Raw genomic sequence first — 57,671 nt, 5'->3', positions numbered from 1 at the left:
AGGCCTGGCGACCCGGTAAACGCCACTGCCTGGTATCGATATCAGCAGCAGCGCGGCTACCCCGAATACTGCGCCCGCCGCCAGGGCTGCCCGCGTGCCCAACGCTGCGGCGATGCCGAGAAATACGGCTGGGGTAACGGCCGAACCGAGGAAACCGGCAAAGGTATGAATAGAGAACGACCGCCCCAGGCGTGCTGGCTCGATGCCGTTGGCCAGCAGCGCATAGTCGGCCGGGTGATACACACCATTGGCCAGGCCAGCCATGGCCATCGCCACCAGCAATACCGCGTAACTGGGGCTGGCCGCCAGCAGCACAAAGCTGAGGCTGCCCAACAGCAGCCCGGCCTTGAGCATTTTACGTGCACCGTAGTGGTCGACGGCGTAACCCAGCGGGGCCTGCACCAGCGCGGAGACGATGTTGAACACTGCCAGGGCTACGCCGAGCTCTACGAAGCCCACGCCCAGCAGGCCGGGCAGCACCGGCAGTAGCGCCGGGATCAGCATGATGTGCACATGGCTGACGAAATGCACGGCAGCAATTTGGGTCAGCAGTTTGGGGCCAGGGTGGGGCATGTCGATACCTGTTGAGCGGTGTGCGCCATTGGCGCACTACAAGGTGGTGGAGAGCTCGCTTAGCGGGAGGTGCCCCTCAAACCGGGCAGGCGACCGTTCAGTACAACATGGGCCAGCAGACCAATGACCAGGCCCCAGAAAGCCCCGCCAATGCCGAACAGGCTGATGTTGGCCGCCGCCGCCAGGAAGGTGATCAGTGCTGACTCGCGTGAACGGGCATCGGCCATGGCGCTGGCCAGGCTGGCGCCGATGGTGCCCAGCAGGGCAAGGCCCGCCAGGGTGGTGATAAAGGTGCCCGGCAGGGCCATGAAGACACTCGCCAGCGTGACCCCGAACACCCCGACGAGGATGTAGCAGACACCGGCAGCGATGCCCGCCACCCAGCGCTTGTCCGGGTTTTCATGGGCTTCCTTGCCGGTGCAGATGGCCGCGGTGATGGCGGCGATGTTGAACGCGTGTGAACCGAAGGGCGCCATCAGCAACGAGCCGATGCCGGTGACGGCGACAATCGGGTTGGCGCTGGTCTTGAAACCATCGTTGCGCAGCACCAGCATGCCGGGCATGTACTGGCCGGTGAGGGTGATCAGGAACAAGGGCAGGGCCACGCTGAGGGCTGCGTTGAGGGAGAAGGTGGGCGCGGTGAAAACCGGTGAGGCGAATTCCAGCCGCAACGTCGTCAGGCCCACTTGCCCCTGCAGCAACAGGTAGCCCAGGCCCAGCAGCAGTATGGCGACCACGGCGTAACGGGCGGTGAAGCGTTTGAAGGCCACATAGGCTGCAATCAGCAGCCCGGCGAGGGCGGGGTCGACCGACAGGCTGGCAAAGGCACCGATGCCGAACTGCAGCAGGATGCCGGCCAGCAGGCCGGCGGCAATGCCGCCGGGCACGACGCGCACCAGGCGCTCGAAGCACCCGCTCAGCCCCAGCACCACGAAGCCGGCGGCCGACAGCATGTATGCACCTATGGCCTCGCTGTAGGGCACGCTGGCCAGGGCGGTGACCAGGAACGCGGCAGCTGGCGTGGACCAGGCTGTGATGACCGGCTCGCGGGTGTACCAGGACAGTGCCAGGCCGCTGAGGCCGACGCCGATCGACACCGCCCAGACCCACGATGACGTCAGCTCCGGGCTCAGCCCGGCCACTTTGGCCGCCTGGAACACCAGGATGAACGTGCCGCCGTAGTTGACGATCACCGAAACGAGTCCGGCAATCACGGGGTGAAGGATGTCTGTCAGCCTCAGTGGGGTAGCAGAGCTTTGTGCAGGCGCGTCCATGGTTGCCTCTGGTAATGGTCAGATCAGGAGCAGCCTTGTGCTGCGAAGGGGTAATCCGACTGCAACAATATCTGTTGAAGTCATTGGCCCCTTCGCCGCAAAAGGCTGTTCCTGAAGAAAAAGGCTGCCCGACAGCGACAAGCTGCCGGGCAGGTTTGTGCGTCAGTTGGTCAGCGCCACCAGCAGACTTTTCAGGTGGTTGCTGCCTTGCGCATCCAGCGGCTGCAGGGGCAGGCGTGGGGCGCCGACATCCTGGCCGAGCATTTTCAGGCCGGCCTTGATGGTGGTCGGCAGGCCACGGCGGGTGATGTATTCCAGCAGTTCGTACTGGCGGTAGAACAACGCACGGGCTTCGGCCAGATCGCCTTGTTGTACGGCGTCCCACAGCGCCAGGTTGAGAGCCGGGATCAGGTTGGGCGCGGCAGTACACCAGCCAGTGGCGCCGGCCACCAAGGCTTCCAGGGTCAGCGGGTTGCAACCGTTGTAGAACGCCACCTGCCCATCTGTAGCCTTGAACAGGCGGTGCATGCGCTGGATGTCACCGGTGCTTTCCTTGACCATGGTCACATTGGGCACCTCGCCGAGGATACGCAGGATCAGCTCCACCGACAGGTCGGTGCCGCTGGTGCCCGGGTTGTTGTAGAGCATGATCGGAATGTCGATTGCGGCGCCGACCGCCTTGTAGTGGGCGACCACTTCGGCTTCGGTGAGCTTCCAGTAAGAAATGGGCAGCACCATCACCGCCGTAGCGCCGCAGGCCTGTGCCAGGCGGGCACGCTGCACGGTGCGAGCAGTGGTCAGGTCGGAGACGCTGACCACGCTGGGTACGCGCCCGGCAATGCGTGCCTGGCTGAAGCGCACCACGGTTTCCCATTCGCTATCGGACAGATAAGCCCCTTCGCCGGTGCTGCCCAATGGCGCGATGGCGTGCACGCCGTCTGCGATCAGGCTATCGATGGACGTGCCCAGGGCATCCAGGTCGAGTGTGCCGTCTGCCGTGAAGGGGGTGATGGTGTAGCCGATAACGCCGCGAATTACAGATGTAGACATGACCAGGCACCTTTGCCGTTGTTGAGGAAAGAGTACAGCTTCGATCAGCCCAGGCAGTCGCCATGGGCACGCAAGGCACGGCGCGCGTAGTAGCTGAAGGCGGCGCCGTGACGTTTGGGGGTGGAAATCCAGTCGTGGGCTTCTTTGCCCAAGGCTTCGGGGATGGGGCGGATGTCACCGGCGCCCATGGCCAGCAGTTGCATCTTTGCTGCGCGCTCGAACAGCAGGGCGAGCACGCAGGCTTCCTCGATCGAACGGCCAGCGATCAGCAGGCCATGATGGGAAAGCAGGATTGCGCGCTTGTCGCCAATCGCCTTCGCGATGATTTCGCCTTCTTCGTTGCCCACCGGCACACCGGGCCATTCCTTGAGGAATGCACAGTCGTCGAACAGTGGGCACAGGTCCATGTGCGAGATGGCCAGCGGAACTTCCAGCATCGACAAGGCGGCGCTGTGCAGCGGGTGGGTGTGGATGATGCAGTTGACGTCGGGGCGTGCGCGGTACAGCCAGCTGTGGAAGCGGTTGGCCGGGTTGGCCATGCCACGGCCTTGCAGCACAGTCAGGTCTTCGTCCACCACCAGCAGGTTGGAGGCGGCGATTTCGTCGAAGCCAAGCCCCAGTTGCTGGGTGTAGTAGGTGCCAGGTTCCTGCGCGCGCGCAGTGATCTGCCCGGCCAGGCCAGAGTCGTGGCCGCCGTCGAACAGGATACGGCAGGTGAGGGCGAGCTTTTGTCGCGCGGTGTAGGTGTTGTCGGCCAGCGCCGTCAGCATCTGTTGCTGGGCGAGTTTGACAAGCTGGTCCTTGGGGGTGTGCATGGTGGTCGTCATGGGCGGTACCTGCAGGGGGAGGAGTGTATGGATAACTGATCGGCGCGGAGGCGACGCCAGGACACGGTGTTGATCATAATGACACAGAGTGTCATGTGCAAGCGATGTGTCATTCTTGGCTCAGGTCGTCAAAGCACCTGTGCCAGCGCAATCTGTTATGGCGTGCATACGTAACTGGTATTACTTGCCCCGGCTTAACGCTGTTTAGCATCGACCTGGTCTTAACCGTCGACGAGAACAACAACGTGAACCTTGGAACCCTATCCAGTCGAAGTGCAAGATACTGGCCTGAACGTCTGGCGGTGATCGACCGCCATACCCGGCTGACCTTCGCTCAGCTCGAACAGCGGGCCAACCAGCTGGCCTCGGCCTTGCTGGCACAGGGCATCGCCATGGGCGAGCATGTCGCCATCCTGGCGCCCAACCGCGCCGAACTGGTGGAAGCAGAAGTGGCTTTCTACAAGGCCGGCCTGGTCAAGGTACCGGTCAATGCGCGTCTGGCACCGGATGAAGTGATTCAGGTGCTCAACGACGCCTGCAGTGTCGCGCTGATCGCCGATGCGCAACTCGCCCAGGCGTTGCTGGCCCGCAGGCACGAGATACCTTCGGTACGCTTGATCGTGACCTTGGGTGAGCGGGGCGGTGACATCACCTATGCCGCACTGCTGGCCCTAGGCAGTAGCCAGCCAATCAGCTGCGACCTGCCTGACGATGCCCTTGCCGTTTTGCATTACACCTCTGGCAGCTCTGGTGTGCTCAAGGCTGCGATGCTCAGCGTGGGCAACCGCAAGGCGCTAATCCGCAAGAGCCTCGCCAGCCCGACCCGTCGCGCCGCCCCGGGCGACGTCATGGCTCACGTCGGCCCTATCACCCATGCCAGCGGCATGCAGCTGATGCCACTGCTGGCGGTCGGTGCCTGCAACCTGCTGCTGGAGCGCTATGACGACCAGCTGTTGCTCGAGACCATTCAGCGCGAAGGCGTGACCCGGTTGTTCCTGGTGCCTGCCATGATCAATCGCCTGGTCAACTTCCCTGATGTCGAGCGCTACGACCTGAGCAGCTTGCGCCTGGTGATGTACGGTGCCGCGCCGATGGCGCCAGCGCTGGTGAAACGGGCTATCGAGGTATTCGGGCCGATCCTGGCCCAAGGTTACGGTGCTGGCGAGACCTGCTCGCTGGTTACCGTCCTGACCGAACAGGACCATCTGTGCGAGGGCGGCGACTACCGGCGCCTGGCCTCGTGCGGGCGTTGCTACTTCGAAACCGACCTGCGCGTGGTTAATGACCACTTCCAGGACGTCCAGCCGGGAGAGGTGGGCGAAATCGTAGTCAAGGGCCCGGACATCATGCAGGGCTACTGGCGTGCACCCCACCTCACCGCCGAAGTGATGCACGACGGCTACTACCTGACTGGCGACCTGGCCACGGTGGATGAGCAAGGGTATGTGTTCATCGTCGACCGCAAGAAAGAAATGATCATTTCCGGTGGCTTCAACATTTACCCCAGCGAGGTCGAGCAGGTGCTCTACAGCATGCCGCAGGTGTTCGAGGCGGCGGTGGTGGGGGTGCCTGACGAACAATGGGGCGAAGCGGTGCGGGCGGTGATCGTGCTCAAGCCGGGCATGGCGCTGCAGGAGCAGGACGTCATCGAACATTGCGCCCAGGCCCTGGCCGGTTTCAAGAAACCACGTGCCGTGGACTTCGTCAGCGAGCTGCCGAAGAACCCCAACGGCAAGGTAGTGCGCCGGCTGATCCGTGACGCCTACTGGCAAAACAGCGAACGCCGTATCTGACACGAGGAACGACCATGTATCAGCCAAGCGAAAAGGCCCAGCAGATCATCGAGGCCATCAATGGCTTCGTTCGCAACGAAATCCTGCCCCTGGAACAGCAAGCCGGTCTCAGCTGGGCAGAGCCGCACCCGCGGGCGGTGCTGCAGCAGGTATGGCAGCGCTCGTGCGAGCAGGGCTTCTACAACATCATGCTGCCCGAGGCGATAGGTGGCGCCGGGTTGAGCGTTTCAGACCTGTGTGCGGTCAAGGAAGCCACGGTGCTCACTGGCTCGATGCTGGCGCCGCATATTCTCGGTGAGCTTTCCGGGCCGCCCCGCATTGGCCATCTGTTCAAGGTGGCGAGCCCGACCCAGATCGAGGCGTTCCTGCAGCCGGTGTGCCGTGCCGAAAAAGCCGTGTGCTTCGCCCTGACTGAAAGCGAAGCCGGCTCTGATGCAACGGCGATCAAGACCTCCGCACGGCGGGAAGGTGAACACTATGTGCTGAACGGCGCCAAGCGCTACATTTCAGGTGCGCCCTATGCCGACATCGCCGTGCTGCTTGCAGTGACGGATCCCGGGCGCGGTGCCCAGGGGATTTCGGCATTCTTCGTCGACCTGAGTGCCCCGGGGGTAAGGGTTGAAAGCGATTATTCGGTCATGTCCGGCGGTGGTGCGCATGGCGACATCATCCTTGATGACGTACGGGTGCCGGCGGCCAACCGCATTGGTGAGCAAGGGCAGGGTTTCAAGCTGGCGATGGGGCGCATCACCCTCAACCGCCTGCTGCATTGCCCCACCTTGCTGGGGCTGGCCGGCCTGGCCCTGAACCTCTCGATCGACTATGCCCGCACGCGCAAGCAGTTCGGCCAGCCTATCGCCATGTTCCAGTCGATCAACCACATGATCGCTGATATGGCCACCGAGCTGCATGCTGCACGCAGCATGGTCTACGCCACGGCAGCGGTGAATGATGCCGGCGGCAATATCCGCACCCAGGCCCCGATGTGCAAGCTGTTCGTTTCGGAGACGGCCTTCCGCATCGCCGATCGTGCCGTGCAGATACACGGCGGTGCCGGGCTGCTGCGTGGCAACCCGGTGGAGTGGATATTCCGTGCGACACGTATGATGCGCATCCTCACCGGAACCAGCGAGATCCAGCGCAACACCATCGCCAAGGGCGTGCTCATGCCTGAGCAATGACGCGGTATGCCCGGCCCGTGGTGGCCGGGTTCTCCAGACAAGAACAAGAACGAGAGATCATCATGACTCATACTGACACCCCCGCGCGTGCAGGCACGGCCTGGATGATTGCGGTACTGCTGGCGCTGTTGATGCTGGTGAACTTCCTGGACAAGGTGGTCATCGGCCTGGTGGCGGTGCCGATGTCCAGGGAACTGGGCTTGTCTCCTGCCGAGTTCGGCTTGGTAGGGGGCGCACTGCACTGGTTCTTCGCCATCTCGGCGGTGATAGGCGGCTTCATGGCCAACCGGCGGCCAACCCGCACCCTGCTGCTGGGCATGGGCGCGTTCTGGGCGCTTATCCAGTTGCCCATGTTGTTCGTCAGCTCGCTGTGGGCGATCGTCGCCTGCCGGGTGCTGCTGGGTATTGGCGAAGGGCCGGCCTCACCGGTGGCTACACATGCCTTGTACAAGTGGTTCCCCAACGACCGTCGCAACCTTCCCGTGGCGCTGTTGCATACCGGCAGTGCGCTTGGGCTGCTGGTCGCGGGTGCCATGATCCCATGGATCAGTGTGCACTACGGCTGGCGCATGAACTTCATCGTGCTGGCGGTGATCGGCGCGGTGTGGTGTGTGCTGTGGTGGCTGCTGGGCAGCGAGGGCAACCTCGACCGCATTCGCCCGGGCCAGCTTGAAGAAGGGCAGGCCTCTGTTCCCTATCGTCGTCTGCTCGGTGACCGCACGGTACTGGGCAACTACCTGTGCCACTTCGCCGCCAACTGGTCCTTGGCGTTGACCCTGACCTGGGTACCGAGCTATCTGGAAACCGGGCTGGGTATCGACCCGATCATGACCGGCCAGGTGTTCGTTCTGTTCGTGGTGGTTACCACGCCGTTGAGCCTGTTCATGGCCTGGCTGTCACAGCGAATGATGCGTGCCGGGGTTGCCACACGCTGGTCGCGCGGTGCGTTCGTTTCCGTGTGCCTGATCGCCAGCGGGCTGCTGTCAGCGGCGTTGTTCCTGCCTGGTCTGAGCAACGTCGAGCGGATCGTCAGCCTCACGTTCAGCGGCGGGCTGGCGCTGGTGATGTACTCGGTAGGGCCTGCCATGCTGGCGGAGTTCACGCCCAGCGGGCAGCGCGGCGGCATTCTGGCGATCGGCAACGGTATCGCCTCGTTGGCCGGGCTGTCGGCACCGGTGGTCACCGGTTTGCTGGTGCAGGGCGCCGGGGCCGGGCACACGGCAGGGTTTGGCCAGGGTTTTCTGGTGTGCGGCGCGGTGCTGGTGATTGCCGGGCTGATCGGGCTGGCCTGGATGGACCCGCAGAAAACCCGGCAACGTCTGGTGCAGGTGGGCACGGCTGCGCCTGCCCAAGCGTGATGTGCACTGCGCTCAGAGGCTCTGCTCCGCCAGGGCCTCGCGCTCGATCAGGGTGCCTTTCCAGCGTTCGCTGCGCACCGCATCCACCAGCAGTGCGCGCACCAGGTCGCGCATGCAGGCGGCGGCGAACGACAGGGGCTTGTGCTGCGAGTGGGCCAAGGCGATGGTGCGGGTGATGCGCGGTTCCACTATCAGCCGCGCGCTGGCAGGCGCGGCCAAATCCAGCAGCGGCGGCCAGTTGCTGATGGTAGCCGCCAGGCCGGCACGGACCAGGCTGGTGATACCGGGGGCCGACTGCTGTTCGTAGCTGGAGTCCAGTGTCACACCGGTTTCCATGGCAGCCTGCTCGATGCGCCTGCGCAAGTGCAGGCTACGGGGTGGCATTACCAGGCGGCTCGCTGCGGCCTCAGCCAAGGTGATGGGCGACTCGTCAGGACCGTGCCCAGGCAAGCCGACCCAGTACAGATCTTCGGAAAACACGGGCTCGGCGACCACATGGGCAAGCTCTTCGGCGTTGGGCACCACGCCGAAATCCACCTTGCCCAGCTCGATCGCCTGGCCACCTTCGCGGCTCAGGCCATCCCATACGGTGAGCTTGATACCCGGGAAGCGTGCCTGGGCCTGGGTGATGATGGCCGGCAGCAACAGTGCCGAGGCAGTGGCGGGAATCGAGATGGCCACGTGCCCCTTGGGGTTGCCGCGGCTGGACTTCAGTTCGTCCTTCACCGAATCGAGCTGCTGCACGACTGACCGGGCCACTTCGTACAACTGCCGCCCGGCATCGGTCAATTCGATACCGTCATGCTGGCGCGCCAGCAGTTGCATTTCCAGTTCGCTCTCCAGCAGGCCTATCTGTCGGCTCAAGGCGGGTTGGGCGATGAACGCCTGGCGTGCGGCATTGGAAAAACTGCCGGCTTCGACAATGGCGATCAAATAACGCAGTTGTTTCAAAGTCATCGTGATTCTCAGGCTATGCCGAAGTGATATGGCAACCATCGGGAGACGCTATTTGTTCAGCCCCGGTGGCCTACTTAGTATCGGTAAGCAGCAAAACGAGGATAACAGAAACGTTCGAATAATTACCCAAGCCCTTGCCTGCAGGCCTTTGCGCGGTATTTCAGCATTAACTCGCAACTCACTCTCGAATAAACACAATAAGAGGTTAAGAGTGATGGCATCTCGTATTTACGGTCGCTCGGGACCGTTGTCGGTACTTGCCTCATCAGTACTTTTTTCTGCGTCTGCCTGTGCCGCTCAGTTTCACTGGGGTGAACTTGAGGGGCAGTTCGACTCGGCGCTTTCCTTTGGTACCAGCATTGCGACTGCCAACCCTGACCCGGCCCTGCACCTCAGCGCCAACAGCGATGACGGCCGCCTGAACTTTGCCTCCGGCGACGTGTTTTCGGCAGTGTTCAAAGGTACCCATGACCTGGAGCTCAAGCACGACAACCTGGGGGTATTCCTGCGCGGTACCTACTGGTACGACACGGCCCTGCGCGATCACGACCAGCGCTTCAAGCAGGTCGAGGACAACAACCGCAAGCGTTCGGCCAAGACCGCAGGTAGCCAGCTGCTCGACGCCTTCGGTTACTACCTGTACGACATCGATGGCCAGCCAGGTTCGGTCAGGCTGGGCAAGCAGGTGGTCAACTGGGGGGAGAGCACCTTCATCCAGGGCGGACTGAACGTCATCAACCCCTTCAACCTGGCGGCCTTGCGCCGCCCCGGCTCGGAAGTGAAGGACGCGCTGGTGCCGGTGAACCTGTTCTACTTCACCCAGAACCTCACCGAAGCGCTGTCGGTCGACGGTTTCTATCAGCTGGATTGGGAACAGACCCAGCTCGACAACTGCGGCACGTTCTTTTCGAACAACGACTTTTTGCCCGATGGGTGTGATGGCCTGGACGTGGGCGCCAAATTGCTCGGCAACCCCACAGCCGTGGCCGGGCTTGCGCCGTTTGGTGTAAACCTCACCAGCGAAGGGGTGCGCATACCCCGCGGCAGCGACCAGGATGCCCGCAACAGCGGGCAGTGGGGCGTTTCGCTGCGCTGGTACGTGGCGGCGCTGGACACCGAGTTTGGCGCCTACGCGGCGAACTACCACAGCCGCACGCCTTACCTGGGTACGGTCAGCAGCCCGTATTTCGACAACCGCCGCTTTGCCCCGCAGCTGTGCGCCAACCTCGGTATCGGGTCTGCAGGCTGTGCTGCTTTCCTGGGCACCAGTGCAGGCCAGTCGCTGGTCGGCGCGCTACGCCTGGGCAGCTCGCAGTACCGGGTGCAATACCCCGAGGACATTCGTCTTTACGGCCTTTCGTTCTCCACCACCTTGCGCACCGGCACGGCGCTGCAGGGGGAACTGAGCTATCGGCCAAACATGCCCATGCAGCTCAACGGCACCGACATCATCCAGTCATTGTTGAACGTCGATGGTCGCTCGCCATTGCTGGGCGACGGCCTGCGGCCAGACAGCGCCAGTACGCTGTTCGACGGCTACCGCCGTAAAGAACTGACCCAGTTGCAGGTAACCGCTGTTCACGCTTTCAGCCAGGTGATGGGCGCCAACCAGTTGCTGCTGATAGGCGAGGCGGGCGCCACCTACGTCGGCGGTCTGGAGGGCGCCTATGGCCCTCGTTATGGGCGTTCGGGCACGTTCAACAGTGGTGAACTGGCGGACAACAGCGTGTGCGTGGCCATTTCCAAAACCCCTGAGCATTGCAACGACGAAGGCTTCATGACCCCGTTCTCCTGGGGCTACCGGCTGCGCGCCACCTGGGCCTACCCCAGTGTGATTGCCGGTTTCGACCTGCGGCCGAACCTGTCCTGGGCGCATGACGTGCACGGCACCGGCCCGGTGGAGGGATCGGCCTTCAGCGAAGGCTCCAGGGCCATCAGCGTCGGGTTGGATGCGACGCTTGCCAGCACCTACAGCCTGAGCGTGTCGTACACCGACTTTATCGACGGCGACTATGGCACTCGCGGCGACCGGGACTTCATCTCGCTGAGCGTGGGCGTCACTTTCTGAGGGCATGACAATGAAAATGCGCATGGTGATGATCGGCCTGTTCTGGGCGAGCGGCGCGCTGGCGGCAGCCGGCCTGCCCGACAACCTGACCCCGGTGGGGGCCGAGCGTGCTGCCAGCCCCGACGGGCGCATCCCCGCCTGGCAAGGTGGGTTGAGTACGGCCCAGCAACGCTTGGGCGACAACGGCACGCCGCTGGACCCGTTTGCCGATGAGCAGCCTCTGTACCGGATCACGGCCGCCAACTACCGGCAGTACCGAAGTCAGCTTACCGACGGCCAGGTGGCCTTGCTCAAACGCTTCCCAGCCAGTCTCAGCTTGCCGGTGTATCCCACCCACCGCAGTGTTGCGGTACCCGACGCGGTCGCGGCATCGGCCGCCCGCAACGCCGAGCAGGCGCAGCTGGATGACCAGGGCAACGGTGTGCGAGGTTTCACTGGCGTCATCGCCTTTCCGCGGCCAACGAACGGCCTGGAGGTGATCTGGAACCACCTGACCCGGCATCGCAACGAGAGCTACAGCCTGAGCTCCGACAGCGTCACGCCGTTGAAGAATGGCCGCTTCGTGCTGATGAGCGCGCGTCAGGAAGTGGCCCGGCCTGAAGGCTTGGCCAGCCTGGGGGCGGGCAATGTACTTTATTACTTCACCTACCGCATGACGGCGCCCTCGCGGCTTGCCGGCGATGCGATGGTGGTGCATGAGACACTGGACCAGGTCGCCGAGCCGCGCTTGTCCTGGGTGTACAGTGCCAGCCAGCGTCGGGTACGGCGGGCGCCGAACATCGCCTATGACACCACTGGCCCTGGCACCGCCGGCCTGCGGACCGCCGACAGTCGCGACATGTTCAATGGCGCGCCTGACCGGTATGACTGGAAGCTGCTGGGCAAGCAGACGCTGCACGTGCCCTACAACTGTTACCGCCTGGCATCGCCCGAGCTGCGCTATGCGGACCTGATCAAGCCAGGCCACATCGACCCGGCACCGACCCGCTACGAGCTGCACCGGGTATGGGTCGTGGAGGCGACGTTGAAGCCCGGGGCGCAGCATATCTATGCCAAGCGCCGGTTCTACCTGGATGAAGACACCTGGGCCATTCTCGAAACAGACAGCTACGACGCGCGTGGCGAGCTGTGGCGCACCTCACAGGCCCATGGTTTCTTTCACCCCGGCGGCCAGGTGGCGGTCAACGCCATGGAGATCACCTACGACCTCAAGAGCGGCCGCTACCATGCATCGGGCTTGATCAACGAGCAGCGTCGGCCCTTTGCCTTCAATGTGCGCACCAGCCTTTCGTACTTTTCGCCCGGCGCCCTGCGCAGCTTTGGTGTGCGCTGATGGGCGTGCCTGAACCACGGCCTGACTGGTCGCGGCGGCTGTTGGGCCAGGGTGAAGCGCCTGATCCGCGCTTCACCCTGGCCAACGAACGTACTTTCCTGGCCTGGGTCCGCACCGCGCTGGCGCTGCTGGGTGGCGCGATCGCCATTGAAACCTTCGCCGGCCACGTCCTCGAGACACCCCTGCGGCTGTGGCTGGTCGCAGGCCTGATGCTGTTGAGCGCATTGCTGAGCGCTGGCGCCTGCCTGCGCTGGCTGCGGGTAGAGCGGGCATTGCGTCATCGACGTCCGCTGCCGTTGCCGGCACTGGTGCCGTTGTTGGCGCTGGGCTGTCTGGTCGCGGTACTGCTGGCAGGTCTCGTCCTGTGGCCACGCTGGCATGGGTGATCCGGGCTTGCAGGCAGAACGCACCGAGCTGGCCTGGCGGCGCACTGTGCTGGCGCTGGTGGCGGTGGCGGCGCTGGCCTGTCGTCAAGGCGATGTGTACGTGCTGGCATTGGCGGGTGTGGCCGTGCTGGCGCTGCTATCCCGCCAGCGGCGGCGTTATGAACGAGGCCTGGCGATGTTGCAGGCTGAACGCGGCCAGCCTGCGCCGTGGGCAGTGTTGGCACTGGGTAGCGTGGTGTGGCTGATGGCATTGGCGGGCTTGTGCCGGTTGGCGAAGGGCGGCTGAGCACAGTGCCGGTGCCGCCCGCTGCCGCTCAGGGCGTGACGATATTGAAGCGTGAATCAGCCTCTTCCAGCCCGCCCATGAATTGCAAGAACTTCACCCGCTCGCCTTTGATGTCGATTGCCCCTGCTGTGGCTTCCTTGAGAAAGCCTGTCTGTTTGAGGGCAATGCGGTCCAGCGTCTGTTTGCGCATGGTGACCTCTACATCGGCCTTGGCGTGGCGCGCCAGGTCGCGGTGGGTAAGGACGCCGTTGCGCAGGGTGAGAGCGTAGTCTTCGCCCAGGTCGGAAAACCGCCAGTTTACGGTCAGGTCGTTATCGGCGGCCTTGTAGGCATTCACCCGAACGCTCAGGTAGTCGAAAAACAGGCTGGGTGTCAGGGCCCGCACCATGTCATCGGTGTTGCCGCCGCTACCCGCACCGGCGGCAACGCCTGAGCGCAATTCCTGCGCGCCACTGAGGTAGGCATTGCGCCAGGTGGCGTTCTCACTCTGGTAACCCAGTTGCTCCAGCGCGTCGGCCTGCAGTTCGCGGGCCTCGGTGTTGTCCGGCTCGGCGAATACCAGGTGGTTGACCAATTGCGTCACCCAGCGATAGTCGCCCTTGGCGAAGGCCTGGCGGGCCTGGGTCAGCACCTGATCGGCACCCCCCATCGCCGCCACGTAACGCTTGCCGGCCGCTTGCGGTGGCAATGGGTCGAGGTTGGCCGGGTTGCCGTCGTAGAACCCCATGTAGCGTTGATAGACGGCCCTCACGTTATGGCTGAGCGAGCCGTAGTAGTCGCGGCTGGGCCATTTGCTTGCCAGGCGCGGCGGCAGGCTGGCCAGGGTCTGGGCAATTTCCATGGGTGTCTGGCCCTGATTGATCAGGCGCAAGGTCTGGCTGTCGATGAAGGCATACATATCGCGCTGGTCGGCCAGGTAGTCGCGGATGGCCGCACCGCCCCAAGTGGGCCAGTGATGCTGGGCGAACACCACCTCGGCCCGGTCGCCATAGTGCACCAGCGATTGGTCCAGGTAATGGGCCCACACTTTCGGATCGCGCACCAGGGCCCCGCGCAGCGTCAGTACGTTGTGCTGCACATGGGTGGCGTTCTCGGCCATGCACAGTGCCTTGAGCGCCGGGAAATAGATGTTCATTTCCGCCGGCGCCTCGGTGCCCGGGGTCAGCTGGAATTCCACCTCCACGCCGCTGAGGGTCATGCGTTGCAGCGGTTGGCTGATTTCGAGCGTCGGCGCGATGAGGCTGACGGTGGCATTGGCCGGCACGCCCTTGCCCAGCCCGGCATCCACCTGGCCTCGCGGCCCACGGGGCAGAGGGGCACCGTACATGTACTGGGCGCGGCGTTTCATGGCCGGTCCGGCCAGCACGTTTTCGCCGATGGCATGTTCGAAGAACCCCTCGGGCGCGATGACCTGGACTTTGCCAGCCTTGACGTCCGCCTCGTTGATCACCCCTCGCACGCCGCCGAAATGGTCGACGTGCGGGTGGGTATAGATCACCGTGGTCACCGGCTTGCGCGGGCGGTGCTTGAAGTACAGTTCGAGGCCCGCCTTGGCAGTCTCCACGGCAAGCAGCGGGTCAAGCACAATCAGCCCGTCCTTCCCTTCGACGATGGTCATGTTGGCCAGGTCCAGACCGCGAAGCTGGTAGATGCCCTCGGTGACCTTGAACAGCCCGGCGATGTTGTTCAACTGAGCGATGCGCCACAAGCTCGGGTTTACCGTGGCAGGGGACTGCGCCGGTTCCAGAAAAGCATACTGGGCCAGGTTCCACACGGTCTTGCCATCGGCTGTCGCGACTGGCCCGTCGAACCGCTCGACCAGCCCACGCCGGGCTGTTTCGTAATCGACGCGATCCTCGAAGGGTAACCGTTGCAGCCACTGCTGGTTGCTGGCCAGGGTGGCCGCGGTGGCATCCTTGGCCGCTGTTGCGGCCAGGCTCGGAAGGGGTGCCAGCAGGGCAAGCGCCAGCATCGACAGTGAAAAGCGCATGGGATGTCCTTGTTGTTCTTAGGGCAGAACACTCTAGGGGAGGGGCTTGCGCACCAGCCAATACCAGAGCGGCATGGCCGCTATCGCGTTTCTTGATGGCTTCAGGCGGGGGGGAGCGTAAGGATCTGTTCGACCAGCCAGGCCAGGGCGGGGTCGTGCTGACGGTGGCTCAGGTGCACCAGTTCCAGTTCGAAAGGCTCCAGGGCAAAAGGCAATTCGTGCACCGCCAAGGGCAGCAGATGTGCGAACTGCTGGGCCAGTTGCCGCGGCAGCACTACGCACATTTCGGTGGCTGCGGCCAAATGCGCGGCCTGCAGGTAGTTGGGCGTGGTATAGGCGATTTGCCGGGTCAGGCCTTGCTCGGCCAGCCACTGGTCGACCATGCCCCGGGTCTGGCCTCCGTGCACCCAGATGTGCCGCAAGCCCAGGAACGCGTCGAGGTCCACTGCCTGGCCCGGCGCCAGGTGCGGGTGCTGCTGGCGCAGCGCGATCTGCAGGGTTTCACGGCGCCAAGGGTGGCGGGTGAAGCGCGCCGGCACCTCGTCGAAACGGCCCAGTACCAGGTCGAGGTCGCCCCGGTCCAGCGCCTCGGCCGGCAGGTTGGGGGCCAGGTGCACCACGTCGATGCGCACGTTGGGGGCCAGTAGCTCCAGCCGCGCCAGGAGTGGCGGCATGCACAGCTGTTCGACGAAATCGGTGAGGGCGATGCGCAACTGGCGATGGCTGCGCTGAGGCTCGAAGCCATCGCCTGTGCCCAACGTCTGCTCGATCTGCTGTAACGCCGCACGTATCGGCCCCTCCAGTGCCAAGGCCCGTGGCGTCGGGCGCATGCGCCGGCCCACGCGGACCAGCAGCGGGTCACCCAGCTGGTCACGCAGGCGCGCCAGGGCATTGCTCACGGTCGGCTGGGTCAGAGCCAGACGCTCGGCTGCGCGGGATACGTTCTGTTCCCGCAGCAACATGTCGAAGACGCGAAGCAGGTTCAGGTCGAAGTTCGAAATATTCATGCCGGAAATATATGGCATACGAAATGGAAATTTCAAAAATACCTTCGGCCTGCTTAGGGTGATCACAGTCCTCATACCTACAAGAAAGCAGGAGCGTTGCGCGTGAATACTCCCTTCCCGATCAATCAGGTGGCTGTGATAGGTGCAGGCACCATGGGCTGCGGCATCGTCATCAGCCTGGCCAACGCCGGACTGTCGGTGCTGTGGCTGGACTGCAACGCGGCAGCGCTCGAAGCCGGGCTGGGCATGGTCAGCCAAGCCTGGGCCCAGCAGGTGGAGAAGCAGCGCATCACCCAGGCCCAGGCCGAAGCCTGCCTGGCGCGTGTGCAGGTCGTGGACGGCTATCCGGCGTTGGCGGAGGCCGACCTGGTGATTGAAGCGGTGTATGAAAACCTGGCGCTCAAGCAGGAAATCTTCCGTGCACTGGATGCACACCTCAAGCCACGTGCGATCCTGGCCAGCAACACCTCGGCGCTGGACATCGACGCGATTGCCGCCGTCACCCAGCGACCATCCCAGGTCCTGGGGCTGCATTTCTTCAGCCCCGCGCATGTCATGAAGCTGCTCGAAATCGTGCGTGGGGCGCACACCGATCAGAAAGTGCTCGACGCCGCCTGTGCGCTGGGCGAGCGCATGGGCAAGGTGGCGATAGTGGCAGGCAACTGCCCTGGGTTCATTGGCAATCGCATGTTGCGCAGCTATGTGGGCGAAGCGCGCAAGTTGCTGCTTGAAGGGGCTTTGCCACACCAGGTGGATGCGGTACTGCAGCAGTTCGGCTTCGCCATGGGGCCGTTCCGCATGTACGACGTGGTGGGCATCGACCTGGAGTGGCGCGCCCGGCAGTTGGCCGGGCAAGGCATGCACGACCCGCTGGTGCAGGTCGATAACGCGCTGTGCGAACTCGGCCGCCTCGGGCAGAAAACCGGGCAAGGCTATTATCGCTATGCACCCGGCAGCCGACAGGCCGAGCATGACCCGCAGGTAGACGCTCTGGTGCTGCAGGTGTCCCAGAAGCTTGGCTACCGACGCCGGGGCATCAGTGCCGAGGAAATCCTCGAGCGCTGCCTGCTGGCACTGGTCAACGAAGGGGCGAAGGTTCTCCAGGAAGGTATCGCAGCCAGCAGCGCCGACATCGACCGGGTCTGGCTCCACGGCTATGGCTTCCCGGCTGCCACTGGCGGGCCCATGTGCTGGGCGGACGAGCAGGGGGCGCCGTTTATCCTGGCACGGCTGGAATACCTGCAGGGCGTGCTTGGCGAGCATTGGCGCCCGGAAGGGTTGTTCTATTCGCTGGTGGCCGGTGGCAAGCGTTTCGAGCCGCGTGGGGAGGTTCAGGCATGAACTACCAGGCGCCCCTTCGCGACATGCGTTTCGTGCTGCATGAACTGTTCGATCTGGCCGGACATTGCCAGCAGCTAGGTATCGAACTGGATCGCGACACCCTCGACGGCATCCTTGAGGAGGCCGCGCGTTTCACAGGCCAAATCATCGCACCGCTCAATCGCAACAGTGACGAACAGGGCTGCCAGTGGGTTGGCGGCGAGGTCACCACCCCGGACGGCATGCGGGACGCCTATCGGCAATACGTCGAACATGGCTGGGCCAGTATGACCGGGCCGCAGGCCTATGGTGGACAGGGGCTGCCGCAAATGGCAGCGGCCAGCTTCCATGAAATGCTGATGGCGGCGTCGTTGTCGTTCCGCATCTACTCCGGCCTGACCGAGGGCGCGGTCCTGGCGTTGCATCGCCATGGCAGCGAGGCACTCAAGCAGGCCTACCTGAGCCGGATGGTCAGTGGCGAGTGGGCCGGCACCATGTGCCTGACCGAGCCGCAGGCCGGCACCGACCTGGCTTTGCTGCGTACCCGCGCCCAGCCGGAAGCGGACGGCAGTTACCGCATTACTGGCAGCAAGATATTCATCAGTGGTGGCGAGCAGGACCTGACCGACAACATCGTTCATCTGGTACTTGCGCGCCTGGCTGACGCGCCAGCAGGTGTCAGGGGCATCAGCCTGTTCCTGGTGCCCAAGCTGCTGCCCGGTGGCGAGCGCAACGCGATGGGCTGCGGGGCACTAGAGCACAAGATGGGCATCAAGGGTGCCTCGACCTGCGTGATGAATTTCGACGGTGCCCAAGGCTGGCTGGTGGGGGAGGCCAACCAGGGCCTGGCCTGCATGTTCACCATGATGAACGATGCCCGCTTCCAGGTCGGCCTGCAGGGGCTTGGAATAGCCGAGGCCGCTTTTCAGGGGGGGCTTGCCTATGCCCGGGAGCGTCTGCAGTCGCGCTCGCTTGCCGGACCTGTGGCAGCGGAAAAGCCTGCCGATCCGATTATCGTCCATCCAGACGTGCGGCGCATGCTGCTGACCCAGAAGACCCTCACCGAGGGCTGTCGCATGCTGGGTATTTACACCGCTCGGCAACTGGACCTGGAGCACGCTGCGAAAAGTGCACCGGCGCGCCAGGCGGCAGCCCGGCGGGCGGCGTTGCTGATCCCTATCGTCAAGGCGTTCTTCACCGACGTCGGTCAGGAGGTCGCCAGCCTTGGGGTGCAGTTGTATGGCGGCCACGGCTACATCCGGGAGTGGGGCATGGAGCAGTTGATGCGCGATAGCCGCATCACCCAGCTTTATGAAGGCACCAACGGTATACAGGCCCTTGACCTGATACGCCGCAAGGTACTGGGGGACGGCGGGGCCGAGCTCAATATGCTGATCGACGAAATGGCGCTGCACGTCGGGGCTGCCAATGCGCTCGGCGGCCTGCAGGCCATGGCGACGTCCGTGGGGCAACGTTTGGAGGAATGGCGCGCCTTGTCCGGCCACGTGGTCGAGGCCTGTCAACGTGACCCTCAGGAGTCAGGGGCAGTGTCGGTTGATTTTCTTGCCTATTCGGCCTACGTGCTGTTGGCGGCGATGTGGTTGCAAGCGGCTGTGCACGCTCAAGCAACGCTTGCCGCCGGCAGCACGGAAACGGCCTTCTACAGGGCCAAGCTTCACGCTGCGACGTTTTACTGGCGGCGGCTGCTGCCCCGTGCCACCGCTCATCGCGAGGCCCTGCTGGGTGGCGCGGATTGCCTGATGGCGCTACCAGAGAGCGATTTCGCGTTCTAGCCCACGGCAAACCACATTGACAAGGAGAGTGTGATGCAGCCTTTCAGCTTTGCCACCACTGCGCAGATCCTCTGCGAAGCCGGCGCGGTGCAGCGCCTTGCAGGTCTGTGCCGTGAGCGCGGTGCCAAGCGTGTTTTGATCGTCAGTGACCCGGGTATCGCCCGCCTTGGCATGCTCGATGATCTGCTGCCGGGGTTCACGGCTGCCAAGGTCGGCGTGGCGATCTTCAGTGAGGTTACGGCCGACCCCAGCGAGGCATGCGTGCTGGCGGCCGCCCAGCGCGCCCGGCATATTGGCGCCGACCTGGTGGTGGGGTTTGGCGGCGGCAGCTCGATGGATGTGGCCAAGCTGGTTGCGCTGCTGGCCCACCGCGACTGTTCACAGCCAATCGCTGAGCTGTACGGCATTGACAAGGCCAAGGGCCGCCGGCTGCCGTTGATCCAGGTGCCCACCACGGCAGGTACCGGTTCGGAGGTGACGCCGATCGCCATCGTCACCACCGGCGCCACCACCAAAATGGGCATTGTTTCGCCGCTGCTGTTGCCGGACCTGGCAGTGCTCGACGCCGTCTGTACCCTCGGCCTGCCATCGGCGGTGACTGCTGCTACCGGTATCGACGCCATGGTGCATGCCATCGAAGCCTATACCAGCCGCTTCAAACGTAACCCGCTGTCCAGCCTGCTGGCCCGCGAGGCGCTGCGGCTGCTGGCGGATAACCTTGACCAGGCTGTGCACAATGGCGGCAATCTGCAGGCCCGCCAGGCCATGCTGCTGGGGGCTTGCCTGGCCGGCCAGGCCTTTGCCAATGCACCGGTGGCGGCGGTGCATGCCCTGGCCTATCCGCTGGGTGGGCATTTTCATATTCCCCATGGCCTGGCCAATGCGCTGGTGTTGCCGCATGTGCTGCGCTTCAACCTGCCGGTCGCGGCAGTGGACTACGCCGAACTGGCCGTGCCGCTGCTGGGGGCCCGTTTGCAGCCCGGCGATCAACGCCAGCAGGCAGAACAATTTGTGGCCGAGCTGGCCGCGCTAGGTAGTCGCTGCGGGTTACCGGATCGCCTGCGCGACGCCGATGTACCGCGTCATCGGCTTGGTCAGCTGGCCGAAGACGCGATGCAACAGCAACGCCTTTTGGTCAATAACCCGCGTGAAGTCACCCAGGCCGATGCGCTGGCCATCTATGAGGCAGCCTACTGATGAGCCACCTCCGGCAACGCGAACACTATCGGCACTTCACGCCCATAACCACCCGGTGGCACGACAACGATGTCTATGGCCACGTGAACAATGTGGTTTATTACAGTTTCTTCGACAGTGCCGTGAACCGCCTGCTGGTGCGGGAGGGCGGGTTGGATATCGACCAGGGGAGGGTGATCGCGCTGGTGGTCAGCTCCGCCTGCGACTACCAGGCGCCGGTGGCTTTTCCGCATGACATCGAAGTGGGCCTTGCGGTGAGCCGGTTGGGTAACACCTCGGTGCACTATCAGTTGGCGGTGTTCCTCGCCGGTCAGCCATTGGCCTGCGCCACCGGCCGCTTCGTCCATGTATTCGTCGACCGCGAAGGGCGGCGCCCGGTGCCGGTGCCTGACTGTCTGCGGCACGTGTTGAGCGAACTGCAGCCCCTATCCCCTGAGGAACAGCCATCATGAAAGACGCCGTGATCGTCGCCACTGCTCGCACCCCTATCGGCAAAGCCATGCGTGGCGCCTTCAACGACCTGAAAACACCCAGCATGACGGCTGTCGCTATCCGCGCCGCAGTAGAACGTGCTGGCATCGAACCGGCGCAGGTCGATGACCTGGTGCTGGGGACTGCCATGCAGAGCGGTACTGCCGCGATCAACCCGGGGCGTCTGTCGGCGCTGGCCGCCGGCCTGCCCCAATCGGTCAGCGGTCAGACCGTCGACCGCCAGTGCGCTTCAGGCCTGATGGCCATTGCCACTGCGGCGAAGCAGATCATGGTTGATGGCATGCAGGTGACCATTGGCGCAGGCCAGGAGCAGATCAGCCTGGTGCAGCAGGTGCACAACCAGCTGGCCAGTGAGGCTTACGACCCCGCAGTGCTGCGCCTGAGCGAGCACGCCTACATGCCGATGTTGCAAACGGCCGAACGGGTGGCCCGGCGTTATGGCATAAGCCGCGAAGCGCAGGATGTCTACGCCCTGCAGTCTCAGCAGCGCACGGCAGCGGCGCAGGCGGCAGGGCTGTTCGCCGCTGAAATCGTGCCGGTGATCGCACGCAAGAAGGTGGTGGACAAGCTGACAGGTGTTGTCAGCCATGAAGAGGTGCGCCTGACCCAGGACGAAGGGAACCGACCGGCGACGACCCTGGCCGACCTTCAGGGGCTCAAGCCCGTGGTCGAAGGTGGTTGTGTCACGGCCGGCAATGCCAGTCAGTTGTCCGATGGCGCCAGTGCCTGTGTGCTGATGGAGGGCGCGCTGGCGGCGCACTCGGGCACTGCAGCCCTGGGGCTTTACCGCGGTATCGCCGTGGCTGGCCTTGCCCCTGAGGAAATGGGCATCGGCCCGGTATTGGCAGTGCCCAAGCTACTGCGCCAGCAGGGCCTGACGGTAGACGATATCGGGCTATGGGAGCTGAACGAGGCGTTCGCCTGCCAGGTGCTGTATTGCGCCCGGCAGTTGCAGATCGACCCGGCGAAACTGAACGTCAATGGCGGCGCCATTGCTATCGGCCACCCCTACGGCATGAGCGGCGCGCGGATGGTCGGCCATGCCTTGCTGGAGGGCAAGCGACGTAAGGTGAAGTACGTGGTCGTGACGATGTGCGTGGGCGGCGGCATGGGCGCAGCAGGCCTGTTCGAAGTGCTTTAGGCCGGTACCCAAGGCCAGCCCATGGCGCTGACCGGGACGCAGGCGCAACCCGCGCCCACTGTGTCCCGGCCAGGGCTGGTTATGAGCCTACAGCAACCGCGTGGCGCGAAGCCGGCTGTGGCAATTGGCGGAAACCTTCACTGATGGCAGCGATCAGTTCCGCGTCCTTGACAGGGCATAACCCGGGGAAAGGTTTGTTGGCATGGGTGAGCACGGCTTCGACGCTTTCCTGGTTGTCGAGATAAACCTGCCTGATTGCCTGGCTCTCCAAGTCTTTGCTGTCGCTGCAGTTCAGGGCGTGGTGAATGGCGAGCCCGGCGCCAAACGCCAGGGCCGGGGTTGCAATACCGTGCTTGCGGGCAAGGTCGATGCTGCTGAGGATGCGTTCGTTGCGTTGCAGCTTGCGCAAGGGGTCGCGGCCTACCCGGGCGCACGGGTCTTTGAACGAGGTTTTGCAGCGTTCGAGGAATGCCTCGGCAAAGCGGCTGACCACCTCGGCCATCTGTGGGTATTCGGCCACCAGTGCGGGCGCGACCTCCTGGCGAATCAGGCGCTCGGCCAGTTCATTCACCCGCGCATCGCCCATACCCTGGCCGACCCAGACATGGCCCAGCAGGCTGGCGTACCAGGCCACGATGGCGTGCGGGCCGTTCCATAGGCGGTTCTTGATGATCTGGATCTGGGCAATGTCTGGCACTGTCTTCACCTGGCGCAGGCGTTCGAGCAGATCGCTGCCGCGCTCGGCGTAAAGCGGCATGTCAGCTTCGCTGTTGAACAGCACCAGATGCAGCTGGCTCATGGCGCTGCTGGGCTGCGCAAAGGGCCTGAAGTGGCCGATCAGCCGTTCGTACTCTGGTAGCGGCGCCGAGGGTTTGCGCGTGCTTGCAGGCTCGTCTTCCAGGCTGTTCTGGAACATCTGCGACTTGATGCGCAGTTGCCGTACCAGCGCGTCATTGCCCAGTTTGGACACGATGCGGCTGACCACCGTTTCGGCGAAATGGGTCTTTTGCATAACCTGCTCGCTGATCGCAGGCGGGCACAGTAACGCCAGCTCGGCTTGCACATGACGACGCACGAACGCCGCACCGCCAACCTTGTTCAGCACGATCAGCAGAGTCAGCTCGCGGCCTCGGCGCTCGAAGCGTTGCAGCAGGCCTTGGGCGATCACCCTGGCCTGGCTTCTGATGGCCTGCTCGGGCAGGCTCAGGCCGATGATTTCGGCAGTGGTGTACATGCTGATGACCGCGTCGTCATCGTCCATGTCGATCATGCGCACGTTGTCGATGGTCTGGTCGAACGACGTGGCGCCGTAGCGCACGCTGTAGCGGCCAAAGGCGCTGACGCTTTCGCGCAGCATGCGCGAGCGGGTTGCGGCAATGATTTCACGCGGTCGGGTGTAGCCGTCCCAATGGGAAAATACCTGTGTCAGGTAACCGCCGCCGATGGCGCCGAAACCATGAATGCCCACGCTGAACTGGTTCATCGAGGCCGGGAACGGCTCACTCAATGCAGGCATGCCCAGGTCGGGTACGCACTCGCTCAGGTCGGCGAGAAATTCATGCATGCTGCGGTAGGCTTTGAGCGCGCCCGCCTTGATTTCCGGCGCAGGCGGCTTGATGTCCTCGATCAGGATCGCCTGCCCTTCGGCGCGCATCGCCGACAGCATGCCGTTTTCCGAGTCCTCGACCATGAAGCACTGGCCTGGCTCGCAATTGAGCGCGCGGGCGGCTTTCAGGAAAATCTCGGGGTGGGGTTTGCCTTGGCTGACTTCATCGCCACAAACGGTGATGTCGAAGTACTTCAGCACGTTGGCGTTGATCAGGTACTCCTCGGCAATGGCACGGCGGCTGGAGGTGGCCACCGCCATGGTCAGGCCCGACTTGCGCAGGCGCTCCAGCACCTCCAGCAGGCCGGCCTTGATCGGTACGCCGTGATTGCGCACGTACTCCAGTTCAAGTTCATCGGCGCGTTGGCGGATTTCGGCGTACGGGAAGTCGTCGCCGTTATGCGCCTTGGCAAGGGCCTCGGCCTTCTTTGCGCTCAGGCCCAGCGAGCCAATCAGGGTGTGCTCGCTCAGCGCTTTGCCGAAGATTTCCAGAGACGCTTGCTTGAGTGTCTTGAAGCGCAGGCGCTCGGTGTCGAAGAGGGTGCCATCCATATCGAAGATGGCGCTGAAAATGTGTTTACCGTGAAAGAAAAGCATTGGCTGTTGCCCCTTGTCGTTGCGTCAGGCACTCCGCCTGCAACAGGCGAGTACGGTGTGTGAGCTGCAGAGGAGGCAGTCAGGTCGGGGGCACACGTTCGACAGCGGGACGCTCAGGGGTGACACAGAGGTAAGGCGGGGCGGAGCGGGGGGTGCAGAGAAGGTTGGCAACCTTCGAGGCGAGGCGGGTGGCGCGTTTGGCCTTGAGTTCACGCCCACTGGCTGCGGTCGGTTTCGCAGGCAGTGGGCGCAAATAGCGATGGATACGTGTGATTCCAAGCATGAGGTGCTTTGCTTCCTTTTCGTCATGGGTGATCCCTTTTTAGCCTTGCACGTCTGCGCAACCCGATGCAAGGACAAGGCTGTCGTTACCGAGCCGAGTAATGACTCGAGCTGTCAGCAAGGCTCCCCCATGACCTCGCCGTTCCTGCGTACAATGCGGGCAAGGCAGGGGCATCGAGAGGTCAATGTGGAGTTACGCCAGTTTCGCTACTTTTTAAGTGTGTTGGAGCACGGCAGCCTTGGCAGGGCCGCGCTCGAGCTTGGCGTGGGCGCCTCCGCCCTGAGCCAGCAACTGTCGAAGCTGGAAAACGAGCTCAGCACCCGGCTGTTGACGCGCTCGAGTACCGGCGTCGTCCCGACAGCGGCAGGTCTGGCCTTCGAGTACCATGCCCGCCTGGCGCTGCGTCAGGCCGAACACGCCATGCTTGCCGCGCAGAGTGGGCGCATGAGCGGGTATGTAAGTGTCGGCCTTGCCCCGACCACTGCATCGGTCCTGGGCCTTGCCCTTATCGACCGCATGCGCCAGCGCTATCCGGACATCCACTTGCACCTGGTGGAAATGCTGTCGGGCTATCTGGTCAGCCAGCTTAACGCCCGGCACCTGGACCTGGCTGTGTTGTTCCAGCCGGACGCGGGGGCGCGCCTGGATGTGCGTCCGCTGTTGCAGGAACGGCTGTTCGCGCTGGTTCCGCTGGCATTGGTGCAAAGTGGCTGGGGCGAATCGCTGACGTTGCAGCAGATCGCGACGTTGCCGCTGGTGATGCCGAGCAGTCAGCATGGCTTGCGCGCCACGTTACAGGCAATCCTGGCCAGGGCGGGGCTGGAAGCCAACATCGTCATGGAGGTCGATGGCCTGTCATTGCTCTTGGATTGCGTAGCGGCGGGCCACGCCGCCACCCTGCAGCCCGGTGCGGCAGTAGCCCGGGCAACGCAAGCAGGCATGCGCGTATTCGCCATCGACGATGCCCAGGCGCAGCGCCGCAATCTGGTGGTGAGCCTGAGTGAGGATGAGCTTTCGCCTGCTGCGCTTGCGACGCGGGTCGTGTTGCATGAGGTCGCGCGCGAGCGGGTTGCCTGCGGTCAATGGCCCGGGGCGCGCCTGCTCTGAGGCCGCCTGGGCACCATCAGCCTTTAGAAAAACTGAACACCTACCTTCGGTAATCGCGTTTCGTCACCCGCCAGGTCTCACTAGAGTCCGTGGTCCGCGAGGAGCACCCCGAACGTTCTGGCTCCTCGAGACCTGGAGGCAAAATGATCGATGTGCTTGTCATTGGCGGCGGGAATGCTGCCCTTTGCTCGGCGCTGATGGCCCGCGAGGCGGGGGCCAGTGTGCTGCTGCTGGAGGCTGCGCCGCGTGAATGGCGTGGTGGCAACTCTCAACACACTCGCAACCTGCGATGCATGCACGATGCGCCGCAGGATGTACTGGTTGACGCGTACCCGGAAGAGGAATTCTGGCAAGACCTGCTCAAGGTCACGGGCGGGCAAACCGACGAGAAACTGGCGCGGCTGGTGATCAGGGCTTCGGCCAATTGCCGGGACTGGATGCGGCACCATGGCGTGCATTTTCAGCCGTCGCTCTCTGGCGCGTTGCACACGGCGCGCACCAACGCCTTTTTCATGGGCGGTGGCAAGGCACTGGTCAATGCCTATTTCCGTAGTGCCGAGCGGTTGGGTGTTGAGGTTCGCTATGACACGCCAGTGTGCGATATCGAGCTGGACGGCGACCGTTTCGTTGCGGCCCATGTACCGGCGCGTGATGTCGCAGGGCGCCGCTTGCCGGCCGAACGCATCCAGGCGCGAGCCTGTGTGTTGGCGGCTGGAGGCTTCGAGTCGAACAGAAGCTGGTTGCGCGAGGCGTGGGGGCAGAACGAACGCGGTGAGTGGCCAGCGGACAATTTTCTGGTCCGTGGCACCCGCTTCAACGATGGTGTACTGCTGCGACGGATGATCGATCTGGGGGCCGATACTATCGGTGACCCGACCCAGGCGCACATGGTAGCCATAGACGCCCGCGCGCCCTTGTACGACGGCGGTATCTGCACGCGTATCGATTGCGTTTCGCTGGGTGTGGTGGTCAACCGTGAAGGCTTGCGCTTCTATGATGAAGGGGAGGACTTCTGGCCCAAGCGCTATGCGATCTGGGGCAGGTTGGTAGCCCATCAGCCGGGGCAGGTGGGGTTCTCCATCATCGACCAGAAAGCGTTGGGGCGGTTCATGCCGCCGGTTTTCGGGGGTATCACGGCCAATACCCTGGAAGAACTGGCGCAGCTTCTGGGCCTTCCCGTAGCGACCTTCCTTGACACGGTTCACGCCTACAACCGGGCGTGTCAGGCGGGCAGCTTCGATCATACCCGCCTGGACAACTGCCACACGCAAGGCGTGACACCGGTCAAGAGCCACTGGGCACGACCGATCGATACGCCACCATTCTATGGCTATCCGTTGCGTCCAGGGGTGACTTTCACCTACCTGGGGCTACGCACGGATGAGACCGCTGCCGTTCATTTCGCTGGCCGGCGCAGCCCGAACCTGTTCGTTGCGGGCGAAATGATGGCGGGCAACGTGCTGGGCAAGGGCTACACCGCTGGCGTCGGCATGTCCATAGGCACCGCCTTCGGCCGTATCGCCGGCACCCATTCCGCGGCTGCTGCTGCACGTATTTCATCCCCAAACGAGGCCTGTCATGACCGCGCAATTGCCTGAACCCCACACGTATGACCCGGCGGGCCGGGCCGAACTGATTCCGGTATTGAACATGGATGAAACGGAAGTCGACCGGCAGATGCGCATCTGCAATGCCTGTCGCTACTGCGAAGGCTTCTGCGCCGTGTTTCCGGCCATGACCCGAAGGCTGACATTTGCCAAGGCGGATATCCATTACCTGGCCAACCTGTGCCATAACTGCGGCGCCTGCTTGCATGCCTGCCAGTACGCCGCGCCTCATGAGTTTGCTGTCAACGTGCCTCAGGTTATGGCCAAGGTCCGTGGCCAGACGTACGCTGACTATGCCTGGCCGGCCGCGTTCGGCCGTCTTTACCGGCACAATGGCACCTATGTGGTCACTGCGCTGGCGATTGCCTTGTCGCTGTTCTTGCTACTGGCCTTGCAGGTCAACGGAACCCTGTTGCCTGGTCGCCTGGGCGGCGACTTCTATGCGGTTTTTCCGCACAACATGCTGGCGCTGTTGTTCGGCAGTGTCTTTTGCCTGAGCGGTGTCGCGCTGGCGGTGGCGATAAGGCGGTTCTGGCGCAGCATTTCGCCGGCCGAGCCTCAGGCTCCGCCTGTTGACGGGGCAATCCTTGAAGCTTCAACAGCTGTGCTGACCTTGAAGTACCTCGACGGAGGGCATGGCCAGGGTTGTAACAACGAGGATGATCGCTACACCCTGTGGCGGCGCCGTTTCCACCACTTGACCTTCTACGGATTCTTGCTGTGCTTCGCGGCTACCTTGGTCGCCACGGCATATCACTACGTACTCGACCTTCAAGCGCCTTACCCCGTGCTGAGCCTGCCTGTGCTGCTGGGTACGGTCGGGGGGATCGGCCTGGTCATTGGCCCCGCCGGGCTGCTTGTGCTGAACCTGCGCCGAGCGCCGGAACAGGGCGACCCCAGGCAGCGGCCAATGGACAGGGCCTTCATCCTGCTCCTGCTTTTGATCAGCCTCTCCGGGCTCGCCCTGTTGGGCCTGAGGGATACCGGGGCCATGGCGGTGCTGTTGGCCGTTCACCTGGGCACGGTCATGGCGCTGTTCATCACGTTGCCTTACGGCAAGTTCGCCCACGGCCTGTTCCGCAGCGCGGCGCTGCTCAAGTTCGCGCTTGAAAAGCGCCGCCCCGACACACTCGGCCTGGGCAGCGACTGATTGATGGGCGCGGCAGCAGCACAGGGTGGATGTCGGCGGACTGACGGGCACGCCCAGTCAACGATTGGGCCATTTCTCCAGCAGGATCGACACGAATTTTTCAGCTGCAGGCGAAAGCGAGGCGCCGCGTCGGTAAACCAGACCGAGTGTTCGGGTGACCTGGGGTTCGATCAACGGAACACTGACCAGGGTCGGATGATCGGCGGTGGGCATAGCCAGGCTGGGCATGGCCGATACCCCCAGCCCGGCCTCCACCATGCCGAGCGAGGTCGAGAGGTGTTGTACCTCGTAAAACCACTTGGGGCGCAAGTTGAGCCCGGATAGCGCGTGGTCGAGCAGCATGCGATTGCCGCTCAGTCGGCCTACGCCGATCAGGCGGTAATCGGCAAGCTCGGTCCAGGTGACGGCGTCACGGCCTGCCAGTTTGTGGTCGCGCCGGCAGGCCAGGACGAAGTGTTCCTGCACCAGCGAGACGAACTCGATGTCCGGGTGTTGCCCGCTCATCATGTTGATGCCGAAGTCAGCCTCACCCCGCAGCACCGCTTCAAGCCCGTCGTTGGCGCTTAGATCGAGCAGGCGAATACGGATTTTCGGGTACTGCTCGTTGTAGTCGCGGATCACCGACGGCAGGAAGTAGAACGCTGCTGTGGGGATGCAGGCAAGGGTGACCTGGCCGGTTTGTCGTTCTGCCAGTTCGCGGATGCTGAGAATGGAGTCTTCGAAGTCGTCCAGTAACCGTCTGGCTTTGGGCAGAAAGTCGCGCCCGACGCTGGTCAGGCTGACGCGACGGGTGGTGCGCTCGAGCAAGGAGGTACCTAGGCCTTCCTCCAGCTTCTTAATGCGCCGGCTTAGCGCTGGCTGGGAGAGATGCAGTGCTTCGGCAGCTTCGTGGAAGCTGCCGAGTTCGGCGATTTTCACGAAAGATCGGATATCTTGCAGCTCATATTCCATATAAAAGCCTTGGCCCGTTCAAAGAGGAATTATTTTGTGAAAGGCAATAATCGCTACGATATTTGCATTGGATTGATTTATCCATCCCTGTCACTCTTTTGCCCACAGCATCAATGATGTCCATTGATCAACAAGAGTGCGAAATCATGCAACGAATTCCTTGCGTACTCATGCGCGGCGGTACCTCCAAAGGGCCGTTCTTCCACGCCTGGGACCTGCCTGCCAATGTGGTCGAGCGCGACGAGTTGCTGATCAACCTCATGGGCTCTGGCCATGAGCTGGAAATCGACGGTATCGGTGGCGGCAGCCCGCAGACCAGCAAGGTGGCGATCATCAGCCCGTCACTGCACGCCGACGCTGACGTCGACTACCTGTTCGTGCAGGTCATGGTCGCACAGCGCCGGGTCGATACGGCCCCCAACTGCGGCAACATGCTGTGTGCTGTTGGGCCATTCGCCATCGAACAGGGGTTGGTAAAAGGCCAGGAAGGCAAGACCTTGGTGCGCATTCGCAACCTGAACACTGGCACCTTCGTCAATTCGCTGGTCGAAACGCCCGGCGGGATCGTGCGCTACGAAGGCCGCACGGCGATCGATGGGGTACCGGGCACCGCCGCCCCGGTGCACCTGACCTTCCTCGACGCGGTCGGCAGCAAGACCGGCAAGCTGTTCCCCACGGGCAAGGCCCAGGACGTGATTGATGGCGTGCCGGTGACCTGCATCGACATGGCCATGCCGATGATGGTGGTAGAGGCTAGCCAACTGGGGATCAGTGGCTCGGAAACCCCTGCTCAGCTGGACGCCGACAGCGCGCTGCTCGAACGCCTGGAAGCGTTGCGGCTGAAGGCCGGAAAGGCCATGGGCCTGGGTGATGTCAGTGGCATGGTCATCCCCAAGCCAGTGCTGGTGTCCAAGCCTCGCTATGATGGCACGCTGCAGGTTCGCTATTTCATGCCGCACAACTGCCATCGTGCCTTGGCGATCACTGGCGCCGTGGGGCTGGCGACTGCCTGCGTCAGCCCTGGTACCGTGATTGCCGACCTGTTGGGCGAAGGTGCACAGCAACTGGCCGAGGTCCGCCTGGAGCATCCAAGTGGCGGCATCGATGTTGCGCTGACGCGCAGCGGTGCCGATGGCCAGACGATCCAGGCTTCGGTGGTGCGAACCGCCCGGCGGCTCTTCTCAGGGTTCGTCTACGCCCCTACATTCCGCAGGTTGGCCGGGTAGCTCCAGGCGCTGATCCAGACCTGCACATTCGTAACAAGCGCATCCGCACAATTTCAACAATGGGTGATGCCTCATGAGACTCGCCAAATCGCTGTATTTCCAGATTCTCTGCGCCGTCCTGCTGGGCGTGGTGGTCGGACACTTCTGGGCGCAACAGGCCGTGGCCCTCAAGCCGCTGGGTGATGCGTTCATCAAACTGATCAAGATGATGATCGCGCCGGTGGTGTTCTGCACTATCGTCACCGGCATCGCCGGCATGACCGACAAACGTTCCCTGGGGCGCTTGATGAGCAAGACCCTGCTGCTGTTCCTGGGCCTGACGGTGGTCAGCCTGGTGATCGGACTGGCGGCGGTCTATCTGTTCAAGCCAGGTGCCGGCATGAACATCGATCCCGCCACCCTGAGTACGGCGGGCCTGAGCCAGTACACCGCCTCGGCCGCCAAGCTGAGCGTGGTGGACTTCTTCATGCACATCATCCCGGACACCTTCGTAGGTGCCTTCAACAAGGGTGAGGTCTTGCCTGTACTGTTCATCGCCGTACTCAGCGGGTTCGCCCTTTCGTCGATGGGCGAGAAAGGCAAGCCGGTCCTGGACGTGCTGGAGTCGGCTTCGACCATGGTGTTCCGCATCTTCGGCTACCTGATGCGCTTTGCCCCGGTCGGCGCTTTCGGCGCACTGGCATTCACCGTGGGCCAGTACGGCATTACATCCCTTGGCGCGCTGGCCAAGCTGGTGGGGACGTTGTACATCGCCTGCGCGTTCTTCGTGCTGGTGGTGCTCGGTGGCATCTGCCGGGCCCATGGCTTCAGCCTGTGGAAGCTGCTGCGCTATTTCCGCGAAGAGTTCCTTGTGGTGCTGGGGACTTCTTCAACCGAGCCGGTGCTGCCGCGAATGCTCGAAAAACTCGAGAAGCTTGGGTGCAAAAAAGGCGTGGTTGGCCTGGTGCTGCCCACTGGCTACTCGTTCAACCTGGACGGTACTGCCATCTATCTGTCGTTGGCAGCAGTGTTCATCGCACAAGCCTGCAACATCGACCTGAGCCTGGGCCAGGTGGTCACCATGCTGGCGATCATGCTGCTGTCCTCCAAGGGCGCGGCAGGTGTTACCGGCAGCGGTTTCGTGGCATTGGCTTCGACCCTCACCGTGATCCACGACATTCCCCTGGCCGGCCTGGCCCTGTTGATCGGGGTCGACCGCTTCATGTCGGAAGCCCGTGCGCTGACGAGTCTTGCCAGCAACGCAGTGGCTACGGTGGTTGTTTCGCTGTCGGAAAACGCCTGTAACCGCCAGACGCTGCACAGCCGCCTGAACGGCGAGCCGGTGGTCAGCCCCGTCGCTGAAACAGCCGACTGGGTCGCCGAACCGCGCCGTCACGGCTGAGCCCCGACACCCTCAAGCTTTTCACAGACCCCCACCAGGCGTTGCCGGGTGGGGTCAGGGGGCCGTCTGCGCTGCAGGTGGCCACATAGACAATAAAAACAAGAGAACAAACCATGCTCGCACTTCTGGGCCTGATCATGGTGGTGACCTTCACCTACCTGATCATGAGTAAACGCCTGTCCCCTATCGTCGCGCTGACGATCGTGCCGATTGTTTTCGCCCTTATTGGCGGTTTCGCGCCAGATCTGGGCAAGATGATGCTCGATGGGCTGAAAATGGTCGCACCGTCTGCCGCGCTGCTGCTGTTCGCCATCCTGTTCTTCGGCCTGATGATCGACGCCGGCCTGTTCGACCCGTTGATCCGCAAGATTCTCAAGCGGGTGAATGGCGACCCGATAAAGATCGCTATCGGCACCGCCCTGCTGTCGCTGCTGGTTGCGCTGGACGGTGATGGCACCACGACTTACATGATTACCTGTGCCGCCATGCTGCCGCTTTACAAGCGCATCGGCATGAACCCGATGATCCTGGCTACCGTATCGATGCTGTCATTGAGCATCATGAGCGGCATGAGCCCGTGGGGCGGCCCCGCCACCCGCGCCATTGCCGCGCTTGGTCTGGATGCGACCGAGTACTTCATTCCGATGTTGCCCACCGTCATCGGTGGGGCGGCGTGGGTCGTGTTTACCGCTTATCTGCTTGGCCGTGCCGAGCGTCGGCGTATCGGCAATATTGCCCTGGAGTCCGGCGGAGGCAACTGCTACATCAAGGAAATCCTCGGCGACAACCCGCACAAGCGCCCGCGTCTGGCCTATGTGAACCTGGTGTTGGTGATTGTCGTCATGACTGCGCTGGTGCTGGGCCTGATGCACGCAGCCATCCTGTTCATGATCGGTTTCGTCGCCGCGCTGATGATCAACTACCCGCAGCTGAATGTGCAGAAAGAACGCATTCTCGCCCATTCGGGCAACGCCATGACTGTGGTGCTGCTGGTGTTCGCCGCAGGCATCTTTGCGGGTATTTTCTCGGGCACCAAGATGGTCGACGCACTGGCGCAGACCCTGGTGGACTGGATTCCGGCAGCCTGGAGTCACTGGTTCCCGCTGGTGGTGGCGCTGACCAGCATGCCGCTGACCTTCGTGCTGTCCAACGACGCCTACTACTTCGGCGTTGTGCCGATCCTGGCGAACGCCGCTGCCGCCTATGGTATCGACCCGGTGGAAATTGCCCGCGCCTCGGTGCTGGGGCAGCCTGTGCACCTGATGAGCCCTCTGGTGGCCTCCACCTTGTTGCTGGTGGGCATGGTCGACCGGGATATCGGTGACTTCCAGAAAGCCACCGTGAAATGGGCCGTGCTCACCTCTTTGGTGATCACTGCGCTGGCACTGCTGACGGGCGCCTTGTCCTTCATGGTTTGAAGCACCCAGGGCGCCGCTCGGCGCCCCTCTGAATCACCCAAGAACAACAACAGAGTAACCATCATGTCCCGATTTCTTTTCCGTGGGGCCACTTGTGGCCTGCTGTGCGGCTGGCTGCCTGTGGCCGGTGCCGCCGGTTTCATCGAAGACAGCAAGCTCAAGCTGCAGTTGCGCAACGTGTATTTCAACGAGAATTTCCGTGACGAGCAGGGTATGAGTGCCCGCGCTGCCGCCACGGCCAAAAGCGAACGGGTGGAATGGGCTCAAGGCTTTCTGCTCGACTACCAGTCAGGTTTCACCCAAGGTACGTTGGGTGTGGGGCTTGATGCACTGGGCCTGCTGGGCGTACGCCTTGATTCCGGGCGCGGGCGCAGCGGTACCGGGCTGTTGCCGGTGCACGACGATGGCCGTGCGGCGGGTGAGTTCGCCAGTGCCGGAGTCACGGCCAAAGCCCGCCTGGGCAGCACCGTGGTCAAGCACGGCACCTTGCTGCCAAAGACACCGGTGCTGGTCTACAACGATGCGCGGGTGCTGCCACAGACCTATCAGGGCACTCAGCTGACCAGCACGGATATCGACGGGCTGACCCTGACGGCCGGGCACCTTGACCGTTTCAAGCAGCGTGACTCGTCCAACAGCACTGGCATTTATCTGGATGGCTATGGGGGCGGCAAGTCGGGTGACTTCAGCTTTGCCGGTGCCGACTATGCCGTCAGCAAACAGCTGCGCCTGAGTGTCTACCATGGCCAGCTAGAGCACTTCTATCGCCAGGATTTTGCCGGGCTGGTACATGACCTGCCGCTGGCCGGCGGGGTTCTGACCACAGACCTGCGCTACTTCAAAAGCCGCGACAGCGGGGCGGCCTACGGCGGCGGCATCGACAACCAGATGTTCAGTGGCCAGATGGCGTATGCGCATTCCGGCCATACCCTGGGGGCCGGTTATCAGGTGCTCGATGGAGATGCCGGTTTGCCGTATATCAGCGGTGCGACCGTTTATTCGTTCAGCAACGTCGGCATCGGCAAGTTCATCGAGGAGGAAGAGAAAACCTGGATGGCCAGCTATGCCTACAACTTCGCTGCCGCCGGGGTGCCGGGGCTGACCTTCATGACGCGCTACCTGAGTGGTGACAATGGCCGTTCAGGTGGCGAGGGCATCAAAGAATGGGAGCGTGACGCCGAGATTGCCTACGTGGTGCAGGGCGGGCCACTGAAAGGTCTGGGCGTGAAACTGCGCAACTATGTCTATCGTTCGGATTTTGCTCGCGGCCGCGACAGCAACCGCCTGTACCTTACCTACGATATCGCCATCTGGTGATGGCGCGGGCCGGGTCACATACCCGGCCCAGGCCTTGCTTGCGGTACCCCGCTCAGCGGCGCAGCAGGCGAGAGACCACCAGTGTGACGGCGGCTGTGATGGCCAGTGCGGCGAAAGGCTTTTGCTTGACGTATGAAGACACCGTGTCCAGCGTGTCACCATAGGACTTGGTCAACTGACCTGCGGCCTGACGCCCATCGCCTTCGGCCTCCAGTGCCGGATCTTCGACCAGTCGGCCTACAGCGCTCTGCGCCTTGCCTGTGAGGTTTTCAGCAACACCTTCGATCTGTTCACGTTTCATGATGGTTGTGTTCCTTCCTTTGAGCGACTGAGTGTTAACAGCACAGGCTTAGGGCGGTGGCGCGTCGCAATGGTTCCAACGCAAACAAGGTCGAAGACAACCAGGCGGGCTTATCGAGCATTTTGATCGTTACGTACTGGGCAAGTTTGTAGCCTGGCGGGCCTTCTTCTCGAGTATCCGCGCCCCGGTTCCTTCTTTGGCCAGCACATCCTCGGGGTTGCGCAGTGGGCAGTCTTCAAGCGACAGGCAACCGCAGCCAATGCAGTTGTCCAGGCTGTCGCGCAATGCCTCCAGTGTGCGAATGCGGGCATTCAGGTCTTCACGCCAGGCCGTGGACATCTCGCTCCATTGTGCTGCCGTGAGCTTGCTGTTGGGGGCATAACGGCTGAAGGCCTGTTTGATTTCCTCAAGCGGAATTCCCGTGCGCTGGGCTACCTTGATGATCGCCAGCGTACGCAGCACCAGCGAAGGATAGCGGCGCTGGTTGCCTGCCGTACGGACGCTGGCGATCAGTCCCTTGGTTTCGTAGAAGTGCAGCGCAGATACCGCCACGCCGCTGCGCTTGGCTACTTCACCCACTGTGAGCATCCGTGTGTTGTCCGCTGCCATGCCTGTTGACCTAAAGTTAAGTTGAGCTCTTATAGTCCTGCCCGATCTTTCCTGCAACCGCTTTCCCTGTGATCGGTGCTGTGCATGAACAAACGGACGTTACTGGCCTGGGCACGTCTCGCCTTGCAACCGCCGGGCGCATCAGGGACAGTCCCTAGGCGCTGGCGAGACCATCGTCAGCCTGGCCGACATCAGCCAGCTGGCGCGCCAGGAGCGACGGCCTTGTTCAAAACTGATCAGGCAGGGGAGCGGTCGCGGCGCATCTGGGTGACCAAGGTAAAGCGGTCATCCGGGTGCACGGTCTCTGAAACCGCCATCAAATCACCATTTTCCTCGCGGTAATGGCGGATGATCTTCAGCGCTGGCGAGCCCGCCTCGGCCTTCAGCGCCCGGGCTATTTCCGCTGTCAGCAACACCGCGCGCACCTGCTGGTCGACCACTGCGATTGCCCGGCCATAGTGTTGTTCGATCAACCCGATAATCAGTTGGTCAGGGTGCTCGCGTGCGAGCTCGATGACCGCGGTGTAATCGCGCGGCGCATACACGTCAGTCCAGCACATTGGCGCGCCATCGTGCTGCCGGTCGACGCGGAGGCTCGACACGCAGAAGTAATGCTCCCCCGGCACCAGCCCCAGCCTCGCCGCCTCGCTCAGGTCGGCGACAAAGTGGCGCACGCCCTGGACTTCCCGCTGCTGGGTGTCTGCCAGGTGCGCCAGGTCGGCCACGCTGGCCAACGATTGCGAATAGCCCCCGCGCGGGCTGCTGGCCTCCACGCGGGTGCCCACCCGCTTGCGCCGCGACACCAGCCCCTGAGTGAGCAGCTGGTTGATAGCGGCACGCACCGTGTGCCGGCTCACATTGTAAAGGTCGCACAGCTCGAACTCGGTCGGCAGCAGGCTGCCCACCGGGTAGCGGCCGCTGGCAATGGCTTGTATCAAGTCCTTTGCCACGGTGGAGTAGCGCGTCGGGTTCATACCTTTGCTCTGTCTCGCAAACTCATCGGTTGACAGTGTAACAGCGGCAGAATGCCGAGCGCTCCAGCCGCCCACAGAGGTCGATACCGCCGTCAGTGCGGCTGCCTGGCCCGCAGCAGCAACGCTGCCAGTGCACACCCGACCAATGCCAGGCACGCCAGGTAGAACGCATCACTGTAGGCCATCAGGTAAGCCTCTCGCCGGATGGTCGCCGCCAACGCTTCCAGCATTTGCTGCTGATGCGGCAGCCAGCTTTGCACCGTCTGGTTGATGCGCGCCTGCACGCTTGGCTCGAACAGCGTCACCTGCTCGTGAATGCGCTCACTGTGAAAGCGTTCACGGGTCGCCACCAGTTGCGTCAACCCGGCCGTACCGATAGCGCCACCCAGGTTGCGCAACATCGAGAACACCGCCGAGGCTGAGCCGGCTTCACGCTTGTCCAGCCCGGCCACCGCCAGCACTGATAACGCGACCATGATGAAAGGCTGGCCAATACCGCGTACCACCGTGGACGGGATGATCACGTTGTCGGCACTGTCGGCGCTCAGGCTAGCCCCCAGCCAGCAGCCCAGCGCCATGATCAAAAAGCCGCTGGCGACCATGAACTTGGCACTGGTCCAGCCCATCAGCCTGGGCATCAACGGCGCCAGCAGCAACTGCACCACGCCATAGGCGATCAGCGCCACGCCCACGTCGTGTGCGCTGAACCCCTGCAACTGCGACAGGTAGTTGGGCACCAGGAATACCAGGCCGAACGTGGCAGCGCCAAAGATGAACATCGCCACGCTGGCAACCCCGAAGTTGTAGTGCCCGAGCAAGCGCAGGTTGATGAACGCGCGCTGGCCGAACAGTTGGGTCACCACGAACACCATCAACGCAATGGCGGCGACCACGCTCATGCCGACAATGAGCGGAGAGCCGAACCAGTCCAGCCGACCGCCTTCTTCCAGCACGATCTGCAAGCCACCCAGGCCGATCACCATGGCCGCGATACCCAGCCAATCACCTTTTCGTAGCAGTTCGAGCTTCATCGGTTTGGCCTCGATCGACCAGGCGATGGCAAACAGCAGGGCAATGCCGGGGAAAAGTTGCAGATAGAAGATCCAGCGCCATGAATGGGCATCGGTCAGCCAGCCGCCAATCGACGGCCCGGCGGCCTGCGCCACGCTGTTGGCCAGGCTGAACAGTGCCATACCCATGGCCATCTTGCTGGCCGGCAGTTCGGTGATGATCAGCTGGAAGGACAGGGGAATCAGCACCGCGCCCGCAGCACCCTGGATCACCCGAAGTACAATCATCGCCTCCAGGTTGGGTGCCCAGGAACAGGCCACCGAGGCGATCAGAAAGATGAGCGAGCCGGTCCACATGACCCGACGCAGCGAGAACACGTCCACCAACCATGCAGTCAGCGGAATCATCACGATTTCTGCCACCAGGTAGGCGGTGGAGATCCATGAGCCTTCCTCGAAGCTTGCACCTAGCGAGCCGCGGATTTCCGGCAGTGCGGCGCTGGTGACATGCACGTTCATACCCGCCATGAAGCAGCCGAACAGGCCGCCAAGCACCGCCACCCAGGCACGCAGCGAGACCGTTTGCTCAGTGCGCATCGGCAACCTCTGCAGGGCGTGTGTCGACTGTACTCACCACCGACATGCCGGGCAGTACCTGCGGGCCATCCAGCGGTTTGTCGAGCAAAATGCGCACAGGGAAACGCTGGACGATCTTGGTGAAGTTGCCTGTGGCGTTGTCCGACGGCAGCAATGCGAAGACATTGCCCGAGGCTGGCGAAAAACTGGCCACATGGCCATGCAGTGGCTGGCTGGCGAAGCTGTCTACACGTATTTCTACCGGTTGCCCGGGGCGCATGCGGGCCAGTTGGGTTTCCTTGTAGTTGGCCACCACATAGGCCTGCTGCAGCGGCACCACGGCCAGCAGTGGTTGGCCCGGCACCACGTACTGGCCGGTGCGCACCCGGCGTTGGCCGACCACGCCGGTGATCGGCGCACGAATCACGGTGTCCTGCTCGTCCTGCTCGGCGAGCCGTTGGTGGGCCTGGGCACCTGCCAGCGCCGCTGCGCGTTGTTGCAACTCGGCCTCGGCCTGGACTGACCGGGCCTTGGCCATGGCCAGTTGTGAGCGCTGTTGGCGCAGCGCGGCCCGGGCACCTTGCAGCGCGGCTTGTGCCTGGGTGGCATGGGCACTGGCGGTTTCCAGACGCTGCATGGTCGCTGCGTCGTCACGCACCAGGCCACGGTAGCGTTGGACATCCAGTTCACTGCGGCGTTGTTCGGCGGTGGCGCTGCGCACGACGGCCTCAGCCTGCAGGATGGCTTGCTGTTGCTGGTCGATGCGTGCGGTCGCTACCTGTTGGCTGGCTTGGGCGGCGGCCAGTGCCGCCTGTGCGGCGGTCACGCCAGCCTGGGCCTGGTCGAGGCGGGCGCGGTAGTCGCGGTTTTGCAGGCGCACCAGCACATCACCGGCTTTCACCGGCTGGTCGTCAGCCACCTCGACCTCGGCTACGTAGCCCGCCACGCGTGGGCTCAGGGCCACCCAGTCGGAGCGGACGTAGGCATCGTCGGTGGTTTCCAGGTAGCGGCCGGTGCTGAACCAGTAACTGGTGAAGGCCAGCAGGGTGATTGCGGCCAGGCTGCCGCTGGCGGTGTATGCCAGGCGGCGATGGGTTTTAGCGCTCGGCCGCTGTTCAGTTTCGGCGGGTGAGGGTTTGTCTACGGCGACATTCATGGTTGGTTTCCATTCTCGAATTGGGGCTGCTGGCTGTCCGTTGTGGGAGCAACTGCCTTGCTCAATTTCTAAAAAGCTGGCGCGATCCGTGTGAGAGCGGGCTTGCCCGCGAACACGGGCGAAGCCCGTGCCATCCACCACGGTGTATTCTTCGCGGGTAAACCCGCTCCTACAGTGGGCGGTGCTCGCTGTTGGTCTTGCTTCTCGCTACCACCGCCCGCCCAGCGCGCGGAACAGGTTTACCTGCGCTTGCGCCAGGCGCCCTCGGGCTTCTGTGTGGCTGGCCCGCAAGCTGATCATTTCGCGCTCGCTGTCGAGCAGGGCCACCCCGTCCACGGTGCCGGCACGGTAGTTACGCTGGGCCAGGGCAAAGCTGTGCTGGCTGTGCGCCAGGGCTGCGTCCAGCGCCTGCAACCGTTGTCGCTCGCCGTCGTAGCGGGCCAGTGCCTGGCGCACGTCTTTCAGCGCGCTCAGCGCCACGCCGTGGTAACGGGCGAGCTGCGCCCGCTGCAATGCCTCGGCTTTGCTCACCCGTGCGCGATTGGCCTTCAGGTTGGGAAACTCCCAGCGGACCAGCGGGCCAATGCTGAACATCACCGCGCGGCTGTCGCCGAGGTTTGCAAGGTGATGGTCCGAAGACGTCAACGAAGCGCCGAAGCTGACCTTTGGGTACAGGTCGGCCCGCACGATGGCGGTCTCCAGGGTGGCCGCTTGCAGTTCCCGTTCGGCCTGGCGCACATCTGGCCGGCGTTCGAGCAAATGCCAGCCATCGCCAGCCGGCAGTGGCGCCGACAGCGTAGGAATGGCTACGCAGGTCCAGGCCTCGGCCACCGAGGCCTGGCCACTGAGCATGCTCAGTTCGTACAGCGCCATTTGCCGCCGGGCTGAGAGCATCGGCAGTTGCGCGCGCACCTGTTCCCGCAAGCCCAGCAGGCGCTCGCTGTCGAGGGCAGTGGCCACACCGGCCTGGCGCTGACGCTGACTGAGTTGCACGCTGTGGTCGAGGGTTTGCAAGGCCTGCTTTGCTGCCTCCAGGCGCGCCGCGTAGGTGCACTGGTCGATGTAGGCGCGGGTGGTCTGGGCGACCACCTGCAGGCGTACCAGGTCTAGCGCCGCAGCACTGGCTTCGGCTTGCACCCGGGCACGTTGAATGGCGGCGCGTACCTGGCCCCAGATATCCACCTGATAGGCCAGTTCGATGCCCGGGTTGAATTGCCATTGTGACGCTGCGTTGCTGTCGGTCGCCTCGGCCAGCGTCTGGTCATCGGCGCGCCTGCCATAGGTAGCCGCAACGCCCATCTCGGTAGACGGCCAGCGCCTGGCGTCGAACTCGCCGATGCCGGCCAGCATGGCCTGCACGTTGGCCTCGGCCTGTGCCAGGCCTTGGTTGTGCGCCAGGGCTTGCTGTACCCAGCGATTGAGTTGGGGGTCTTGATACAGTGCCCACCAGCGTTCGGGCAGGGGCTGTTTGCTGACGCCGGCCGGCATGTTCGCCAGCGGGTCTGCCTGCAGCGCTACAGCGGGTTCGGCAGGTGTGGATTGGTGGCCGCACGCCGCGAGTGCAGCAAGCATGCCGAGGGCTGTGGCAAGCCGGGCAGGGCCGGGAAATGAGTGCAGTAAGGGCATCACGATTGTCGCTCAAAGGTCGTGATGAGAGGTTAACGAGGGTTGCATGGGCGTCGTTGTCGCAAGCGGGACAACCCTGCGCGCAAGCGGGACAACCTGAGGCTCAGTACTCGCGCGCGGTACCGTTTTGCCAATCACTCGGCGCATAGCCGAGGATGCGCTTGAACATGGCAGCAAAGGCGCTGGCGCTCTGGTAGCCGTGCTCCAGCGCAACGTTCAGGATCGGCTGCCCATCGGCCAGGCTCCGCTGGCTGAGCATCACCCGGGCACGGGCGCGCCATTGGCCATACGACATGCCCACCTCGCGCTGGAAAAGCCGGGCCACGCTGCGGGCACTCATGTTCAGTTGCGCGCCGCATTGCTCCAGGGTCAGGTCCTGGGCCGGGTCCTGCAGGAAGCGCTCGCACCAGGCACGCAGGCGTGCGTGCTGCGGCGTCGGGACGAAGGCATCGATGCGCCGGGCGGCGGCGAGTTCGTACAGGATCAGCGCCCGAGCATGCGCACCGTCGCGCAGGTTCAGCACCCGTGACGCCGCCAGGATCAGTTCGCGCAGCAGGCCGGACACGACGATGACCTGGCAGCGTTCGATGTGGGCGTCGAGCAGCAAGGTGCGCATGCAGACCACGCCTTCCATGCGGATGGCATGGCTGACCCCGGCGGGCATCCACAAGGCATGCCCGCCGGGGATCACCCAGCTGCCGCCTTCGCTGCTGACCCGCATCACGCCGCTGGCGGCGTAGATCAGCTGGTCTTCGGCGTGGCAGTGGCTGGCCACTTCATCGCCGTGTCCGTAGTCCCTTTCCAGTGCTTGCATGCAGGCCACCCTCGTTATTGGATCCAATTATATCGAGGCGAACCTGTGCCGGGTTGCGAAGTGTGGGCTGCGAGCGAATTGCCATGGTTACAAATGGCTGTAAGGCGATTTTTTATGGTTAATTATTGCTGTGAGGTCAGCTACTACAGCTTGAAAGTGGTGAATGTTGTTAAATCCAGACATCGCTCTCTGCTGTGCGATCCCCCCCTTCATGACCGGTATTCAGAATGCCCCGTGGTTCGATCATCATCAGTTTTGCTTCGCCTTGCGCGGCGGTCCGGTGCTCGACGCCGCGTGGCACAACATAGAGTTCCCCGGGGTTCACATGCACGCAGCCATCCGGCAGGTCGATACGCAGAGTGCCTTCCAGCACCAGGAATGCTTCGTCGGTCTCCGGGTGCGCGTGCCAGATGAATTCGCCTTCGATGCGCACGACCTTGAACTGGTAATCGTTCATTTCGGCAACGACCCTGGGGCTCCATTGCTGTTCGATAAGCGCTGCCTTGTGGACCAGGTTCACTGGCAGGGAGGGATGTGGGTGACGGGCTTCAGGCATGACAGTTCCTCGGAAAGTGGAGTGGTCAGCCTATCGCTCCGGGTGAGTCCGGTTCTTGTACGATCCTGCAAGCCTGTTCCCACGGGGCACGCGGGCGACTGTGGTCTCTCAGCGTGACGCTCGCAAACGCTCCAGCCAGCGTAAAGGCGGTACGCCGTAGCAGCGGGTGAAGTGCCGGGTCATGTGGCTCTGGTCATGAAAGCCTGCAGCAAGGGCAGCCTCGACCAAGGTGAAGCCATCCAGGATCATCCGGCGAAAGCAGTCGAGGCGGCGCAGGGTGACAAAGCGATAGGGGCTGGTGCCGTACAGCGTGCGAAAGTCCCGCGACAGGCTCCAGCGTTCGCGGCCGCTGGCCTGTTCCAGCATGTCCAGTGTTATGCCCACATGCAGGTGTTCCATGATGAAGGCCCGGGCGCGTTCGGCTGCCTGGTAATCCAGGCGCTTGCGCCCGCGCGGCTTGCCGCCGACAGCCCGCAAGGCGATCGCCAGGTCATACAGGGCGTCCTGTTCTTCCAATGGCTCCAGCGCGTGGTCCACTGCCTGCACGAACGCTTCGCTGGCGTGGTACAGGCGCGGGTCGCTGGACAGCCCACCCGCGATGAAGGGCAAAGGCTGGCCACCCAGCACGTTCTGGATCAGTGCCGGGTCGACGTAGGCCATGCGGTAGCGAAAGCCTGCGTCGGTGCCCGCCATGCCGTCATGCAGTTCGTCCGGGTGCAACACCAGCGTGTTGCCCGGTATGCCGTGGCGCAGCGAACCTTTGTAGTGGAAGCTTTGCACGCCGGCCAGCGTGCGGCCGATCGAATAGGTATCGTGGCGATGCGGGTCGTAGCCGTGGCTACCGAACCAGGCTTCGATACGCTCGATACCGCCCGGTTGGGCGCTACGGATGACCCAGTCGGATGGCGGTACGGGCTTCGCTTTGCGGGCCATTGCAGTGCGTGCCTCCTGCTCACGCCCGAGAGGGCAAGCTCATATGCAGCAAAGGGAACGGGCGACCTTCGCCATCCAGCGGTGAACGGCCGGTCTGGGCGAAGCCATAGCGCACGTAGAACCCTGTTGCCTGCGGGTTCTGCTCGTTGACATCGACACTCATCGCACTGCGCGACTGGCGGCCAAAATCCAGCAGTGCACGGCCAATGCCCTGGCCGTGGCGCGCTGGATCGACGAAAAGCATTTCCACATGGTTTTCATTGAAGCCGATAAAGCCCAGTGGCTGGTCATCGGTGTCTACCGCAACCCACAGCTCGACGGCCGGGAAGTACACGTCGCGCAGTTGTGGCAATAGTGCGTCGATGTCGGAGGGTTGCAGAAAGTGGTGCGTCGCGCGAACAGCGCGCAGCCAGATGTCGAGCAGCTGCGGGTAATCTGCAGCGATGCCTTGGCGAATGATCATGGTGTCATCCTGAATGGTATTGATGGCAGATGGGCGCGCCAGTGAGCGGCGGCCATGCAAGTGTCGGCATCATGAATGACCGCTTCGCGAGTCAACGCCTGGGCGGTGCACGGCAGGGTGGCCGGAAGGGAAGAAAGCGGAAGATTACCCCGGTCGCTCAGTAGGGGGCAATGGCGATTGCGTAGGGTGCAGTGCAGGTTTCGATTCGGCTAGGATGCTTGTTGATGCTGAAATTGAACCCACACAACAAGCACGGCCCGAGAGCACCCATGAACCGCAACGAACTGCGCAAAGCCGATATCAACCTGATGGTGGTGTTCGAAGCGCTGATGCAGGAACGCAACCTCACCCGTGCCGCGGAGAAGCTGTTCGTCGCCCAGCCCACGGTCAGCGCCGCGCTGGCCAGGTTGCGTGCGATGTTCAACGACCCGTTGCTGGTTCGTGTGGGCAACCGCATGGAGCCCTCGGCCAGGGCCGAAGAGGTGATCAAGTACCTCACGCCAGCCTTGGATGCGATGTCCGTCGCTCTCAGCATGACCCATGATTTTGACCCGCTGACCAGCAAGATGACCTTCCGCATTGGCTTGTCCGATGATGTCGAGTCGGGCCTGTTGCCGCCGCTGTTGCGGGCGCTGCGGGTGGAGGCGCCAAACGTGGTAGTGGTCGTGCAGCATGTGGACTACTGGCGCATTCCGGACCTGCTGGCGGCGGGCGACGTGACGGTGGGTATCAGCCAGACCAAGGGCCTACCCGCCAATGCCAAACGCAAGGTGCTACGCACCATGCAAGCCAGGGTAGTGCGGGCCGACAAGTCCACCACGCCGCTTTCACTGGATGAGTTTTGTCAACGCCCGCATGTCCAGGTTTCGCCGACCGCCAACACCCAGGGTGTGGTCGACGATTGGTTGAAAGACATCCGCCGTGAACGCAAGGTGGTGTTGTCGGTACCGCAGTTCAGTTCGCTACCGGCGATTCTGGCCGGTACCGACCTGCTGGCCTGCTGCCCAGACTATGCCGCACAGGGTATGGAACGCTGGGGCAACTTGCAGGCCGAGACGCTGCCGTTCGAGACCGCTGCACTGGAGCTGGCCATGGTCTGGTTGAGCACCACCGACAGCGACCCGGCCGAGCGTTGGCTGCGTAGTCGCCTGGAGCACTACATGGGCGGACTACGGGAAGCGGTCATGGGATGATGTCGGTCTCCAGGCTCAGCAGGTCCTGCACCGTCTGCCGCCGGCGGATCATCCGCAACACCCCGCCCTCGATCAGAAACTCCGGCAGCAGCGGCCGGCTGTTGTAGTTCGACGACATCGACGCGCCATAGGCGCCGGCATCGTGGATCACCAGCAGGTCGCCTACCTGTGCCTGAGGCAGGTCCTGCGGGGTCAGTTCCTGGTCATTCTGAGTGAACACGTCACCCGATTCACACAACGGCCCGGCCACCACCGTCGGTTGCCGTGGGCGGTCCACCGGCTGGCCGTTGGCATCGAGCAGGGTCATGCCGTGGTAGGCGCCGTACATCGCCGGGCGCATCAGGTCGTTGAAGCCGGCGTCGATCATGACGAAGGTATTGCGGCCCACTTGCTTGACGGCGCGCACTTCGGCCACGAGGTAGCCCGACTCGGCCACCAGGAAGCGTCCTGGCTCGATTTCCATGCGCACGGGGTGGCCGAGCAGCGCTTCGACTTCCTTGCGCGCTACCGCCCAGGTCTGCGCATAGCGCTGCAGGTCGACCGGTTTGTCGGTGCTGCGGTAAGGGGTGGAAAGCCCGCCGCCAATGGAGAACGCCTCGATGTCCACGCCCAGGCGGCCGATCAGTTCGATCATCGAGCGGGCCACCTGTTCCAGGTGCTGGTAGTCCACCCCGGAGCCAATATGCATGTGCACGCCCACCAGGTGCAGGCCATGGGCCTTGATGCACGCCAGCGCCTCGTCCAGCTCTTCATGCCAGATGCCGTGCTTGCTGTTTTCGCCGCCGGTGTTGGTCTTGCGGCTGTGGCCATGGCCGAAGCCCGGGTTGATGCGGATCCACACGCGGTGGCCGGGCGAGCGTTCACCCAGTTGGCGCAGCATGTCGATGGAGCCTGCGTTGACTTCGATCTTCGAGGCCACCACCCGCTCCAGGGTGGGGCGGTCCAGTGCGTCACAGGTCAGCACCACGCCGGCAGGGTCACCGTCAACGCTCGCGCCGGCGGCGAAGGCCCGCTCCATCTCACCCAGCGACACTGCATCCAGCACCAGGCCATGGGCGCGCATCAGGCGCAGCACATGCACGTTCGGGTTGGCTTTCTGGGCGAAACGTACGGTGTCGAATACGTTCAACTGCTCGACGCGATCGGCGATGGTGCGGGTGTCGTATGCCCATAGCGGCGAGCCGTGCTGGCGAACAGCCTCGGCCAGGAGGGTGAAAGGTGCGGTCATGGTGGCGTTACTCGTATAAGGAAGGCCACGAGGATGCGCCAAAGGGTGAATTCAGAAAAATAGCTATTCTTCTGCCCGCTATTCATATCTGATATACCCATTGTCGACTCTCTGGGTATTGCCGTGAAACTCTCCGTTCGCCACATCGAAGTGTTCCGCGCCATTATGGCGGCCGGTAGCGTCACAGGGGCGGCGCGCCTGTTGTTCACCTCGCAGCCCACCGTCAGCCGCGAGTTGGCGCGGTTGGAGCAGGTGACTGGCCTGAACCTGTTCGAACGCGAGGGAGGGCGTCTGGTGGCCACAGCCCAGGCGTTGCTGCTGATCGAGGAGGTCGAGCGCGCCTACGTCGGGCTGGAGCGGATCGATCGCTTTGCCCAGGCCATCCGCAACTTCGAGCAGGGCCGGCTGGCCATCACCTGCCTGCCGCTGTTCTCGCAAACCTTGTTGCCCAAGGCTTGCCAGCGCTTTCACCAGCAGCACAGTGGCGTGAGCGTGAGCATTCTGGCGCAGGAGTCGCCTTTGCTGGAGGAGTCACTGGTTGCCCAGCAGCATGACCTTGGCCTGACTGAAGTCGAACAGATACCACGTGGCGCCTATGGTGAATTGCTGTTCAGTGCCAACATGGTGTGCGTGTTGCCCGAGCATCACCCGCTGCAGGTGAAGGCTGAACTGGAGCTGAGTGATTTCCATGAGGTCGATTTCATCAACCTGGCCAGCCTGGATACCTACCGCCAGCGTCTGGATCAGCACTTTCGTGCGGCCGGGGTCAACCGTCGCACGGTCATTGAGACCACCAGTGCCGCTTCGGTTTGCGCCATGGTCAGGCAAGGCCTGGGGGTGGCGATCATCAACCCGCTGAGCGGGCTGGAGGCGGCGCAAGGCGGGTTGCCGATCCGCCGTTTACGGGTGTCGGTGCCGTATCAGGTGATGCTGATACGCCCGGACCATCGGCCGGCATCGGCAGCGGTGGAGCCGTTTTGCGAGGCGTTGCGGGTGCAGGCGCAAGAAATGCAGGCCGCATTGGGCTAGGGCTTTGCGGGGCACTCAGATTCCATGCCATCCACCGCAGTGCCTGCTTCGCGGGTAAACCCGCTCCTACAGCTCGCAGACCAAGGTTCCAGTACCGGCCAGGATGTTTTCGAGGGTTTCTTTCACTTCATCCATGTCACTCAGCTCGCTGGTCAGGTTGATCTCCAGCACTTCATCCCCCTTCAGCGCGTCCCGGTCACCGGCCGCCACTTCAATCAGCAGGCGCTTGGCGCTCAGGGTCACTTTAAGACCATCCAGCGTCGACGGCTCATCATCCAGGGTCAGGTCGACGGTGTCCTCGTCCGGGTAGCGGGTAAGCAGGAACATCTGACCTTTGTCGCTGTGGCAACACAGGGTCGCCATGTTGTCTTCCTCGTCATCGCAAGGGGTGGCGAACAGCAGGGCGGTGTTGATTTGCATGAGCAGGCTCGAATCAAAGGAAACGGAAGGGGATTCTGACAGTCTTGCGTACAGGCATAAACGTAAAGTTACCCCCCCTTGACCGAAATTGTCGCAGCGCTGCAAGCGTAGATGACCGATCAGTCGTTAAGCTTCGGCGAGCCCTGGGCGTGCCTGCGCACGTTCAACGTCTGGTTTTTTACCGTCCGCCATGCCACGGGTTGGCTATCGTTGATCCGTACACGGCGCACGCAGCGACGCTTCAATTATTACAAAGCCCAAGCGGAGTACCACAGATGGCGTTCTTCACCGCAGCCAGCAAAGCCGACTTTCAGCATCAACTGCAAGCGGCCCTGGCGCAGCACATCAGCGAGCAGTCCCTGCCACAAGTGGCGCTGTTCGCCGAGCAGTTCTTCGGCATCATCTCTCTGGACGAACTCACCCAACGCAGGCTTTCCGACCTGGCCGGCTGCACCCTGTCAGCCTGGCGCATCATCGAGCGTTTCGACCCCGAATATCCGCAAGTACGGGTGTACAACCCTGATTACGAACGCAATGGCTGGCAGTCGACCCATACCGTGGTCGAAGTGCTGCACCACGACCTGCCGTTCCTGGTCGATTCGGTGCGCACCGAGCTCAACCGCCGTGGCTACAGCATCCACACCCTGCAAACCACCGTGCTCAGCGTGCGCCGTGGCGCCAAAGGCGAGCTGTTGGAACTGCTGCCCAAGGGTACCCAGGGCGAGGGCGTGTGCTACGAGTCACTGATGTATCTGGAGATCGACCGCTGCGCCAACGCCGCCGAGCTGACAGTACTGACCCGCGAAATCGAGCAGGTGCTGGCCGAGGTACGGGTGGTGGTGGCCGACTTCGAACCGATGAAGGCCAAATTGCGTGACGTGGTGGCGCAGGTGGAGCAGACCGCCTTTGGCCCTGCCCAAAACGAAAAGAGCGAAGTCAAGGCCTTCCTCGAGTGGCTGCTGGATAACCACTTCACCTTCCTGGGCTATGAAGAATTTACCGTCAAGGGCGACGCCGATGGCGGCCAGATGGTCTACGACGGGCAGTCGTTCCTCGGCTTGCCGCGCCGCCTGCGCGTGGGCCTGACCGCAGAAGAGCTGCGCATCGAAGACTACGCCGTGGCCTACCTCAACGAGCCGCTGCTGCTGTCGTTCGCCAAGGCCGCGCTGCCCAGCCGCGTGCACCGCCCGGCCTATCCGGACTACGTGTCGATCCGTCAGCTGGACGCCGACGGCAAGGTGATCAAGGAGCACCGCTTCATGGGGCTGTACACCTCGTCGGTGTATGGCGAAAGCGTGCATGCCATTCCGTACATCCGCGTGAAGGTGGCCGAAGTCGAGCGCCGTTCGGGCTTCGATCCCAAGGCTCACTTGGGCAAGGAACTGGCCCAGGTGCTGGAAGTGCTGCCGCGTGACGACCTGTTCCAGACGCCGATCGACGAGCTGTTCAGCACGGTCATGGCAATCGTGCAGATCCAGGAGCGCAACAAGATCCGCGTGTTCCTGCGCAAAGACCCGTACGGCCGCTTCTGCTACTGCCTGGCCTACGTCCCGCGGGAAATCTACTCCACCGAAGTGCGGCAGAAGATCCAGCAGGTGCTGATGGACCGCCTGAAGGCCAGTGACTGCGAGTTCTGGACCTTCTTCTCCGAATCGGTACTGGCCCGTGTGCAACTGATTCTGCGGGTCGACCCCAAGAACCGCATCGACATCGACCCGCAGCAGCTGGAACGCGAGGTCATCCAGGCCTGCCGCTCGTGGCATGACGACTACTCGGCACTGGTGGTGGAGAACTTCGGCGAAGCCCAGGGCACCAACATCCTCGCCGAGTTCCCCAAAGGCTTCCCGGCCGGGTACCGCGAGCGCTTCGCCGCGCACTCGGCGGTGGTCGACCTGCAGCATGTGCTGAGCCTGTCGGAAAGCAAGCCGCTGGCAATGAGCTTCTACCAGCCGTTGACCCAGGTTGGCGAACGCACCCTGCACTGCAAGCTGTACCACGCCGACACCCCGCTGGCGCTGTCCGATGTGCTGCCGATTCTGGAAAACCTTGGCCTGCGCGTGCTCGGCGAGTTCCCGTATCGCCTGCGCCATGCCAATGGCCGCGAATACTGGATCCACGACTTCGCCTTCACCTACAGCGAAGGCCTGAGCCTGGACATCCAGCAGCTCAACGACACCCTGCAGGACGCCTTCATCCACATCGTCCGTGGTGACGCCGAGAACGACGCTTTCAACCGCCTGGTACTGACTGCCGGCCTGCCATGGCGCGACGTGGCATTGCTGCGCGCTTACGCCCGTTACCTGAAGCAGATTCGCCTGGGCTTTGACCTGGGTTACATCGCCAGCACCCTGAACAACCACACCGATATCGCTCGCGAGCTCACCCGGTTGTTCAAGACCCGCTTCTACCTGGCGCGCAAGCTCACCCAGGACGACCTTGACGACAAGCAGCAGCGCCTGGAACAGGCCATTCTGGCTGCGCTGGACGACGTGCAGGTGCTCAACGAAGACCGCATCCTGCGGCGCTATCTGGACCTGATCAAGGCCACCCTGCGTACCAACTTCTACCAGCCCGATGCAAACGGCCAGAACAAGTCGTACTTCAGCTTCAAGTTCAACCCCAAGCTGATCCCCGAACTGCCCAAGCCGGTGCCAAAGTTCGAGATATTCGTCTATTCGCCACGCGTCGAGGGCGTGCACCTGCGCTTTGGCAACGTCGCCCGTGGCGGCTTGCGCTGGTCCGACCGCGAAGAAGACTTCCGCACCGAAGTGCTGGGCCTGGTCAAAGCCCAGCAAGTGAAAAACTCGGTCATCGTGCCGGTCGGCGCCAAGGGCGGCTTCCTGCCTCGGCGTCTGCCAATTGGCGGCAGTCGTGACGAGATTGCTGCCGAAGGCGTGGCGTGCTACCGCATCTTCATTTCCGGCCTGCTCGACATCACCGACAACCTCAAGGACGGTGGCGTGGTGCCGCCGGCCAACGTGGTGCGCCATGACGATGACGACCCGTACCTGGTGGTAGCGGCGGACAAAGGTACTGCGACCTTCTCCGACATCGCCAACGGCATCGCGATCGACTACGGTTTCTGGCTGGGCGATGCTTTTGCTTCCGGCGGCTCGGCCGGTTACGACCACAAGAAGATGGGCATTACCGCGCGCGGTGCCTGGGTGGGCGTGCAGCGTCACTTCCGCGAGCGCGGCATCAACGTGCAGGAAGACCCGATCACCGTCATTGGTGTGGGCGACATGGCCGGTGACGTGTTCGGCAATGGCCTGCTGATGTCCGACAAGCTGCAACTGGTGGCAGCGTTCAACCACCTGCATATCTTCATCGACCCCAACCCGGAGCCCGCTTCCAGCTTCGCTGAACGCAAGCGCCTGTTCGACCTGCCGCGCTCGGCCTGGAGCGACTACGACACCAGCATCATGTCCGAAGGCGGCGGAATCTTCCCGCGCAGTGCCAAGAGCATCGCCATCAGTGCGCAGATGAAGGAACGCTTCGCCATCGAAGCCGACCGACTGACCCCGACCGAGCTGCTGAATGCGCTGCTCAAGGCCCCGGTGGACTTGCTGTGGAACGGCGGTATCGGTACCTACGTGAAGGCCAGCACTGAAAGCCACGCCGATGTCGGCGACAAGGCCAACGATGCGCTGCGGGTCAACGGTAACGAACTGCGCTGCAAGGTGGTGGGTGAGGGTGGCAACCTGGGCATGACCCAGCTCGGCCGCGTCGAGTTCGGCCTGAACGGCGGCGCCACCAACACCGACTTCATCGACAATGCCGGCGGCGTGGACTGCTCCGACCACGAGGTCAACATCAAGATCCTGCTCAACGAAGTGGTGCAGGGTGGCGACATGACCGAGAAGCAGCGCAACCAGTTGCTGGGCAGCATGACCGACGAAGTCGCCGGCCTGGTGCTGGGCAACAACTACAAGCAGACCCAGGCGCTGTCGCTGGCCGCCCGCCGCGCCCGCGAGCGGATTGCCGAGTACAAACGCCTGATGGCCGACCTCGAGGCGCGGGGCAAACTTGACCGCGCCATCGAATTCCTGCCGTCCGAGGAGCAGTTGGCCGAACGCCTGGCTGCCGGCCATGGGTTGACCCGCGCCGAGCTGTCGGTGCTGATCTCGTACAGCAAGATCGACCTCAAGGAGCAACTGCTCAAGTCGCTGGTGCCGGACGACGATTACCTGACCCGTGACATGGACACCGCTTTCCCGCCGTCCCTGGTCAGCAAGTTCGCCGAGGCCATGCGCCGCCACCGCCTGAAGCGCGAAATTGTCAGCACCCAGATCGCCAACGACCTGGTCAACAACATGGGTATCACCTTCGTCCAGCGCCTGAAGGAGTCGACCGGCATGAGCCCGGCCAACGTGGCCGGGGCCTATGTGATCGTGCGCGACATCTTCCACCTGCCGCACTGGTTCCGCCAGATCGAGGCGCTGGACTATCAGGTGCCGGCAGAAATCCAGCTCACCCTGATGGACGAGCTGATGCGCCTGGGCCGCCGTGCCACCCGCTGGTTCCTGCGTAGCCGCCGCAACGAACAGGACGCCGGGCGTGATACCGCGCACTTCGGGCCGAAGATCGCGCAGCTGGGTCTGAAACTTGATGAGCTGCTCGAAGGCCCCACCCGCGAACGCTGGATGGTGCGCTACCAGGGCTTTGTCGAGGCCGGTGTGCCGGAGTTGCTGGCGCGTATGGTGGCGGGTACCAGCCACTTGTACACCCTGCTGCCGATCATTGAAGCGGCCGACGTTACCGGCCATGAGCCGGCGCAGGTGGCCAAGGCGTTCTTCGCCGTGGGCAGCGCGCTGGACCTGACCTGGTACCTGCAGGAAATCAGCAACCTGCCGGTGGAAAACAACTGGCAGGCGCTGGCCCGCGAGGCATTCCGCGACGATATCGACTTGCAGCAGCGGGCGATCACCATTTCGGTCCTGCAGATGGCCGATGCACCGGAAGACATGGATGCCCGCGTGGCGCTGTGGGCAGAGCAGCACCGGGGAATGGTGGAGCGCTGGCGCGCCATGCTCGACGACCTGCGCAATGCCACGGGTATTGACTATGCGATGTACGCGGTGGCCAACCGCGAGCTGGTCGACCTGGCCATGAGCGGGCAGGCGGCGGTGGTGCCGTCCTGAGCCTTGTAGTGAGGTAAAACAAAGCCCCGGCAGTGATGCTGGGGCTTTTTTGTATGCCTGGGCTGGCCCTTTCGCGGGTGAACCCGCTCCTACGACGGCCTTCGCCCAACCCCCGACATGGGTCGCTACGGATCGGGTGTAGGAGCGGGTTTACCCGCGAATACGGTAGCGGCGGCAACGGTGAGCGGCCGGGGAGATTGGCCAGCAGGGCCGGCCCTTTCGCGGGTGAACCCGCTCCTACAGGGGAGCGGGCCCGGATAGGTTTACTTGAACCGTCTCTCCACACCTTTCTCGACCAGGATCTTCGCCGAAATCTCTTCCACCGAAAAATGCGTGGAATTGATGTTGGGAATGTTCTCCCGGCGGAACAGGCTTTCCACTTCACGTACTTCGAACTCGCACTGGGCAAAGCTGGAATAGCGGCTGTTGGGCTTGCGCTCGTGGCGGATGGCGGTGAGGCGGTCGGGGTCGATGGTCAGGCCGAACAGCTTGTTTTGGTGCTTTTTCAGCACCGCCGGCAGCTGCAGGCGCTCCATGTCGTCCTCGGTCAGCGGGTAGTTGGCGGCACGGATGCCGAACTGCATGGCCATGTAAAGGCAGGTTGGGGTCTTGCCGCAACGCGACACGCCAACCAGAATCAGGTCGGCTTTGTCGTAGTAGTGGGTGCGTGCACCGTCGTCGTTATCCAGGGCGAAATTCACCGCCTCGATGCGCTCCATGTAGTTGGAATTGCCGCCGATCGAGTGGGATTTGCCCACGGAATACGACGAATGGGCAATCAATTCCTGTTCAAGCGGGGATAAAAACGAAGAAAAGATGTCGATCATGAAGCCATTCGAGGTCGCCAGGATCTCGCGGATGTCCTGGTTGACGATGGTGTCGAAGATGATCGGACGGACCCCATCCCGCTCGGCCGCAGCGTTGATTTGCTGGACCATGGCCCGCGCTTTGTCCGGTGAATCGATGTAAGGACGGGTGAATTTGTTGAAGGGAATGCTCTCGAATTGCGCGAGCAAACTCTGGCCCAGGGTTTCGGCAGTGATACCCGTGCCGTCGGAGATGAAGAACGCGGTTCGTTTCATTTGCGATCTGGGCCTTAAGCTGATGACGATTCTTGGATATGATAAGTTCGGTTTGCCGAATGCGGCTGTCGACATTCTGCCACATTTGCAGAGCCTATTTTCCAGGTACAGGCCACAAACGCCCGGCCAAGTCAAAGAAGACAGGCGGGCGCCTTTTGAGCTTTTCCAACACAGTTAGTGGAGAGATCACCTTGGTAGAGTACGTAGTTTCCCTCGATAAGCTCGGCGTCCATGATGTGGAGCATGTGGGGGGCAAGAACGCATCCCTGGGCGAGATGATCAGCAACCTTGCCGGTGCTGGTGTATCGGTGCCGGGCGGCTTTGCCACTACGGCGCAGGCGTACCGCGATTTTCTCGAACAGAGTGGTCTGAACGACAGGATTCACGCTGCGCTCGACGCACTGGACGTAGATGACATCAACGCCCTGACCAAGACCGGCGCGCAGATTCGCCAGTGGGTCATGGAAGCCGAATTCCCGCCACGTCTGGATTCGGAAATCCGTACGGCCTTCGCCGAAATGGCCGCCGGCAATGACAACATGGCCGTTGCCGTGCGTTCCTCGGCTACCGCCGAAGACCTGCCGGATGCCTCGTTCGCCGGCCAGCAGGAAACCTTCCTCAACATCCGCGGCGTCGATAACGTGATCCGCGCGGCCAAGGAAGTGTTCGCGTCGCTGTTCAACGACCGCGCCATCGCCTACCGCGTGCACCAGGGCTTCGATCACAAGCTGGTTGCCCTGTCTGCCGGTGTGCAGCGCATGGTCCGCTCCGAAACCGGCACTGCCGGCGTCATGTTCACCCTCGACACCGAGTCGGGCTTCCGCGATGTGGTATTCATCACTGGCGCCTATGGCCTGGGCGAAACCGTCGTACAGGGTGCAGTCAACCCTGACGAATTCTACGTGCACAAGAACACCCTGCAGGCCGGCCGCCCGGCCATCCTGCGCCGCAACCTGGGCAGCAAGGCGATCAAGATGGTCTATGGCGACGAAGCCAAGGCCGGCCGTTCGGTCAAGACCGTCGAAGTCGACCGCGCCGAGCGCGCACGCTTCTGCCTGACAGATGCCGAGGTCAGCGAGCTGGCCAAGCAGGCCATGATCATCGAACAGCACTACCAGCGCCCGATGGACATCGAGTGGGCCAAGGACGGTGACGACGGCAAGCTGTACATCGTCCAGGCTCGCCCTGAAACGGTGAAGAGCCGTTCCAGCGCCAACGTCATGGAACGCTACCTGCTCAAAGAGAAAGGCACCGTGCTGGTCGAAGGCCGTGCCATTGGCCAACGTATCGGCGCCGGCAAGGTTCGTGTCATCAACGACGTATCGGAAATGGACAAGGTCCAGCCGGGCGACGTGCTGGTCTCCGACATGACCGACCCTGACTGGGAGCCGGTGATGAAGCGCGCCAGCGCCATCGTCACCAACCGCGGTGGCCGTACCTGCCACGCGGCGATCATTGCCCGTGAGCTGGGGATCCCGGCGGTTGTCGGTTGCGGCAACGCTACCCAGATACTGAAAGACGGCCAGGGCGTGACCGTTTCCTGTGCCGAAGGCGATACCGGCTTCATCTTCGAAGGCGAACTGGGCTTCGACATCAAGCAGAACTCGGTCGATGCCATGCCGGAACTGCCGTTCAAGATCATGATGAACGTTGGCAACCCGGACCGCGCCTTCGACTTCGCCCAGCTGCCCAACGCCGGTGTCGGTCTGGCACGCCTGGAGTTCATCATCAACCGCATGATCGGCGTGCACCCCAAGGCGCTGCTGAACTATGCAGGCCTGCCTGCCGACCTGAAAGAAAGCGTCGACAAGCGCATCGCTGGCTACAACGACCCGGTCGGCTTCTACGTCGAGAAGCTGGTAGAAGGCATCAGCACCCTGGCGGCGGCCTTCTACCCGAAAAAGGTCATCGTGCGCCTGTCGGACTTCAAGTCCAACGAGTACGCCAACCTGATCGGCGGCAAGCTGTATGAGCCGGAAGAAGAAAACCCGATGCTGGGCTTCCGTGGTGCCTCGCGTTACATCAGCGAATCGTTCCGTGACTGCTTCGAGCTCGAGTGCCGTGCATTGAAGCGTGTGCGCAACGAGATGGGCCTGACCAACGTCGAGATCATGGTGCCGTTCGTACGCACCTTGGGCGAAGCCAGCCAGGTTGTCGACCTGCTCGCCGAAAACGGCCTGGCCCGCGGCGACAATGGCCTGCGCGTGATCATGATGTGCGAACTGCCGTCCAACGCCATCCTCGCCGAAGAGTTCCTGGAATACTTCGACGGCTTCTCGATCGGCTCCAACGACCTGACCCAGTTGACCCTGGGCCTGGACCGTGACTCGGGCATCATTGCCCACCTGTTCGACGAGCGTAACCCTGCGGTGAAGAAGCTGCTGGCTAACGCCATTGCCGCGTGCAACAAGGCCGGCAAGTACATCGGTATCTGCGGCCAAGGCCCATCCGACCATCCGGACCTTGCCAAGTGGCTGATGGAACAGGGCATCGAAAGCGTGTCGCTGAACCCGGACTCGGTACTCGAGACCTGGTTCTTCCTGGCCGAAGGCCCAGGCGCGGCCTGAGGCTGTAAAACGCAGGGGGACGTCTGGCGTCCTCCTGCCTGGTTTTTTCCCGGGCGAGCTCCAGCAATGGATCCCGCCCTTTTTTGTGCACCAAGCAACCTTATGCAAAGCAGCAGCACTCTATTCCCCGTGGCCCTGCTCAGTGCCGAGCGCCGCGGCGATCTCAGCGAAGACGTGTATCGGATCAAGGCCGGTAATGGCCCGGACCCCAGCGTCGAGCTCGCCATCACCCGTCTGGGGCTGGCCGACCAGGATCAGGCCCAAGGCGTGCCGGTCATTCTCCTGCACGGCAGTTTTTCCAATCGGCGCTTCTGGTATTCGCCCAAAGGGGTTGGCCTGGGTGCCTATCTTGCGCGCGCCGGTTTCGATGTCTGGATCCCGGAAATGCGCGGCCATGGCCTGTCGCCGCGTAACCAGGACTGGAAGCACAACAGCGTTGCCGCCTACGCCCGTGATGACCTGCCGTTGATCAACGCATTCGTGCGCGAGCAGTCGGGCCAGGCACCGCACTGGGTTGGCCACTCCCTGGGTGGCACCACCTTGGTAGCTGCGCTGGGCGGTGGTTTTCTGGCTGCCGAGCAGTTGGCCAGCGTGGCGCTGTTCGGCACCCAGATCAGTCGTGTGTATTGGCCGTTGAAAGTGCCACCGCTGGCTTGGGGTGCGAAGCTGGTGCTCAAGCGTTGGGGGCAGATATCCGGGCCACGCTTCAAGCGTGGGCCTGAAGACGAGCCGATGGGCCTGGCCCTGGAGAGCATGCGCTGGCACGGCCTGTTCGGGCGCTTTGGCGACAAGAAGCACGATTGGTGGGCGGGGCTCGCAGAGGTGGATGTGCCGCTGCTGGCGGTGGCTGGCGCTGGGGACTTCCAGGACCCGGTGTGGGCCTGCCGCAAGCTGTTCGAGCAGTTGGGCGGCGAGCGCAAGCAGTTCCTCCGGCTGGGGCGTGAGGAGGGCTTCGAGGCCTTCGGGCATGTCGACATGCTGGTGAGCAAGGCTGCGCAGGCGCAGGTGTGGCCGCTGGTGGAGCGTTGGTTGCGCAATCCGCTGCTGCCGGTGCATGCGTCCACTGTGGTTGCGGAACCTGTGCCTGCCAGCTGAGTTTGCTGTACCTGTCATGGCCTCTTCGCGGGTGAACCCGCTCCTACACACATTGGTGGTGGACACACACCGGAGGTTGGACACAGCCCGTCGTCGGGGCGGGTTCACCCGCGAAAGGGTTGGGCCTGCTTGCCAATCTCCACCCACCGATCACCATTGCCACCGCCACCGTATTCGCGGGTAAACCCGCTCCAAGGTGGTGGACACACACCGGAGGTTGGACACAGCC

At 63.1% G+C, this 57,671-nt stretch carries 46 protein-coding genes (1 of these 46 running past the window's edge); 24 read left to right on the top strand and 22 right to left on the bottom strand.

All coding sequences use genetic code 11. The features are described from left to right. The 4 genes from INQ47_RS17455 to INQ47_RS17440 form a co-directional block, all read right to left on the bottom strand. A protein-coding gene (locus INQ47_RS17455; protein ID WP_404702203.1) for an MFS transporter crosses the window boundary here: on the bottom strand, window positions 1–573 show its start. It extends 645 nt beyond the left edge of the window; only the first 573 of its 1,218 coding nucleotides appear in the window; its start codon is at window positions 571–573; its stop codon lies off the left edge, out of view. Between the two features lie 59 nt (window positions 574–632). Continuing rightward, window positions 633–1,847 (bottom strand): benzoate/H(+) symporter BenE family transporter, encoded by a 1,215-nt coding sequence (locus INQ47_RS17450; RefSeq protein ID WP_404702202.1) that lies wholly within the window; start codon window positions 1,845–1,847, stop codon window positions 633–635. A 162-nt stretch (window positions 1,848–2,009) separates the two neighbouring features. Then, window positions 2,010–2,897 carry a dihydrodipicolinate synthase family protein gene (locus INQ47_RS17445; RefSeq protein ID WP_252459535.1) on the bottom strand — a complete coding sequence of 296 codons (888 nt, stop codon included), beginning with the start codon at window positions 2,895–2,897 and terminating at the stop codon, window positions 2,010–2,012. A gap of 44 nt (window positions 2,898–2,941) precedes the next feature. Then, window positions 2,942–3,724 carry an aldolase gene (locus tag INQ47_RS17440; RefSeq protein WP_021784050.1) on the bottom strand — a complete coding sequence of 261 codons (783 nt, stop codon included), beginning with the start codon at window positions 3,722–3,724 and terminating at the stop codon, window positions 2,942–2,944. 245 nt (window positions 3,725–3,969) lie between these two features. Here INQ47_RS17440 and INQ47_RS17435 point away from each other — a divergent pair, with 245 nt between their 5' ends. The 3 genes from INQ47_RS17435 to INQ47_RS17425 all read left to right on the top strand — a co-directional run bounded on the left by INQ47_RS17435 (window position 3,970) and on the right by INQ47_RS17425 (window position 8,056). Continuing rightward, window positions 3,970–5,517, top strand: coding sequence for an AMP-binding protein (locus INQ47_RS17435; RefSeq protein ID WP_404702201.1), 1,548 nt, complete (start codon window positions 3,970–3,972; stop codon window positions 5,515–5,517). Between the two features lie 14 nt (window positions 5,518–5,531). Beyond that, window positions 5,532–6,698 (top strand): acyl-CoA dehydrogenase family protein, encoded by a 1,167-nt coding sequence (locus INQ47_RS17430; RefSeq protein ID WP_404702200.1) that lies wholly within the window; start codon window positions 5,532–5,534, stop codon window positions 6,696–6,698. Window positions 6,699–6,802: 104 nt separating this feature from the next. Then, complete coding sequence (locus INQ47_RS17425) at window positions 6,803–8,056, top strand: MFS transporter (RefSeq protein WP_404702232.1); 1,254 nt, start codon at window positions 6,803–6,805, stop codon at window positions 8,054–8,056. A gap of 12 nt (window positions 8,057–8,068) precedes the next feature. Here the strand turns inward: INQ47_RS17425 and INQ47_RS17420 are convergent, their stop codons facing one another. Beyond that, window positions 8,069–9,013, bottom strand: a complete 945-nt coding sequence (locus INQ47_RS17420) for a LysR family transcriptional regulator (RefSeq protein WP_404702199.1) — start codon at window positions 9,011–9,013, stop codon at window positions 8,069–8,071. A 214-nt stretch (window positions 9,014–9,227) separates the two neighbouring features. Here INQ47_RS17420 and INQ47_RS17415 point away from each other — a divergent pair, with 214 nt between their 5' ends. The 4 genes from INQ47_RS17415 to INQ47_RS17400 are packed head-to-tail and all read left to right on the top strand — an operon-like array spanning window position 9,228 to window position 13,086. Continuing rightward, window positions 9,228–11,081, top strand: a complete 1,854-nt coding sequence (locus INQ47_RS17415; protein ID WP_404702198.1) for a DUF1302 domain-containing protein — start codon at window positions 9,228–9,230, stop codon at window positions 11,079–11,081. A gap of 22 nt (window positions 11,082–11,103) precedes the next feature. Next, window positions 11,104–12,414, top strand: a complete 1,311-nt coding sequence (locus tag INQ47_RS17410; RefSeq protein WP_404702231.1) for a DUF1329 domain-containing protein — start codon at window positions 11,104–11,106, stop codon at window positions 12,412–12,414. Then, window positions 12,414–12,800 (top strand): YidH family protein, encoded by a 387-nt coding sequence (locus tag INQ47_RS17405; protein ID WP_021784043.1) that lies wholly within the window; start codon window positions 12,414–12,416, stop codon window positions 12,798–12,800. Before INQ47_RS17410 ends, INQ47_RS17405 begins: the two co-directional genes overlap by 1 nt. Next, window positions 12,793–13,086: a DUF202 domain-containing protein gene (locus INQ47_RS17400; RefSeq protein WP_021784042.1), complete on the top strand. Its 294-nt coding sequence runs from the start codon at window positions 12,793–12,795 to the stop codon at window positions 13,084–13,086. The genes INQ47_RS17405 and INQ47_RS17400 overlap by 8 nt, the downstream gene beginning before the upstream one ends. Before the next feature lie 28 nt (window positions 13,087–13,114). Here the strand turns inward: INQ47_RS17400 and INQ47_RS17395 are convergent, their stop codons facing one another. Next, window positions 13,115–15,076, bottom strand: coding sequence for an alkyl/aryl-sulfatase (locus INQ47_RS17395; protein WP_404702197.1), 1,962 nt, complete (start codon window positions 15,074–15,076; stop codon window positions 13,115–13,117). Window positions 15,077–15,177: 101 nt separating this feature from the next. Next, complete coding sequence (locus tag INQ47_RS17390) at window positions 15,178–16,101, bottom strand: LysR family transcriptional regulator (RefSeq protein WP_404702196.1); 924 nt, start codon at window positions 16,099–16,101, stop codon at window positions 15,178–15,180. Between the two features lie 84 nt (window positions 16,102–16,185). Here INQ47_RS17390 and INQ47_RS17385 point away from each other — a divergent pair, with 84 nt between their 5' ends. From INQ47_RS17385 to INQ47_RS17365, 5 genes are read left to right on the top strand one after another with little or no spacing between them, the layout of a single operon-like run. Next, window positions 16,186–17,424: a 3-hydroxyacyl-CoA dehydrogenase NAD-binding domain-containing protein gene (locus INQ47_RS17385; RefSeq protein WP_404702195.1), complete on the top strand. Its 1,239-nt coding sequence runs from the start codon at window positions 16,186–16,188 to the stop codon at window positions 17,422–17,424. Then, window positions 17,421–19,196 (top strand): acyl-CoA dehydrogenase C-terminal domain-containing protein, encoded by a 1,776-nt coding sequence (locus INQ47_RS17380; protein ID WP_404702194.1) that lies wholly within the window; start codon window positions 17,421–17,423, stop codon window positions 19,194–19,196. The genes INQ47_RS17385 and INQ47_RS17380 overlap by 4 nt, the downstream gene beginning before the upstream one ends. Window positions 19,197–19,229: 33 nt before the next feature. Then, on the top strand, window positions 19,230–20,393 hold the full coding sequence (locus INQ47_RS17375) for an iron-containing alcohol dehydrogenase (protein ID WP_404702193.1): 1,164 nt from the start codon (window positions 19,230–19,232) through the stop codon (window positions 20,391–20,393). Next, a complete protein-coding gene (locus tag INQ47_RS17370) occupies window positions 20,393–20,845 on the top strand; it encodes an acyl-CoA thioesterase (protein ID WP_404702192.1) in 453 nt (150 codons plus the stop codon). The genes INQ47_RS17375 and INQ47_RS17370 overlap by 1 nt, the downstream gene beginning before the upstream one ends. After that, complete coding sequence (locus INQ47_RS17365) at window positions 20,842–22,026, top strand: acetyl-CoA C-acyltransferase (protein WP_404702191.1); 1,185 nt, start codon at window positions 20,842–20,844, stop codon at window positions 22,024–22,026. The genes INQ47_RS17370 and INQ47_RS17365 overlap by 4 nt, the downstream gene beginning before the upstream one ends. Before the next feature lie 79 nt (window positions 22,027–22,105). Here the strand turns inward: INQ47_RS17365 and mtlD are convergent, their stop codons facing one another. After that, window positions 22,106–24,229, bottom strand: a complete 2,124-nt coding sequence (gene mtlD / locus INQ47_RS17360) for a bifunctional mannitol-1-phosphate dehydrogenase/phosphatase (protein WP_404702190.1) — start codon at window positions 24,227–24,229, stop codon at window positions 22,106–22,108. Window positions 24,230–24,698: 469 nt separating this feature from the next. Between mtlD and INQ47_RS17355 the strand changes: the two genes are divergently transcribed. The 3 genes from INQ47_RS17355 to tcuB all read left to right on the top strand — a co-directional run bounded on the left by INQ47_RS17355 (window position 24,699) and on the right by tcuB (window position 28,376). Then, window positions 24,699–25,619: a LysR family transcriptional regulator gene (locus tag INQ47_RS17355; protein ID WP_028698041.1), complete on the top strand. Its 921-nt coding sequence runs from the start codon at window positions 24,699–24,701 to the stop codon at window positions 25,617–25,619. A gap of 143 nt (window positions 25,620–25,762) precedes the next feature. Continuing rightward, the gene (gene tcuA, locus INQ47_RS17350) at window positions 25,763–27,217 is read left to right on the top strand and encodes an FAD-dependent tricarballylate dehydrogenase TcuA (RefSeq protein ID WP_021784032.1); all 1,455 of its coding nucleotides are present in this window, start codon (window positions 25,763–25,765) and stop codon (window positions 27,215–27,217) included. After that, a complete protein-coding gene (gene tcuB, locus INQ47_RS17345; RefSeq protein ID WP_404702189.1) occupies window positions 27,198–28,376 on the top strand; it encodes a tricarballylate utilization 4Fe-4S protein TcuB in 1,179 nt (392 codons plus the stop codon). Before tcuA ends, tcuB begins: the two co-directional genes overlap by 20 nt. Window positions 28,377–28,433: 57 nt before the next feature. On the opposite strand, the gene INQ47_RS17340 is transcribed toward tcuB, so the two are convergent. Further along, window positions 28,434–29,327: a LysR family transcriptional regulator gene (locus INQ47_RS17340; RefSeq protein ID WP_252459537.1), complete on the bottom strand. Its 894-nt coding sequence runs from the start codon at window positions 29,325–29,327 to the stop codon at window positions 28,434–28,436. A gap of 146 nt (window positions 29,328–29,473) precedes the next feature. On the opposite strand from INQ47_RS17340, the gene INQ47_RS17335 reads away from it, so the two are divergent. From INQ47_RS17335 to INQ47_RS17320, 4 genes are all read left to right on the top strand, one after another. Next, window positions 29,474–30,553, top strand: a complete 1,080-nt coding sequence (locus INQ47_RS17335) for a 4-oxalomesaconate tautomerase (protein ID WP_404702188.1) — start codon at window positions 29,474–29,476, stop codon at window positions 30,551–30,553. Window positions 30,554–30,626: 73 nt separating this feature from the next. Next, on the top strand, window positions 30,627–31,934 hold the full coding sequence (locus INQ47_RS17330) for a dicarboxylate/amino acid:cation symporter (RefSeq protein ID WP_209964541.1): 1,308 nt from the start codon (window positions 30,627–30,629) through the stop codon (window positions 31,932–31,934). Between the two features lie 113 nt (window positions 31,935–32,047). Next, the gene (locus tag INQ47_RS17325) at window positions 32,048–33,352 is read left to right on the top strand and encodes a CitMHS family transporter (protein WP_252459538.1); all 1,305 of its coding nucleotides are present in this window, start codon (window positions 32,048–32,050) and stop codon (window positions 33,350–33,352) included. A gap of 63 nt (window positions 33,353–33,415) precedes the next feature. Then, a complete protein-coding gene (locus INQ47_RS17320; protein WP_404702187.1) occupies window positions 33,416–34,669 on the top strand; it encodes an OprD family porin in 1,254 nt (417 codons plus the stop codon). Between the two features lie 52 nt (window positions 34,670–34,721). On the opposite strand, the gene INQ47_RS17315 is transcribed toward INQ47_RS17320, so the two are convergent. The 10 genes from INQ47_RS17315 to INQ47_RS17270 all read right to left on the bottom strand — a co-directional run bounded on the left by INQ47_RS17315 (window position 34,722) and on the right by INQ47_RS17270 (window position 43,687). Beyond that, complete coding sequence (locus INQ47_RS17315) at window positions 34,722–34,970, bottom strand: CsbD family protein (protein ID WP_404702186.1); 249 nt, start codon at window positions 34,968–34,970, stop codon at window positions 34,722–34,724. 129 nt (window positions 34,971–35,099) lie between these two features. After that, window positions 35,100–35,579, bottom strand: a complete 480-nt coding sequence (soxR, locus tag INQ47_RS17310; protein ID WP_252459539.1) for a redox-sensitive transcriptional activator SoxR — start codon at window positions 35,577–35,579, stop codon at window positions 35,100–35,102. A gap of 236 nt (window positions 35,580–35,815) precedes the next feature. Further along, a complete protein-coding gene (locus INQ47_RS17305) occupies window positions 35,816–36,553 on the bottom strand; it encodes a GntR family transcriptional regulator (protein ID WP_404702185.1) in 738 nt (245 codons plus the stop codon). A gap of 92 nt (window positions 36,554–36,645) precedes the next feature. Beyond that, window positions 36,646–38,160, bottom strand: a complete 1,515-nt coding sequence (locus tag INQ47_RS17300) for a DHA2 family efflux MFS transporter permease subunit (RefSeq protein ID WP_404702184.1) — start codon at window positions 38,158–38,160, stop codon at window positions 36,646–36,648. After that, a complete protein-coding gene (locus tag INQ47_RS17295; RefSeq protein ID WP_404702183.1) occupies window positions 38,150–39,295 on the bottom strand; it encodes an HlyD family secretion protein in 1,146 nt (381 codons plus the stop codon). Before INQ47_RS17295 ends, INQ47_RS17300 begins: the two co-directional genes overlap by 11 nt. A gap of 207 nt (window positions 39,296–39,502) precedes the next feature. Then, window positions 39,503–40,921 (bottom strand): efflux transporter outer membrane subunit, encoded by a 1,419-nt coding sequence (locus tag INQ47_RS17290; RefSeq protein ID WP_404702182.1) that lies wholly within the window; start codon window positions 40,919–40,921, stop codon window positions 39,503–39,505. Between the two features lie 103 nt (window positions 40,922–41,024). Further along, on the bottom strand, window positions 41,025–41,735 hold the full coding sequence (locus tag INQ47_RS17285; protein ID WP_404702181.1) for an AraC family transcriptional regulator: 711 nt from the start codon (window positions 41,733–41,735) through the stop codon (window positions 41,025–41,027). A gap of 169 nt (window positions 41,736–41,904) precedes the next feature. Next, window positions 41,905–42,291 (bottom strand): cupin domain-containing protein, encoded by a 387-nt coding sequence (locus tag INQ47_RS17280; RefSeq protein ID WP_209964565.1) that lies wholly within the window; start codon window positions 42,289–42,291, stop codon window positions 41,905–41,907. A 108-nt stretch (window positions 42,292–42,399) separates the two neighbouring features. Further along, window positions 42,400–43,224, bottom strand: coding sequence for an AraC family transcriptional regulator (locus tag INQ47_RS17275; protein ID WP_404702180.1), 825 nt, complete (start codon window positions 43,222–43,224; stop codon window positions 42,400–42,402). A gap of 19 nt (window positions 43,225–43,243) precedes the next feature. Further along, on the bottom strand, window positions 43,244–43,687 hold the full coding sequence (locus tag INQ47_RS17270; RefSeq protein ID WP_404702179.1) for an acetyltransferase: 444 nt from the start codon (window positions 43,685–43,687) through the stop codon (window positions 43,244–43,246). Window positions 43,688–43,956: 269 nt separating this feature from the next. Between INQ47_RS17270 and INQ47_RS17265 the strand changes: the two genes are divergently transcribed. Beyond that, window positions 43,957–44,880 (top strand): LysR family transcriptional regulator, encoded by a 924-nt coding sequence (locus INQ47_RS17265; protein WP_404702178.1) that lies wholly within the window; start codon window positions 43,957–43,959, stop codon window positions 44,878–44,880. Here INQ47_RS17265 and lysA read toward each other — a convergent pair. After that, the gene (lysA, locus tag INQ47_RS17260) at window positions 44,870–46,108 is read right to left on the bottom strand and encodes a diaminopimelate decarboxylase (RefSeq protein WP_404702177.1); all 1,239 of its coding nucleotides are present in this window, start codon (window positions 46,106–46,108) and stop codon (window positions 44,870–44,872) included. The genes INQ47_RS17265 and lysA overlap by 11 nt on opposite strands. Before the next feature lie 123 nt (window positions 46,109–46,231). On the opposite strand from lysA, the gene INQ47_RS17255 reads away from it, so the two are divergent. Continuing rightward, window positions 46,232–47,137, top strand: coding sequence for a LysR family transcriptional regulator (locus INQ47_RS17255; RefSeq protein WP_021785504.1), 906 nt, complete (start codon window positions 46,232–46,234; stop codon window positions 47,135–47,137). Between the two features lie 66 nt (window positions 47,138–47,203). On the opposite strand, the gene INQ47_RS17250 is transcribed toward INQ47_RS17255, so the two are convergent. Continuing rightward, on the bottom strand, window positions 47,204–47,557 hold the full coding sequence (locus INQ47_RS17250; protein WP_014591821.1) for a hypothetical protein: 354 nt from the start codon (window positions 47,555–47,557) through the stop codon (window positions 47,204–47,206). A gap of 275 nt (window positions 47,558–47,832) precedes the next feature. Between INQ47_RS17250 and INQ47_RS17245 the strand changes: the two genes are divergently transcribed. Next, window positions 47,833–52,698, top strand: coding sequence for an NAD-glutamate dehydrogenase (locus INQ47_RS17245; protein ID WP_404702176.1), 4,866 nt, complete (start codon window positions 47,833–47,835; stop codon window positions 52,696–52,698). A gap of 263 nt (window positions 52,699–52,961) precedes the next feature. Here INQ47_RS17245 and INQ47_RS17240 read toward each other — a convergent pair whose 3' ends face one another. Then, window positions 52,962–53,780 (bottom strand): pyruvate, water dikinase regulatory protein, encoded by an 819-nt coding sequence (locus INQ47_RS17240; protein WP_252458806.1) that lies wholly within the window; start codon window positions 53,778–53,780, stop codon window positions 52,962–52,964. Window positions 53,781–53,971: 191 nt separating this feature from the next. Between INQ47_RS17240 and ppsA the strand changes: the two genes are divergently transcribed. Further along, window positions 53,972–56,347: a phosphoenolpyruvate synthase gene (ppsA, locus tag INQ47_RS17235; RefSeq protein WP_404702175.1), complete on the top strand. Its 2,376-nt coding sequence runs from the start codon at window positions 53,972–53,974 to the stop codon at window positions 56,345–56,347. 102 nt (window positions 56,348–56,449) lie between these two features. Further along, a complete protein-coding gene (locus tag INQ47_RS17230; RefSeq protein ID WP_404702174.1) occupies window positions 56,450–57,442 on the top strand; it encodes an alpha/beta fold hydrolase in 993 nt (330 codons plus the stop codon). Window positions 57,443–57,671: the final 229 nt, after the last annotated feature.

Source organism: Pseudomonas sp. 3HC3 (assembly GCF_044904505.1).
Lineage (GTDB): Bacteria > Pseudomonadota > Gammaproteobacteria > Pseudomonadales > Pseudomonadaceae > Aquipseudomonas > Aquipseudomonas putida_Y.
The sequence above is the reverse complement of the archived record's forward strand: the minus strand, read 5'-3'. Positions and strand labels throughout refer to the sequence as shown.

What these genes read in the sequence shown, in the direction of transcription:
- INQ47_RS17340 (WP_252459537.1), bottom strand. Translation starts at nt 29,327, where the DNA reads ATGGAATATGAGCTGCAAGATATCCGATCTTTCGTGAAAATCGCCGAA.
- INQ47_RS17365 (WP_404702191.1), top strand. Translation starts at nt 20,842, where the DNA reads ATGAAAGACGCCGTGATCGTCGCCACTGCTCGCACCCCTATCGGCAAA.
- INQ47_RS17405 (WP_021784043.1), top strand. Translation starts at nt 12,414, where the DNA reads ATGGGCGTGCCTGAACCACGGCCTGACTGGTCGCGGCGGCTGTTGGGC.
- mtlD (WP_404702190.1), bottom strand. Translation starts at nt 24,229, where the DNA reads ATGCTTTTCTTTCACGGTAAACACATTTTCAGCGCCATCTTCGATATG.
- INQ47_RS17265 (WP_404702178.1), top strand. Translation starts at nt 43,957, where the DNA reads ATGAACCGCAACGAACTGCGCAAAGCCGATATCAACCTGATGGTGGTG.
- INQ47_RS17375 (WP_404702193.1), top strand. Translation starts at nt 19,230, where the DNA reads ATGCAGCCTTTCAGCTTTGCCACCACTGCGCAGATCCTCTGCGAAGCC.
- INQ47_RS17295 (WP_404702183.1), bottom strand. Translation starts at nt 39,295, where the DNA reads ATGAATGTCGCCGTAGACAAACCCTCACCCGCCGAAACTGAACAGCGG.
- INQ47_RS17395 (WP_404702197.1), bottom strand. Translation starts at nt 15,076, where the DNA reads ATGCGCTTTTCACTGTCGATGCTGGCGCTTGCCCTGCTGGCACCCCTT.
- INQ47_RS17290 (WP_404702182.1), bottom strand. Translation starts at nt 40,921, where the DNA reads ATGCCCTTACTGCACTCATTTCCCGGCCCTGCCCGGCTTGCCACAGCC.
- INQ47_RS17250 (WP_014591821.1), bottom strand. Translation starts at nt 47,557, where the DNA reads ATGCAAATCAACACCGCCCTGCTGTTCGCCACCCCTTGCGATGACGAG.
- tcuA (WP_021784032.1), top strand. Translation starts at nt 25,763, where the DNA reads ATGATCGATGTGCTTGTCATTGGCGGCGGGAATGCTGCCCTTTGCTCG.
- INQ47_RS17240 (WP_252458806.1), bottom strand. Translation starts at nt 53,780, where the DNA reads ATGAAACGAACCGCGTTCTTCATCTCCGACGGCACGGGTATCACTGCC.
- INQ47_RS17445 (WP_252459535.1), bottom strand. Translation starts at nt 2,897, where the DNA reads ATGTCTACATCTGTAATTCGCGGCGTTATCGGCTACACCATCACCCCC.
- INQ47_RS17305 (WP_404702185.1), bottom strand. Translation starts at nt 36,553, where the DNA reads ATGAACCCGACGCGCTACTCCACCGTGGCAAAGGACTTGATACAAGCC.
- INQ47_RS17300 (WP_404702184.1), bottom strand. Translation starts at nt 38,160, where the DNA reads ATGCGCACTGAGCAAACGGTCTCGCTGCGTGCCTGGGTGGCGGTGCTT.
- INQ47_RS17330 (WP_209964541.1), top strand. Translation starts at nt 30,627, where the DNA reads ATGAGACTCGCCAAATCGCTGTATTTCCAGATTCTCTGCGCCGTCCTG.
- INQ47_RS17400 (WP_021784042.1), top strand. Translation starts at nt 12,793, where the DNA reads ATGGGTGATCCGGGCTTGCAGGCAGAACGCACCGAGCTGGCCTGGCGG.
- INQ47_RS17370 (WP_404702192.1), top strand. Translation starts at nt 20,393, where the DNA reads ATGAGCCACCTCCGGCAACGCGAACACTATCGGCACTTCACGCCCATA.
- INQ47_RS17275 (WP_404702180.1), bottom strand. Translation starts at nt 43,224, where the DNA reads ATGGCCCGCAAAGCGAAGCCCGTACCGCCATCCGACTGGGTCATCCGT.
- INQ47_RS17410 (WP_404702231.1), top strand. Translation starts at nt 11,104, where the DNA reads ATGGTGATGATCGGCCTGTTCTGGGCGAGCGGCGCGCTGGCGGCAGCC.
- INQ47_RS17380 (WP_404702194.1), top strand. Translation starts at nt 17,421, where the DNA reads ATGAACTACCAGGCGCCCCTTCGCGACATGCGTTTCGTGCTGCATGAA.
- INQ47_RS17245 (WP_404702176.1), top strand. Translation starts at nt 47,833, where the DNA reads ATGGCGTTCTTCACCGCAGCCAGCAAAGCCGACTTTCAGCATCAACTG.
- INQ47_RS17285 (WP_404702181.1), bottom strand. Translation starts at nt 41,735, where the DNA reads ATGCAAGCACTGGAAAGGGACTACGGACACGGCGATGAAGTGGCCAGC.
- INQ47_RS17325 (WP_252459538.1), top strand. Translation starts at nt 32,048, where the DNA reads ATGCTCGCACTTCTGGGCCTGATCATGGTGGTGACCTTCACCTACCTG.
- INQ47_RS17430 (WP_404702200.1), top strand. Translation starts at nt 5,532, where the DNA reads ATGTATCAGCCAAGCGAAAAGGCCCAGCAGATCATCGAGGCCATCAAT.
- INQ47_RS17440 (WP_021784050.1), bottom strand. Translation starts at nt 3,724, where the DNA reads ATGACGACCACCATGCACACCCCCAAGGACCAGCTTGTCAAACTCGCC.
- INQ47_RS17390 (WP_404702196.1), bottom strand. Translation starts at nt 16,101, where the DNA reads ATGCCATATATTTCCGGCATGAATATTTCGAACTTCGACCTGAACCTG.
- INQ47_RS17420 (WP_404702199.1), bottom strand. Translation starts at nt 9,013, where the DNA reads ATGACTTTGAAACAACTGCGTTATTTGATCGCCATTGTCGAAGCCGGC.
- soxR (WP_252459539.1), bottom strand. Translation starts at nt 35,579, where the DNA reads ATGGCAGCGGACAACACACGGATGCTCACAGTGGGTGAAGTAGCCAAG.
- INQ47_RS17450 (WP_404702202.1), bottom strand. Translation starts at nt 1,847, where the DNA reads ATGGACGCGCCTGCACAAAGCTCTGCTACCCCACTGAGGCTGACAGAC.
- INQ47_RS17270 (WP_404702179.1), bottom strand. Translation starts at nt 43,687, where the DNA reads ATGATCATTCGCCAAGGCATCGCTGCAGATTACCCGCAGCTGCTCGAC.
- tcuB (WP_404702189.1), top strand. Translation starts at nt 27,198, where the DNA reads ATGACCGCGCAATTGCCTGAACCCCACACGTATGACCCGGCGGGCCGG.
- lysA (WP_404702177.1), bottom strand. Translation starts at nt 46,108, where the DNA reads ATGACCGCACCTTTCACCCTCCTGGCCGAGGCTGTTCGCCAGCACGGC.
- INQ47_RS17230 (WP_404702174.1), top strand. Translation starts at nt 56,450, where the DNA reads ATGCAAAGCAGCAGCACTCTATTCCCCGTGGCCCTGCTCAGTGCCGAG.
- INQ47_RS17425 (WP_404702232.1), top strand. Translation starts at nt 6,803, where the DNA reads ATGATTGCGGTACTGCTGGCGCTGTTGATGCTGGTGAACTTCCTGGAC.
- INQ47_RS17335 (WP_404702188.1), top strand. Translation starts at nt 29,474, where the DNA reads ATGCAACGAATTCCTTGCGTACTCATGCGCGGCGGTACCTCCAAAGGG.
- INQ47_RS17415 (WP_404702198.1), top strand. Translation starts at nt 9,228, where the DNA reads ATGGCATCTCGTATTTACGGTCGCTCGGGACCGTTGTCGGTACTTGCC.
- INQ47_RS17280 (WP_209964565.1), bottom strand. Translation starts at nt 42,291, where the DNA reads ATGCCTGAAGCCCGTCACCCACATCCCTCCCTGCCAGTGAACCTGGTC.
- INQ47_RS17320 (WP_404702187.1), top strand. Translation starts at nt 33,416, where the DNA reads ATGTCCCGATTTCTTTTCCGTGGGGCCACTTGTGGCCTGCTGTGCGGC.
- INQ47_RS17315 (WP_404702186.1), bottom strand. Translation starts at nt 34,970, where the DNA reads ATGAAACGTGAACAGATCGAAGGTGTTGCTGAAAACCTCACAGGCAAG.